Raw genomic sequence first — 40,826 nt, 5'->3', positions numbered from 1 at the left:
GCGTCTGCCAGTAGCTCAGGCCCAGCGTGTCGGCGGCTTCCAGCTGCCCTTTGGGTATGGCTTGCAGGCCTCCCCGAATGATCTCGGCCATGTAGGCGGCCGCAAACAGCGTGATGCCCACCACCACGCGGGTCAGCACGTCGATGGACACGCCCTGGGGCATGAACAGGGGGAACATGAACGAGGCCATGAACAGCACCGAGATCAGCGGCACGCCGCGCACCAGTTCGATGTAGACCACGCAGACCGAGCGGATGGCGGGCAGGTCGCTGCGCCGGCCCAGGGCCACCACGATCGCCAGCGGAAAGGCCAGGAAGATGGACACCGTGGCCAGCAGCACCGTGAGCGGCAGACCGCCCCACAGGTCGGTGCGCACCGCCGACAATCCCAACACACCGCCGCCCATGAGGGCAAAGAACAGCGCCATGATGGCCACCCACATGCCGGCCAGCCAGGGTTTCCAGAACACCCGGATGCAGCTGACCACCAGACCGGCCAGCATCAGGCTGGTGGCCACCACCGGCCGCCAGTGCTCTTCAAACGGATAGCGCCCCAGCAAAATCAGGCGGTATTTTTCGGTCACCACGCCCCAGCATGCGCCGGTGCCGCGAGCGGCCTGGCAGGCGCTGGCGTCGGGCGCAAAAACGGCTTGCACCACGCCCCATTGCAGCATGCCCGGCAGGGCGTAAAGGCCCAGTGCAAGGACGAACAACGTGGTGAGCGTGTTGCCGATGCTGCTGAACAGATTGCGGCGGGACCAGGCGACCAGGCCGGTGGTGCGCACCGGTGACGGGCGGGGTGCGATGGGCGTAAACCCAGCGGCAGGTGGGTGGGTGTTCATGGCTTCAACGCTCCTGGATTGCGCTGCGGGCGTTGTACCAATTCATGAACACCGAGGTGCTCAACGAGGTGGTGAGGTAGACCAGCATGATGATGGCGATGCACTCGACCGCACGCCCGCTCTGGTTGATGGTGGTGTTGGCCACCGACACCACGTCGGGGTAACCCACAGCCACGGCCAGCGACGAGTTTTTGGTCAGATTGAGGTACTGGTTGGTCAGCGGTGGAATGATCACGCGCAGGGCCTGGGGCAGTACCACCAGGCGCATGGTGTGCTTCGGGTTGAGCCCCAGCGCGCTGGCCGCTTCGGTCTGGCCGCGGCTCACCGACTGGATGCCACCGCGCACCACCTCGGCCACAAAGGCCGCGGTGTAGGTGACCAGACCGATCAGCACGGTCAGAAACTCGGGCGTGGCGCTGGCGCCACCGTCCACCATGAAGGCCATCTGCTCGGGCAGATCCCATTGGCTTGGCATGCCGCCGAGCAACCAGCCCACCACAGCCAGCACCAGTACCAGGGCGAGCGGAGCCCACAGGCGGTCGCCTTCCTGGCCGGTGCGCTCAAACCGGCTCAGCATGTGCCGACGCCACGCACCCGCAGCCACCAGCCCCACCACAGCGCCCAGCAAGACCCAGCCCCAACCCACGCCCGCGCTGGGCCAGGGCATGGAGAAACCACTTTTGCTCAGGAAAAAGCCGTCAAAGGCATTCCAGGCTTCGTTGGACGGTGGCAGCACCTCCAGCATGAACAGGTACCACATGAGCAACTGCAGCAGCACGGGGATGTTGCGAAACAGCTCCACGTAGCCGTAACAGAGTCCGCGCACCAGACCGTTGCGCGAGAAGCGCCCCACGCCAATGGCCACGCCGATCAGGGTGGTGAAGACGATGCCCAGAACGGCCACTTTGAGCGTGTTGAGCACGCCCACGCCAATGGCGACCGCGTAGCTCTGGCTCGGGTCGTAGGGGATGACGGTTTCGCCGATGTCAAAGCCGGCCGGGGCGCCCAGAAAGTCAAAGCCGCTGGGGATGCCCCGCGCCGCCATGTTGACCTGGGTGTTGTGCGACAGAAACCCGATGGCGATCACCACCAGGGCCAGCGCCAGCAGCTGAAACAGCACGCCACGGGTGGCACGGCTGTTCAGCGACCAGCGCTTTCGGGCATGAGGAGGTGGAACAGGGCTCACAACCGCCTTTCAGGGAAATAGGGATACAGCAGGACCGACGCCAAGCCGTCAGGGCTAGGCGCGAAGCCGCAGACAGTACGCACGTACGGCAAGGCGAAGCAACAACGCCCTGGCGGCTTGGCGTCGGTCCTGACAAAAAAACCGAGACATGGAGCGTGTCCAGTCCCGGTTTCGTCGTTTGGAAAATCAGCGCACCGGAGGTGCGTACATCACGCCACCGTTGTTCCACAGGTTGTTGATGCCGCGGGGCAGACCGATGGTGGTCTTGGGGCCCACATGGCGTTCAAACTGCTCGCCGTAGTTGCCGCCAGCCTTGATGGCGCGCAACGCCCATTCTTTGTCCAGACCCAGCAGCTTGCCGGTGTCTTCGTTGCCGGCACCCAGCAGGCGCATCACGCTGGGGTTCTTGCTCTCGGCACGCATCTGGTCGGCGTTGGCCTGGGTGATGCCAAATTCTTCGGCTTCCAGCAGGGCATAGCCGACCCATTTCACGATGGCAAAGAAGTCGTCGTCACCGCGGCGCACCATCGGGCCCAGAGGCTCCTTGGAAATCAGCTCGGGCAGGATCACGTGGTCAGCAGGGTTGGCCGCCTGCTTGGAGCGGTAAGACGCCAGGCCCGACGCGTCGGTGGTGAACGCCTGGCAGCGGCCGCTGAAATAGGCGGCCGTGGTGGCTTCGGCGTTGTTGAACACCACGGGCTTGATGTTGAGGTTGTTGGCGCGCGAGAAGTCGGTCAGGTTCAGTTCGGTGGTGGTGCCCGCTTCCACGCACACGGTGGCGCCCTTGAGCTGCTTGGCGCTTTTCACGTTCAGTTTCTTCGGCACCATGAAACCCTGGCCGTCGTAGAAGTTGATGCCGGCAAAGTGCAGACCCAACGATGCGTCACGGGTCAGCGTCCAGGTGGTGTTGCGTGACAGCATGTCGATCTCGCCGGACTGCAGCGCGGTGAAACGCTGTTGTGCGGTCAGGGGCACGAAGCGCGCCTTGTTGGGGTCGCCCAGCACGGCGGCCGCCACGGCGCGGCAGGTGTCCACGTCCAGACCGCTGTATTTGCCCTGGCTGTCGGCGGCCGAAAAACCGGCCAGACCGGTGCTGGCACCGCAGATCAGTTCACCGCGTTTCTTGATCGCGTCGAGATCTTTGCCTGCATGGGCGGGCAGACTGACCAAGGCAGCAGCAGCGCTCAGACCGAGGGCGGTCAGCTTCAGGGAATTCATGCTCATCAGGGGTTTCTCCGTACGGGGGTTGAATGCACATTTCTCGGTGCTTGTGCACCACAAGGGTGCTTTTGCGACCGTTTAGCGACTGTATCCGTGCCGCCAAGCGGACGGCATCGGGGTTTACGTGGGAGGGTTATGCAATGAATTCATAGAACTATGGAATTACAAGCCTGACCACGTTCGCATGTTGGTACTTGCACGTTCCGTGCCACACCCCATGGTCCCACGGGCGACATGCCGTGTTGTCGCCTCTGGCGTGTGCCCCGTATGCTTGGGCGCACAAGACCAGCCGCCGGAGACAAGCCCATGAGCCGCAACACCACCGCAGCAGCAGTACCCAAGGCCGCGCGTCCGCACCACCGCTTTTGGCCCAAGCGCCTGCCGCACCGCATCACGCCGCCAGCCACCTCCCTGTGGGACAACCTCGTGATCAGCGCGCGGCGCTACCCCGACAAGCCCGCGCTGGTGTTTTTTGACCAGGTCACCACCTACCGCGAGTTGCTGGAGCAGGCCGAGCGCCTGGCGGCGCATCTGCACACCCAGGGCGTGCAAGCCGGTGACCGGGTGATCTTGCTGATGCAAAACGCGCCCCAGTGGGTGGTGGCGCATTTCGCCATCCTGCGGGCCAACGCGGTGGTGGTGCCGGTGAACCCGATGAACCGGGCCGCCGAGCTGGGCCACTACATCACCGACCCCGACGTGAAGGTGGCTGTTTGTGCCGCGGACCTGGCCGGCGAACTGCTCAAGGCCAACGCCGAGCTGCCCGACGCACAGCGCCTGCAGCACCTGGTGGTGGCGCACTACCACGACGCCATGGGGCCGCAGGCCGACATTCCCCCCGCCTGGACCGACTGGCTGACCACTCGCCACCCACTGCCGAGCCTGTCCGGCGGCACCGTGGCCGACTGGGCCGACGCGCTGAACAGCAGCGCAGCGCCGCCCCCGCACAACCGCCAGCCTGGCGACCTGAGCGTGTTGCCCTACACCAGCGGCACCACGGGTTTGCCCAAAGGCTGCATGCACACCCACGCCAGCCTCATGCACAACGCCGTGGCCGGCTCGCTCTGGGGCAGCAGCACACCCGAAAATGTCTCACTGGTGGTGGTGCCCATGTTCCACATCACCGGCATGGTGGTGGGCATGCACGCCGGTATTTACACCGGTGCCACGCTGGTGGTCATGCCACGCTGGGACCGTGAACTCGCCGGGCGGCTGATCTCGAAGTGGCGCGTGACCCACTGGTCCAACATCCCCACCATGGTGATCGACCTGCTGGCGAGCCCCAACTTTGCGCAGTACGACCTGTCCAGCCTGGTTCTCATTGGTGGTGGCGGCGCCGCCATGCCGCAGGCGGTGGCGCAGCGCCTGTTTGAGCAATACGGCCTGCGCTACGCCGAAGGTTACGGCCTGACCGAAACGGCAGCGCCGTCGCACAACAACCCGCCCGACGCGCCCAAGCAGCAGTGCCTGGGCATACCGTTCATGAGCGTGGACGCGCGCGTGGTGGACCCGGACACCCTGCAGGAGATGCCGCAGGGCGAGGCGGGTGAAATCATCATCTGCGGGCCATCGGTGTTCTCGGGCTACTGGAAACGGCCCGACGCCACCGAAGCCGCCTTCATCACGCTGGAAGGCCAGCGCTACTTTCGCTCGGGCGATCTGGGCCGGGTGGACGAAGACGGCTACTTTTTCATCACCGACCGCCTCAAACGCATGATCAACGCCAGCGGCTTCAAGGTCTGGCCGGCCGAGGTGGAGGCGCTCATGTTCCGCCACCCCGCCATTGCCGAGGCCTGCGTGATCTCTACCTTGGATGCCTACCGTGGCGAGAGCGTGAAGGCCGTGGTGGTGCTGCGCGACAGCGCGCGCGGCCAGGTCAGCGAGCAAGACCTCATCGACTGGTGCCGCGACAACATGGCGGTCTACAAATGCCCGCGCGTGGTGCAGTTCGTCGAAGCCCTGCCCAAGAGCGGCAGCGGCAAGGTGATGTGGCGGCTGCTGCAGGAACAAGAGCCGAAACCCGCGTCTTGAGGGTGCCGCACACCCACCCAGGCGGCACAATGTGCCATGCAATTCCTGGCCCCCTCCGTACAGCGCCTCTGGCAGCCCCGCAAGCCCCTGTTCTGGCTGGTCATCACCTTCAACCTGCTGTCCTCGGCCATGGCCTGGGGGCTTCACCTCGCCAAGCCCGAAGGGGCTTTGCTGGTGGTATTGACCTTGCTGGCGCTGGCCAACACCGGCATGGGCTGGTGGCTGTTGTGGCGTCTGTGGAACGAAACCCCTTCCTCTGGAGACAAGCATGTTCAAAGCCCTGTTGATCAACAAGACCGATGACGCCGGTTACCACTGCGCCCTGACCGAACTCGACGAAGCGCAATGGCCCGTCACGGGCGATGTGACGGTGCAGGTGGCTTGGTCCACCCTCAATTACAAAGACGGCCTGGCCATCACCGGCCAGTCACCGGTGGTGCGCAGTTTTCCCATGGTGCCGGGCATTGACTTCGCGGGCACTGTGACCGCCAGCAGCCACCCGCGCTGGACGGTGGGCGACGAGGTGTTGCTCAACGGCTTTGGCGTGGGTGAAAACCACTGGGGTGGTCTGGCGCAAATGGCCCGCGTCAAAGGCGACTGGCTGGTGGCCCTGCCGGCTGGCCTCAGCGCACGCGACGCCATGGCGGTGGGCACGGCGGGCTATACCGCCATGCTGTGCGTGATGGCGTTGCAGCGGCACTGGACCGACAACGGCATGGCCCCCGGCAGCGGCGAGGTGCTGGTGACCGGCGCCAACGGCGGCGTGGGCAGCGTGGCCATTGCTTTGCTGGCCGGGCTGGGGCACACCGTGGTGGCGTCCACCGGGCGGCCGCAAGAGGCCGACTATTTGAAGTCGCTCGGTGCCACCGAGGTGATCGACCGCGCCAACCTGAGTGCGCCCGGCAAACCGCTGCAAAAAGAGCGCTGGATCGGCGTGGTGGACTCGGTGGGCAGCCACACCCTGGCCAACGCTTGTGCCACCACGCGCTACGCCGGTGCGGTGGCCGCCTGTGGGCTGGCCCAGGGCATGGACCTGCCGGCCAGCGTCGCCCCCTTCATCTTGCGTGGCGTCACGCTCTACGGCATCGACAGCGTGATGGCCCCGATGGCCAAACGCGAAGCTGCGTGGGCTGCCTTGGCCAACACCCTGGACCGCCAGCAACTCGCGTCCATCACCCGCGAGATCGGCTTGGCCGATGCGGTGGCCGCTGGTGCCGATATTTTGGCCGGCAAGGTGCGCGGGCGCCTCGTGGTGAATGTGAACGCTTGAACAAAAGGCGAAATGAGGGGCACAGGCCGCAGCGCAGGGCCGTCCCAAACAAGGCCAGCCCCCTTGGGGGGCAGCGGACCTCGCGCAGCGGGGGAGCCGTGGGGGCCTTATTCCTGTTGCGGCACGATGTGCCGGTAGGCGTGCCAGGTGGCGTGCCCAATGACCGGACCCACAACGATCAGGCCCAGAAACACCGGCAGCATGGACAGGCCGATCAAAACCGTGATCAGCGCGCCCCACACCAGCATCACGCCGGGGTTTTGCAGGCAGGCGCGGATGCTGGTGAGCCCAGCCGACACGGCGTCGGTCTTGCGGTCCATGATCATGGGGATGGAGATGACGCTGGTCACAAAGATCAGACCGGCAAAGAAAGCGCCCACCACGGTATAGGTGATCAGGAAGCCGATGTTCTCCGGGTTGAGCAGCTGCGGCAGCAGCTTTTCGGTGGACGGCATGGTGTTGAACGTGACGGCAAACACCACCAGCGAAGCACGGCCCCAGATCAATTCCAGGATCAGCAGCACGCCCGCAAATATGCCCATGGTGCCTTTGGTGGGCCGCCAGGCCTGCAGCGAGGCGCGCAGCGAAGGGCGGTGTGAATGGGTCTGCATGGCCTTGCTGGCGTCGTACAAGCCCAGGCAAAGGAATGGCCCCATCAGCAAGAAGCCCGCGCTCAACGCCAGCACATAGGCCGGTGCGCTCTGGAACACCGCCAGCAGGGCATGACCCATGGCGAAAAAGCACAGGCCGTAAAACAGACCAATGCGCGGGCAGCGTTTGAAATCGGCCCAGCCCAGTTGCAGCCACTGAAACGGGTCGGATGGCTTCAACTCGGCCAGTTGCAGCGAAAACACCGAGGGCCCTTGTGGGCCCTCTGCGGACGGTGTGGGGCTCGTGGGTGTGTCTGCAGGTTCCCCATGCAGGTCGGTGGCAGTGGCGTGAATGGCTTCGGCCATGGCAATCTCCTCGTATCGGAGCAATATAACCACCGCCGAATATAGATTTCACATGGTTTACCCCATACCCGTCAGGGTTTTTTGCCCGTGTCGCGTTCGCTCAGCGCGGCGCGCGGGCGGCGCCGGGTGGCGGCGCATGTGCAGGGCCAGGGCGGCGTCTTGTGCCTGGGTGTGTTTGGCAAACCAGGCAGCCAGTTCAAAGGCCATTTCGCGCACCGCAGCGAGCTGTCCGCTGCGCGCTTGCGCCAGCCCTTCGCGCAGCAGGTTGAGCACCACGCGGTGCTGCAGGATGTGGTTGGGTGCCGACGAGAAACCGGTGCGTTGCATCCAATCGTCTTCATATTCAAACTGCGCCATGGTGTGGTTCACCAGCGCCGTCCAGGCTTGCGGCAAGGCGTCGTCGGGGGCTTGCTGGGCCTGGGCCAGCAGATCTACAAAAGCATGGTGCAGGGTATCGATGGGTTCGAAGTCCAGCACCAGCGCATCGGTCCATTCAATTGTGTTCATGGCCATTTCCTGTGCGTCACCACGTCATCACCACGTGTCGGTAGTGCACAGCTTGACACTGCGCGAACGCCGTTGTTTTGATCCAGCGCAGCAACTGTGCACGGCAACCCTCCGCCGTGGTCGGACGAAGCGCCTGCGCACCGGCGGGGCGGTGCGCAGGCCCGGTACACTGCCCGCCCATGACCAGCGAATTTCAACCGCCTTACGTGCCCTTGTCCGGGGTGTCCAGCGCTTTGCAAACGGGGGGCTTTGCCCTGCTGCATGCGGCCGATGTGCAGCGGTGGCTGCCCGCCTCGCCCACCGAGCTGGACGCTTTGCACGCTGGCTGGAACGACCTGCCGCCCGATGCCTACCTGAAAGACGGTGGCCGCTACCGCCGTCGGCGCCACAGCTGCTTCGTGGTGGACGGTGCCGAGGTGAGCGCGGTCCCGCACCGCGCGCATTGGCAGCCGCTGGAATACAACGCCTTGCACGGCGGCATGCAGCGCTGGTTTGAGCCCATGCAGCCCGAGCTGCTGGCGCTGCCGGTGTGGGGCCGCTTGCTGTCGCAGGTGGGCGAGGCGGTGTCTGAATTGCGCGGGCGCCAGCCCTGGTTTGTCGAGGCGCACAGCTTTCGCATCGACACCACCGACGGCATTGGCCGCCCCACGCCCGAGGGTGCGCACCGCGACGGTGTGGACCTGGTGGCGGTGTTCATGCTGGGGCGCCACCGCATCAAGGGCGGTGAGAGCCGGGTGTTTGAGGCCGATGGCCCGAACGGCCAGCGCTTCACGCTGCAGGAACCCTGGTCGTTGCTGTTGCTGGACGACCAGCGCGTGATCCATGAAACCACGCCGATCCAGCCGGTGGAGCCTGGCACCCTGGGCTGGCGCGACACGCTGGTGCTGACTTACCGATCGGGCGGTTTCCAGGGCGGTTGAATCAGCGTCGGATGGCGTTGGGGAAATACAGCGCCGTGAGGCTGCGGCTGTGCACCGGTGAAAAGTTGTCGGCCACGGTGCGGGCACCGTTGCCGTAGCGCCGCCACTCGCGCACCCAGTACAGGTGGTCGCACACCTCCAGCAGGCCAATGGTTTCGCGGTCGCCAATGAGCACGCCGTGGGCGCGCAGGGCCAGCCGCTCCTTGGCTTCGCGCAGGTGGTGCAAGGTGGCGGGGGTCACGCCAAATTCGCCATCGCTCACGACCAGCAGGTCGGCTTCCTGCCAGCCAGCGGTCTGCACCAGCGCAATGGCGCGTTCGATCGGGGTCTGCACGTCGGTCCCGCCGTCAAAACTCTGGCCCATCAGGTCGAGCAGGTGCGCCAGGCCTTCGGCGTCCAGCGCCAGGTCGCGCTCCAGCAGCTCGTGAGGGCCACCAAAGGCCAGCAGCCGGCAGGGGCGCTGGCCGGCGTGGGCGCTGCGCAGCGCCTGCAGCACGCAGGCCTTGGCCACGTTTTCCGGCGCACCCCGCATGGAGCCCGAGGTGTCCAGGCAGATGATGAGCGGGCCACGCCCGGCGTGGGTGGGCACGGCGCGCTGGGTTGGTGGGTCCGGTTGGGGCAGAGGGCGCTGCGCGGGCGAGCGGGCACGGTCGTCGTAGCTCAGCAGCTGCGCTTCGGCAAAACGTGCCCGCCACAAACGCCGCAAGCCGGGGTGGGTGAGGTTGAGGCTTTCGGCACCGGTCATGCGGGCCAGGTTGCGCGAGCGGCGCACGCCGTCCACCGCGGTGGGCTCCGGGCGCCGCTCGGCTTCGTCGGCCGGGTGGCGTGCGGCGGGTGTTTCGGCTGGGTGTGCAGGTCGGGTGTCGCGGGCTGGCGGGTGGGTGCGTGATGCATCGCGGCGGCCCACGCCATCAATGAAAGCGGCCAGCGCGGGCAGGCGCTGGAGCAGTTCGCCGATGCGCCGGGCTTCCTGCCATTCGCGGCGGTTGAGCTGGCCGGCCAGCTCGTCCCAGCGCAACTGCGCCAGATCACCCAGCGACTGCAGCAGCGCCAACGCCTCGTCCCAGCCCTGGCGCTGCACGTTCCAGCTGTCCCGAAACTGGGTTTGCATCTGCTCGATGGCCTGGGTGCGGGGCATGGCGGCGGGCCGGTCGATCAGGCTGTCCAGGTGCCAGAGCACGCTCTGCAGCACCTGCTGGGTCAGCGCAGGGCTGTGGCGGGTGAGCGTCAGCAGGTCCAGCTCGGCCAGCAGGGGCTGCAGCGCCTGCGTGGCCAATGGGTCGCCAAAATCGTGCGCTGGGTCGGGCAGGGTGCCGTCCATGAGGGCGGTTTGCCAGTGCGCCAGCTCGGGCAGGCGGCGGCTGGCCGCGCCGCTGCTGCACACCACCGCCCAGCGCCACAGTGTGCGGGGCAAGGCGTTCAGGTGGTGGTAGGGCCGGTCGGGCTGGCTCGGGGCGTGAACGGGCTCAGGCGCTGACCCGGCCGGGGGTGCCGGGCCGGTCGTCGGTGTCATGGCGCGTTCCAGTGCACCGGTGCGGGTAGGGTGGTCAACGCCTCGTCCACCGGCAAGGCGGCAAACCCGTTGCGGGTGGACTGGTGCTGCGCGCACAGGCCCGCCAGGTGGCTGCAGCGTTCGGCGTGTGCGACCTCAATCTGCAGCAGCCAGGACGGTGGCAGCCAGGGGTGCGCGCGGGCCTGGGCCAGCACCGCGTGGGCCACAGCCAGCCATTCGCCGTGCAGCGCCAGCAAGCGGTTCAGCAATTCGTCGCACTGCGCCACCCGGGCTTGTATGTGCACCGGGCTGTAGCGGCGCAGCGCGCGTTCGCTGGTGATGCGCACCATCTCGCTTTCTTCGCCCGGGCGGGTGATGGCGCGCGCCAGCGCCAGTTTGCCGGCGCTGTCGTCTTGCGCGTCGGGCGGGGCGCGGCGTTCGGTGTCCAGTTGGGATTCAAAGGCCTGCACGGCGCGTTCCAGGCCGTCCAGCGGCAAGGGCGCTGTGCGGGCCACCGCGTGCATGAACAGCGTGGTCCAGCCTGGCACCTGCACCGGGTCGGCCGCGAGCACGAAAGGCAGCAACCACAAGTCCCAAGGGCTCACCGCGCTGGCCTGGCGGCTGGCGGCTTGCAGCTGCAGCAGGGCCACCAGCTGGCGCCAGCGGCGGTCCGACACCGTTTGCCCGGTGTCGCTGGCGTGTTGCCGGGCTTGCAGCAGCAGGGCCAGAGCGGTTTCACCCAGGGCGACCTGCGGCGCGCGTTCGCGCAGGGCCTGCAATTCATTCGGGTGGATCTGCGCGTTGGCCGGTGTGTGGCCCGCGCCGGGCGCATCGGCCAGCAGCAGGGCGGTGAAATGCGCGTCGTCCACCGGTTGCACCGGCACGCGCAACAAAAAGCGGTCGTAAAACGCCAGCAGGCTGTCGTCTTGCGGTTGTTCGTTGCTGGCGCCCACCAGGCAGACCAGCGGCACCGGCAGGCGCTGGCTGCCGTTGTCAAACTGGCGCTCGTGCAGCAAACCCAGCAGGGTGTTGAGAATGGCGGAGTTGGCCTTGAACACCTCGTCCAGAAAAGCCACCTCGGCGCTGGGCAGGTAGCCCTCGGTCAGGCGTTCGTAGCGGTCGTTTTCCAATGCGCGCAGCGAGAGCGGGCCAAACAGCTCTTCGGGCACGGTGAAGCGCGTGAGCAAGCGCTCAAAATAATGCGCGCCGGGCAACAGACGCTGCAAACGGCGCGCCAGTTCACTCTTGGCCGTGCCGGGCGGCCCGAGCAACAACACGTGTTCGCCCGCCAGCGCGGCCAGCAGCAGCGCCCGGGCCGCCACATCGCGTTGCAGCAGGCCGCGTTCCAGTTCGGCCAGCATGGGTGCCCAGTTGGTGCTGGTGGTGTGTTTACCCGTCATGTGAAGCTGATGCGAACGGTGTCACAAAAAGCCGCCGCGCGTAACCTGACCCAGGGTGCCGTGGAACCGGCTCCGCCGGGCCACCAGCACCGCCCCCTTGGGGGCTGACGCGAAGCGGCGCGGGGGAGGGTGTTCACACCCGTTCGAATACCGCAGCAATGCCCTGGCCGCCGCCGATGCACATCGTCACCAGCGCATAGCGGCCCTGAATGCGTTGCAGTTCGTACAGCGCCTTCACCGTGATCAGCGCGCCGGTGGCGCCAATCGGGTGACCCAGCGAAATGCCCGAGCCGTTGGGGTTGACCTTGGCCGGGTCCAGGCCGAGTTCCTGGGTGACGGCGCAGGCCTGGGCCGCGAAGGCTTCGTTGGCTTCGATCACGTCCAGGTCGTTCACGCTCAGGCCGGTTTTCTCCAGCACCAGGCGCGTGGCCGACACCGGGCCCATGCCCATGATTTTGGGTTCCAGGCCGGTGTGGGCGTAACCCACCAGGCGGGCCAGCGGCTGCAGGCCGCGCGCCTGGGCGGCCTTGCTGTCCATCAGCACCACGGCAGCGGCGGCGTCGTTCAGGCCCGAGGCGTTGCCGGCGGTCACGGTGCCGTTTTCTTTGAGGAACACCGGCTTGAGCTTGGCCATGTCGGCCAAGGTGCAGTTGGGACGGTAGTGCTCGTCGGTGTCGTAGGCCACCTCGCCTTTGCGGCTCTTGAGCATGACCGGCACGATTTGGTCTTTGAAGCGGCCTTCTTCAATGGCCACCTGGGCGCGGTTGTGGCTTTGCACGGCCAACGCGTCCTGCATGTCGCGGGTGATGCCGAACTGGGCGGCCACGTTTTCGGCCGTCACGCCCATGTGGATGGTGTGGAACGGGTCGTGCAGCGCGCCGACCATCATGTCCACCATCTTGGTGTCGCCCATGCGCGCGCCCCAGCGGGTGTTGAGCGAGGCGTAGGGCGCGCGGCTCATGTTTTCAGCGCCACCGCCAATGGCGATGTCGGTGTCGCCCAGCAAGATGCTCTGACTGGCGTTGACGATGGCCTGCAGGCCCGAACCGCACAGGCGGTTGACGTTGTAGGCGGGCGTGCTCTGGGCGCAACCGCCGTTGATGGCCGCCACGCGCGAGAGGTACATGTCTTTGGGTTCGGTGTTCACCACGTGGCCAAACACCACATGGCCCACGTCTTTGCCGTCCACGCCAGCGCGTGCCAGCGACTCGCGCACCACCAGAGCGGCGAGTTCGGTGGGGGGGGTGTCCTTGAGGCTGCCGCCAAAGGTGCCAATGGCGGTGCGGGCTGCACTGACGACGACGACTTCTCTGCTCATGGGATATCTCCTGCTTGTGGTGGTTTGGGGTGTGTGATCGGGTGATCAACGTGTGATGGTATCTGTCGCAGGCTTACACCGGCCTTGTTGAGCGTCAAACTGGAGACGAGCGGAATGAGAGATTGCCCATACGCTTCAAACCAATTGGCGCGCGAGCACCTGAAGCCGTTCATTGCCTTGGCTGGTTGGCCGGGTCACAAAAATCTCGCCCATGGACGGGTATTCGCCGGTCAGCGACGACATGTTGACCTGGTGTGTCACCAACACCAGGTTGTGGGGCGCTTGCAGGCGGGCCACGGCGCTCAGAACGGCACGGGTTTGCTCGGGGCCGCTGTTGTCCCTGAAAAACGAGTTGACCGGTGCCCACACGGTGTGGCGGCCAAAGGCCAGGTCGGCGGTGTCGGTGCAGCGGCACCAGGCGCTGGAGCGCACCTCGTCCACCCGGATGCCCTCGCGCGCAAAGGCCTGGCCCACCCGCTGTGCCTGCTCGCGGCCGGCCTCGCTCAGGTTGCGCTGCGTGCTGCAGTCACCCAGGCGAAAGCCGGGCGGGTCACCGATGCCGGGCACGGTCTGGGCGTGGCGCATCAGCACCACGCAGCCCCCGGCACGCAGAAGACCCCAGAAATCGGCCTGGGTTTGTGCCGTGGCTACCGGCAACAGGGCACCGCCAGCCGCCCAGCTCAGCGCGGTCTGAACAAAACGGCGGCGGGGCAGGGGGCTGAGGGGCATGGGGTTCTCCGGGGTGGGTTTCAGTCCCGCACGTCGGCCACCGGCTGGGCGCCAAAGTCGGGGCGCTCCAGCCAGGCGAGCACGCGGGCAGCAGCGGTGTCGGGCGGTGTGAGCTGGCCTTGGCGCTGCAGTTCCACAAAGCGTTGCAGGTCGGGAAATGCGGTGGGGTCGCCTGCACGCAGCTGCACCTGCATGTCGGTGTCGATCACGCCCGGCGCCAGCGAAACCAGCCGCGCGCCGTGCGGCCGTTGGGCTTCGTCCAGCGCACAGCAGCGGGTGAAGTGGTCCATGCCGGCCTTGGCCGCGCAGTAGGGGGCTTGCGCGGCCATGGCGCGGCGCCCCAGTCCGGACGAAATATTGAGCACCTTGCGTGGCCCTTGCCAGCCCGCGGCCACCCAGGCGCCGGTGGCGCGCAAAAAGGCGGCGGTGAGTTGCATGGGGGCTTCCAGGCCCACGCGCAAGGCGGCTGAGAGCCCGTCGGGCGGGCAGGCGTCGAGCGGGCCAATGTGCGGGATCATGCCGGCGTTGTTGATGAGCGTGGCGCTGTGTAGGGCCCGGGTGTCCAGGCCGTCCAGCCAGGCTTGCAGGCGCTGGGCGGCGCCGGTGGTGTCGCTCAGGTCGTGCACCCATTGGGTCAGCGGGGCGTTCAGGCGCAGCGCTTCAGCGGCCAGGGCTTCGTTGGTGCTGCGCGAAATGCACAGCAGGTGCCGGTGGGGGCTGAGCAACTGGTGCGCCATGGCCAGGCCCATGCCGCGTGAGGCGCCGGTGAGGAGGGTAATGTCTCGTACGCTCATGTGGCAGGTGGGCTCAAAAAGGGCAGGGGCTGTGAAACCGCAGCATCTGCCCGGTCACAGGGTGAGGCAGTTCCAGCATGTCCGCGTGCAGCAGCAGGCGCTTGGACAGCGCTTGCTGGTCTGGGGTGGCGTACAACGCATCGCCCACAATGGGGTGTCCTGAGGCTTGCAAGTGCACACGCAACTGGTGCGTGCGGCCGGTGACGGGTTCCAGTTCTACCCGGGTGCCGATGCCCGTGTATCCGTTGGGGGTTTGTGGCTCGGCCAGCCGCCAGCGCGTGAGGCTGGGTTTGCCGGTTGCATGGCACACCATGCTGCGTGGGCGGTTGACCCAGTCCACCGCCAGGGGCAGGTCGATGGTGTTCCAGCCGTTGTCGGGCAGTGGGTTGGCGAGCTGGCCCGCCACCACGGCCATGTAGCGCTTGTGCACCCGGCGCTGCTCAAACGCGCGGCTCAGGGCGCGCTGGGCTTCCAAGCCGCGCGCCATGACCACCAGGCCCGAGGTGGACATGTCCAGCCGGTGCACCACCAGCGCGTCGGGCCATTGCACCTGGGCGCGGCGGCTCAGGCAGTCTTGTTTGTCTTCGCCGCGACCGGGCACCGCCAGCAAGCCGGAGGGCTTCACCAGCACCAGCAGGGCGCCATCGGCGTGCAACACCACCAGTGGCCGTCCCGTATCGGCAGGCGTGGCGTCGGGGTTCAGGGTGCGGGCCCGAGTGCGCTGCGGACTTCTTCGCGGTCCAGGCTGCGGGCAGCACCGAAGCCCGCCACTTGGCGTGCGGCGTGCACCAGCAGGCGCACAAACCGGAAGTCACCGAGTTCGGTCATGGGTTCCGTCTCTGGGAACCGCTGCAGGTACACAGCCCTGCAGGCCAGGGCTTCAGCCGTGCCGGGCGCCAGCAGTTCGGCGGTGGCCTCCAGCGTCACGCGGGGCAAGGCGTGCACCGGCCCGTTGGCGGCGGCGTTTTCGCTCACCAGCAGCGAAACGCGCGGTTCGCGCCGCAAGTTGCCGGTGTGGGTTGCCAGGCCGCTCACGTGGATCACCAGGCAGCGTTGCCGGGTGTCTACCGCATAGGGCACCAGAGAGACGAAGGGTGTGCCGTCGGCCCCCACGGTGCCCAGGGCGGCGGTGCGTTGCTGGTTCAGCAGATCGCGAAGGGTGGTGGTCAGGCGGTGTTCGGAGGCCATGCGGGTGTGTATCGGGCTGGGGCAGCGCGAGCGGCCAGGCGTGGCGGGTCCTTCAGCGCACCAGCAACTCGGCCCGGCGGTTGCGGGGCTCGGCCACCTCGTCGTCGGTGGGCACCAGGGGTTCGCGTTCGCCCCGGCCCACGGCTTCGATCAGGTTGGCCTTGAACCCACGTTCGATCAGCAAGGCGCGCACAGCTTGCGCACGCTGCAGCGAAAGCCGGTCATTGGCTTCGGTCGAGCCCTGTCGATCGGTGTGTCCCGTCACCACCACTTCACCGCCGGCTCTGGCCTGGGCGCGTGCCATCACGGTGTCCAGTTGTGCCTGGGATTGCGCAGTCAGTTGCGATGTGCCCAGCTCAAATTCGAGCGTGAAGCGCTCCGGCGCTGGAGGCTGCAACGCGAGCAGATCGGGGTAGGTCTGGCGCAACCTGGTGGCGTTGGTGGTGTCCAGGCTGATCGCTCCACTGGCACTCACGTTGGCCACTTGATAGGGTTTGCTGAGGCGTTGCACGCCTTTGTCTGTGCGCACTTCCACGGCGCTGGGTATGCCGGTGGACTGGGGCAGCAGTGTGACGCGGGTCGCCGGCGCGCAGGCCGACAGCAGGGCCGCCAAGGCCAGAGTGGCCAGAGCGTGGGTGGGCAATCGTGGGCGGTTCATGGGCACGTGTGGGTGGGCAAGGTCGGTGGTTTGGGGCATTGGCGTCGGGGCGCGTCGGCTTATCGTGCGGCTTCGGTTTCGACGATGAAATCGGTGCCGCGCACGCCCACCACCGAGGTCGGCGTGGATATTTTGAACATATCGGGGTTGATCTTGGCCAGCAGGCCCGTCACCACCCGCACCGAGCCTTGCAGCAGGTTCAAGGCAAAGTTGCCTTGTTGCGTGGTGGCGTTGTACTGAAACTGGCTCAGGTCCATGGTGGAGTTGGGGCCCATGGTCAAAATCGTGCCGTCTTTGAGTGTGATGGTGGCTGCGCCCCGTTGTCCGGTGCTCATGCGCTCGGTCTCAAACACACCCTCGCCCGAGGTGGCGGGACGGCGCGCCCCGGATTGGCCGAGCCAGCTTTCTCCTCGAACCTGCTTGACGGTGCCAATGCGTTGGTCGTTGGCGGGTGCTTGCGGGGTGCTTGCGGGCGCCGCCGCAGTTTCACCCGCAGCTGCCTCGGTGGCTGGCCCTGGGATGGGAAGGGTTTGCGCCCACGCCAGCGGGGCTGCCAGCCACAGGGCCGCAGCCAAAGGCAGGGTGAACATCGTTCCTGAAAGTGTCCGCATGTTGAATCTCCAAACAATCGTTTGATATTACCGGACGGGCTGGCTGCGTGTACCGGGAACCTTGGCCACCATGCCTGCTCCCTCAATGAAGCCGCTGCACCAGCAGCGGGCTCACCCGTATCATCCCCAATTTTGTATTGACAGGACTGACGCAAAACTGCCAGGGCGTTGTTACCAAGCCTTGCCGTACCGGGTGTCCTGTCTGCGGCTTTGCGCCCAGCCCTGACGGTTTTGCGTAAGTCCTGATGGAAAGGCTTTCTCTTTTGTCTGTTTTGCAATCTGCTCGTCTCACCGAACTCGCGGTTACCTACGGCGTGAACCTCTTGCTGGCGCTGGCCGTGTTGCTGGTCGGTCTGTGGCTCAGCGGTTGGCTCGGCCGCCGGCTGGACGCGTACATGCAGCGCCTGAACGTGGACGTGACGCTGCGCAGTTTTTTGCGCAGCCTGATGAGCCTGGCGCTGAAAGTGCTGGTAATCATCACCGTGGCCAGTATGCTGGGCGTGGCCACAACATCGTTCATTGCGGTGCTGGGCGCGGCGGGCCTGGCTGTGGGCTTGGCGCTGCAAGGCAGTTTGTCGAACTTTGCGGGCGGTGTGCTGTTGATTGTGTTCAAGCCTTACAGGGTGGGTGACTTCGTGGAAATGCAGGGGCAAAGCGGCACCGTACAGTCCATCCAGATCCTGTACACGGTGCTGAAAACGCCCGACAACAAAACCGTGTTTGTGCCCAACGGCCCGGTGGCCAACAGCAATATCGTCAATTTTTCGACGGAAGCGACCCGCCGCGTGGACATGGTGTTCAGCATCAGTTACGGCAGCAGTATCGACCTGGCTCGCCAGACCCTGGATGCCCTGGTGCGAGCCGACGGGCGCGTGTTACAGGTGCCCGCGCCCGTGATCGTGGTCGGCGAACTGGCCGACAGCGCGGTCAACTTCCGGGTGCGGGTGTGGACGGCCACGGGCGACTATTGGCCGGTGTACTTCGACATGCAGGAGCGCGTGAAAAAACGTTTCGACGAAGTCGGCCTGAGCATTCCGTTTCCCCAGCGCGATGTGCACTTGCGCACCGTGGCCACTTGACCGTTGTCGACAGGCCACCACCATGCTGTTGCTCGCGCCCATGGAGGGCTTGCTCGACGCCACCCTGCGCGATGCGATCACCCGCGTGGGCGGTATTGACCGCTGCGTGAGCGAGTTCATCCGCATCACCAACACCGTGTTGCCCGAACGCGCCTTTGTGCGCGTGGTGCCCGAGCTGCTCAATGGCGGCTACACCCGTGCCGGTGTGCCGGTGCGGGCGCAGTTGCTGGGTTCCGACCCGGCCTGCCTGGCCGACAACGCGGCCCGGCTGGCGGGCCTGGGACCGCACGGCATCGATTTGAACTTCGGCTGCCCCGCCAAAACCGTGAACCAGAGCCGCGGCGGCGCCGTGCTGCTCGACGAGCCCGAACTGATTGGGCGCATTGTCTCGGCGGTGCGCCGCGCCGTGCCCGCCCATGTGCCGGTTTCGGCCAAGATGCGCCTGGGCTTCAATGACGACAGCCGCGCCGAAGAATGCGCCCACGCCATTGCAGACGCCGGCGCCGACGAACTGGTGATACACGCCCGTACCAAGGCCCACGGCTACCGCCCGCCCGCGTACTGGGAGCGCATTGCCCAGGTGCGGGAGTCGCTGCCGGTGAATCGGCGCATTCCCATCATCGCCAACGGTGAGATCTGGACCGTGGCCGACGCCCAGCGTTGCCGCGAGGTCACCGGCTGTGACGCCCTGATGATCGGCCGCGGCATGGTGACAGACCCTGGTTTGGCGCTGGCCATCAAAGGGCTCGGTGGTGCGCCGTGGGGCCGCATCGTGCCGCTGTTGCCGCTGTTCTGGCTGCAAATGAGTGCGCGCGTGGAGCGCCGCCACCGCGCCGGGCGCCTGAAACAATGGCTCAACTACCTGCGCAAACGCCACCCCGAGGCGCAGCGCGCGTTCGACGATCTCCGGGTGTCCAACGACCCCGAACAGGTGGAAGCCTGGCTGCGCCACAACGTGCCCGCGCTGCCCCTGGACCAGCCACCAGCGTCCCGTCTGCCCAGCGTGCATGAAAGCCGCAGCCCCGTGCAGACAGCAGAAATGCCCCAACCGTGTTAAGTTCCGGCCCCGGACCCGACACACGACCTTCTGTATGACTTCATTACAACAACGGCTGGACGCCATCGCGGGCGATCGACTGCGCGGCATGCGCCGTGGCCTTGAAAAAGAAAGCCTGCGCGCCCAGCCCGACGGCAAACTCGCCCTCACGCCGCACCCAGCCGCGCTGGGCAGTGCGCTCACGCACCCCCACATCACCACCGATTACAGCGAGTCCCAGCTCGAACTGATCACGGGTGTGCACGACAGCGTGGGCGCCTGCCTGGACCAGTTGCGCGAAGTGCACCAGTTCACCGCGCGCAGCCTGCGCGCGGCCGGTGACGAAATGCTCTGGGCCTCCAGCATGCCCTGCGGCTTGCCCACCGACGAAACCATTCCGCTGGGGCGCTATGGCGCCAGCAACGTGGGACGCGCCAAAAGCGTCTACCGCATGGGACTGGGCCACCGCTACGGCCGGCGCATGCAGACCATCTCGGGCATTCACTACAACTGGTCGTTGCCCGGTGTGGACAACGATGGCTACTTTGCGCTGATCCGCAACTTCCGTCGCCACGCGTTTTTGCTGCTCACCCTGTTTGGCGCTTCGCCGGCGGTGTGTTCGTCGTTTGTAGAAGGCCGCCAGCACGAGCTGCAGCCGCTGGGCACCAGCGGTTCGCTGCACATGCCGCACGGCACCTCGCTGCGCATGGGCCGGCTGGGCTACCAGAGCGAAGCCCAGGCCACGCTGGCCGTGAGCTACAACGGCCTGGAAGGCTACGCTGCCTCGCTGCACGACGCGCTCACCCGCCCCTGGCCGGCCTACGAGGCGCTGGGCATCCGCAACCCCGGTGGCGACTACAACCAGCTGGCCACCACGCTGTTGCAGATCGAAAACGAGTTTTACGGCACCATCCGTCCCAAGCGCGTCATTTACCCCGGCGAGCGCCCGCTGCATGCCCTGCGCGAGCGCGGGGTGGAATACATCGAAGTGCGCCTGATGGACCTCAACCCCTTTGAGGTGATCGGCATCGGCGCCAGCACGCTGCGTTTTCTGGACGTGTTCCTGATGCACTGTCTGCTGACGGACAGTCCGCCCGACACGCCCGCCGAAATTCACGAACTGGCGCACAACCAGCACCTCACCGCCGCGCGCGGGCGCGAACCGGGCCTGTGTCTGCAGCGCCAGGGCCAGAGCGTGCCGCTGGTGCAGTGGGGCCTGGCGTTGCTGGAACAGCTGCAACCCATCGCCCGCAAGCTCGACGCCGCCCAAGGCAGCGCCGACCACGCCGACGCCGTGGCCCAGGCCCTGGCCGCCCTGCAGGCGCCCGACACCTTGCCCTCGGCGCGCGTTCTCAGCGAAGTGCGCGCAGCGCATGGCGACTCGTTCGTGGCCTTTGCGCGTGCGCAGTCCCTGAAGAACCACGCCGAGCTGCTGGCCATGCCTTGGAGCGCCAAGCAACAAGCCCGCTTTGAAGCCATGGCGGCGCAGTCCGTGGCCGACCAGCGCGCCATTGAAGCGGCCGACACCATGCCGTTTGAAATTTACCGGCAGGAATACACCTCGCCTGCGCGCCTGGGCCGCCCCCACACCGAAGCCGTGGCGGCCTGAAACAGCGCTGTCACACCGGGTGTGTGGTCTTCTCAGATCGCCCAGATTTTCTCGGCCTCCCTGCCCCTCAAACGCCTGGGCCGAGCAAGACCACATCGGTCAGCGCACAGGCCACGCAGGGCAGCACGCAGCCAACAGCCTTTTCTTCGGGCAGCAAGCCCGGCCATTCCACGGTGTAGCGGACCTGCCCCTCGGCCAGTTGACCGATGCAGCGCCGGCAGGTGCCGTTGCGGCACGACACGGGCCAAGGCACACCCGCGTGCAGCAGCACCTGCAACAAGGTCTGGTCGGGCGCTGCTTGAAGTGTCCGGGGTGCGGTCCCGTGCAGGACGAGCGTGTGTGTCGGGGCAGGCAGGGGCATGGTTGTGAATTTACCCCAGTCCGGTAGGTATTGCCTATTCCGTAAGCAGATTGTCATTTTTCTTTCAAAATCAATGACTTGGATGCGTCGTACAGGACTTGCGGCAGGTTATGCACAGCTTTGTCCAGAGAATGCAGGGACAACTTCAAAACAGTGAATAAGCAGATCCCCGAAGTTGCGCTTGGCTTGGCAGATACGGGGTCATCATTGGATTTTGACCACTGTTCGCCATCGTGCGGCACTGGCTCCCAAAACGTTCTGACAGACACCATGGGACGAGGCGTTTCGATGGTCAACGGGTCTTTTTGAATTTGCCTGTTAAACAGGCAGTTTGTTGTATGTCTTTTTAAATCAATAACTTACATTCTTCGTACAGGACTTGCCCGGAGTTATGCACAAGCTTGTCCAGTGTTCTCAGGGACAAATAACGGGCTTGCGGGCAAACTTTCGCGCTGGCACTTCATTGGCTGCTTATTAAATGGGCATTTTGTAGGAAACCTATTTAAATCAACAGCTTGCATTCGCCGTACAGGACTTGCCCAAAGTTATACACAAGCTTGTCCAGTGTTCTCAGGGACAAATCTGTTGGTTGTGATCAAGCGCCTTGCGAACTGCAAAACAATCGGGTGAAACACAATTTTTTTGTGGATAACTCAGGTTTGTGACCTGTTTTCAGGCCGTATTCGACGGTCTGCCTGTTGCTTGGGCAGTTTGTCAAAGGCGCTGTCAAATCAAGCACTTGCGTGCGTCGTACAGGGATTACCCTGACTTATCCACACGGTTGTCCCAGGTTTGCAGGGACAAGTTTTCGGCCGCTGGGTCCCTATCAGGCCGGGTAAGCCTGGCCCCAGCAATGAAATGTCCAGGGTTTGGGGCCGGGCAGGTAGCCGGTGTGCAGTTGCGGGCAGTGCAGGCCTGCGGCGTGCAGCAGCGCGGGAATGTCTCGGTTCAGGTGGCAACCGCCTGCCAGCGGGCCCCACAGGCCCTGCAGCCGGTCTTGCCAGCGGGCCACCGCCGCATCGGGCGCACGGCTGTGTTCGCAAAACAGCAGCGAGCCACCGGGCGCGAGTACGCGGCGCATTTCCCGCAGGGCTGCCAGCGGGTCGGGAATGGTGCACAGGGAATAGGTGACGAGCACCGTGTCAAAGCTGGCGTCGGGCCGGGGAATGCGCTCGGCCGACAGGGCCAGCAGTTCCACGTCCAGCCCGCTGGCCTCAATGCGGCGGCGGGCACGGGGCTGCAACTCCAGTGCCGGGTCCAGTCCGGTGATGCGGGTCACGCGGGCCGGGTCGTAGTAGGGCATGTTCAGCCCGGTGCCCAGACCGACTTCCAGCACACGGCCCCAGGCCAGTGGCACCACCTTCTGGCGCATGCGGCCCACCATGGGCAGGCCGCATGCCAGGTCCAGTGCCCAGGGGAAAATCCGGTTGTGGTAGCAGTGCCAGCACATCACGCCGTCCCCGGCGTGGCGCGGCTCATGCCTCGCCGCCGAAGCGAACAATAAGGTTGTCGATGTATTTTTCGACCAGCTTTTCAAACTCGCCCTGGACCACCGGTACCACAATCATTTTCATCAGACCCGGCAGCGGTACGGTGATTTCACCGTGGATGGACAGCGTCAGGATGGTCGATTTTTTGTCGCTGACCAACTTCCAGTGGCCCCCGACCAGCGCATTGCCGACACCGGGTACCGGTGTCCATTTCACGGTGCCCTTGGCTTTGTCACTCACGTATTTGCTGGCGTAGACGGTCTGGATGTTCACCTGGGCCGTGCCTACTTTTTCCATCTCCCATTGGTAGACGCCGTCGCCCAGATCGGTGAGTTTTTCAACCTTGGGAAAATAGCTGACCGAGGTAGGCACGTCCGACAACACCTCAAAGACTTCAGCCGTTGGGGTTCTGACTTGGAATTCGTAACCTAAATCGATATTGACGGTGATGCTCATACCAATGTCCTTTTCTCGTGACGCGCGGTGGTTGGGTGTGTCAGTTTATTGCAGGTAAGCCCTGAGCGGGGACTGCAAAACGTCCCGCTTGATGGGGCAAGGCACAATCCCTGCTCAAGTGCCTGCGGCTCAGAGGCTGCAGGCCTATTTCCCCAGAAAGACGATTTCCAGATGAGTATCCAGTGGTTTCCCGGGCACATGCACCTCACGCGCAAGGCCATTACCGAGCGCGTGAAAGAGATCGATGTCGTGATTGAAATGCTCGACGCGCGCCTGCCCGGCTCCAGTGCCAACCCGCTGCTGGCCGAGCTCACCAGTGGCAAAGCCACGCTGAAAGTGGTCAACAAGCAAGACATGGCCGACCCCGAGCGCACCGCGCTCTGGCTGGCGCACTACAACGCCCAGGCCAACACCCGTGCCATACCGCTGGACGCCAGCGACACCGCACCCGCCCGCGCCATCATTGCGGCCTGCCGCGAGCTGGCGCCCAACCGGGGCGGCATGGTCAAGCCCATGCGCGTGCTCATTTGCGGCATTCCCAACGTGGGCAAGTCCACGCTGATCAACACCCTCATGGGCAAGCGGTCGGCCAAAACGGGCGACGAGGCCGGCATCACCCGCAACGAACAGCGCCTGGCCCTGGCCGACGACTTCTACCTCTACGACACGCCCGGCATGCTGTGGCCGCGCATTGTGGTACCCGAGAGCGGTTTCAACCTGGCCGCCAGTGGCGCTGTGGGCCGCAACGCCTACGACGACCAGGAGGTGGCGCTGGAGCTGCTGGCCAAGCTCAAGGTGGCCTACCCGGCGCTGCTGGAGGGGCGCTACAAACTGGGTCTGGCGCTGGAAGCGGTTGCCGCGATGCCCGACGAAGACCTGCTGGAGGCGATTGCACGCAAGCGGGGTGCCCTGGCTGCGGGTGGCCACGCCAACTGGCAAAAAGCCGCCGAGCTGCTGATTGCCGACTACCGCAGCCACAGCATCGGGCGCATCACGCTGGAAACACCCGAGATGTTTGGCCAGTGGCTGGCTGCCGGCCACAAAGCCGACGCCGAACGGCAGAACCGCAAGAAAGAGCGCGGCAACAAACCCAGCAAGCCCCGCAAGCGCTGAGCGGTTCGTTGATTGACCCGGATCAAGTCCCGGGTCATCGGATGGTGTGAGCATGGAGGTCCATTTTTTGGAGCCCGCCATGTTGCCAACCGCCTCTGCCCGCCGCATTCTGCTGATTGATGGTCATCCCGATGCCGGGGCTCGCCACCTCAACCATGCGTTGGCCGATGCGTATGCCGACGGCGCCGAGGAGCAAGGACACACGGTCAGGCGTGTGGTGGTGGCTGGGCTGGATTTTCCCTTGCTCAGAAGCCCGCAGGACTGGCAACACGGCACGCTGCCCGCGTCGCTGCAGAGCGCGCAGGACGACCTGGCGTGGGCGCAGCATGTGGTGTTGTTTTTCCCGCTCTGGCTGGGCGACATGCCCGCGCTGCTGAAAGGTTTTCTGGAGCAGGTGGCCAGACCGGGTTTTGCCTTCAAGAAAGAGGGCAGCAACCCGTTTGGCCACAAGGGGCTGGGTGGTCGCTCAGCGCGTGTGGTGGTGACCATGGGCATGCCCGCGCTGGTCTACCGCTGGTATTTCCGGGCGCACAGCCTGAAGTCGCTGGAGCGCAATATTTTGGGTTTCGTGGGCTTTGCGCCCATCCATGAAACGCTGGTAGGCGGTGTGGACCAACTGGGCGAGCAGGGCGTCGCCCGGTGGCAGGCCCGTCTGCGCAAGCTGGGGCGGCAGGCCGACTGAACAGCTGAGCAGCTGGCTTGTGGCCCTGCGTGCGCGGGTTCAGGCCTCGATCTTCACGCCTTTCCAGAACGCCACGCGCCCCCGGATGTTCTCGGCCTCGGGTTTGGGGTCGGGGTAGTACCAGGCGGCATCGGCGTTGAGTTCGCCGTTGACCAGCAGCGAGTAATACTGCGCCTGGCCCTTCCAGGGGCAGCTGGTGCGGTGGTTGCTGAAGGTGACGAAAGCGCGGTTGAGCGCGTTTTCAGGAAAGTAGTGGTTGCCTTCCACCAAGACCGTGTCGTCGCTTTCGGCGACCACGGCGCCGTTCCAGGTGGCTTTCATCGGCAATGGCTCACTTGTTTTTGTCTTTGCCGCGCGGCAATACCGAGGTCATCGGTGGGGTCGGGCGGTCCGAGGTGGCCGGGCCCTTGGGGGCTGAGGTGTCTTTTTTCGGCTTTTTCGCCATCTTTTCGTTGCGCTGTTCTTTGCCCATGGTGGACTCCGTTGGCAGCCGCGACATGCGGTCTGATGCCTGAATGTTAAGCCACAAACGCAGCGAATTTTGGGCGGCCCTGGGGACGTGCTGTGGCGCGCATCAGGGCTGAGCGAACCCCAGAAATTCGCGCAGGGCGTTGGTGCTGAGGGCCCCGGAGCGGGTGATGGTCTGGCCGCTGCGCGTGTGCCGGGCCACGATGAACGGCACCGAATCGGCGCCCAGCCGGTCCAGCAAGTTGCTGTTGGTTTGGATGGCCGCCGCCACGTCCGAGGGAACGCTGCTGGAAGCCGACATGCCGCCCTGGCCCGACAGCACCGATTGTTCGTGCGCCGACATGGTGGCCACCGGGTCGGCCGCTTGCATCAGCGCCGCCCCCTGCGGCAGGCTTTTGGGGCCCATGATGGCCACCGGTACCCAGACAAACTTCACCTGGCCCAGCAAGGGCAGCGCCGCGTTCCACAAGTGGCCGCAGTGTGGGCACTGCGGGTCAAACAGCACGTACACCGTGTGGGCGCTCATCAGCGCACCTACGGTGAAACCCTTGGCCTGCGCCGCGACCGCGTCGTAGGCTTGCGCCGGGGCGATGGCGGTGACAGCGGCTGAGGCCGGTTCTTCTTTGGAGCAGGCGGACAGACCCATGGCCAGGGCCGCCACCAGCGGGAGTGTGAGGTATCGAAGTTTCATGGCGTGTGTGGGTCCACAGTGTGCAGGGCAACATCATGGCAGAGAGCCCGTGTGCCGCACGCTGGGTGGGCCAACGCGCGGCAGACGGATCGGGTACGGCGCTCAGCGCGGTGGCAGTTTTCTGCGCATGAGCGACAAACGGCTCAGCCGCTCAGTAGTTCAGCACAATGTGCGCAATCAGGCCGGTGGCCACGGCGATCAACACGTAGTCAGCGCCCACCTGCACCCACTGGTGGCCGCGGGGCGGCGCACTCAGGCGGTGGCTGCGGTGGTTCACCACCACGTACTGGCGGTTGCGGTATTCGCGGGGAATGTAGGCGCCGCGTTTGAACGCCGGGCCGCGGGCGTGGAAATAGCGGTCGTTGCGTGGGTTTCGGAAGTCTCGGCGGTCATCGCGGTGGTCGTTGCGTGCGCTGTGCCGATCGTCTTGTCGGTGGTCGCGAGCGTTGCGGCGGCTGTCTTGGCGGTTGTCGTGCTGCTGCACCCGGGGTGTTTCCTCGCGTTGGCCGCGTGGGCCGTTGCCCTGGGCAAACGACAGCGAGCTGATGCCCAGCGTGGCAGCGGCAATGGCGCAAACAACAAAGTTTCTGGATGTCATGGAGGTTCTCCTGATGGTGAACCTGCATGGTGTGCGGCCCGTGTGTCGCGCCGGTAAAGCCCTGTGCCTGCTCGTGCAAAGCTGGGTAGCCAGTTGTGCGTGGGCTTGGGGCTGGTCCGGGTCAGCCCTGGGTTTGTGCGGCCTCTTGCGCGCGCAGTTTGGCGCCAATGTATTCGCCGTGCGTGACGTGCAGCAGCCCGGCCACCTTGCTGATGACGTGGTGTTCGTTGGCATGGATGTGCTCGTCGGCATAGGCCACTTGCCACATGGCTTCCACCACCCGTATTTTTTGGGTCTGGGTGAAGCGCTCGTTCAGCAGGCTGGTGAAACGCTGGTAGTCGTAGGCGGTGCGTGCTGTTTCATGGGCCAGCTCCAGCAGGTGCTGCAGTTCGTCGTCGGTCAGCGCAAATTTGCCGCGCAGCGCCATCAGCACGGTGTCGCGCTCGGCCTCGTCCAGGCTGGGGTCGGCGCGCATCACTTCCACCAGCAGCACGGCGGTCGCGAGTTGCAGCGTGTGTTCGGGCGCCTGGGTCGGCTGGGCGCTGGTCGCCGTGGCGAGGTTGGCCGTCAGGGTGTCCAGCAAGTCTTTCAGTGTTTTGAACATGGGTGTTGGGGCTGGTGAGGTTGAAAGGCTGAGCCTGCGGCCGGCCCCATGGTTCCCCGCAGGGGGTGTCGGGCAGCACACCTTCAAGGGCGTTCAGGTCGGGCGGCCCCACACCAGCAGCAGGTTGTTGGACGGCATGGCGTGGCGCTGCTGCAGGGCCAGGCCCGCGTGTTGCGCCTGCTTGGCCACATCGGCCAGTGGGCGGACGCCCCAGTCAGGATGCTGGGCGCGCAGGCTGGCGTCAAACGCCAGGTTGCCCGGCGAGGTGGTCACGCCGTCTTCCAGGTAAGGCCCGTAGGTGATGAGCACGCCTTTTGGCGCCAGGTGGCGCGCGGCGCCCTGCATCAGGCCCGCGCAGGTGGCCCAGGGCGCGATGTGCAGCATGTTGGCGCAGTAAATGGCGTCAAAAAGGGTGCTGAACGCCGGCCCTTCGGCGGGCCACTGTGGCGCCAGCACATCCAGCCGCAGGGCTGGGGCGATGCGGGTCAGGCCCGATTCGGCCACACGGGCATCGATGGCGGGCAGGGCTTGGGCTTCAAAATCGGTGGGTTGCCAGCGCCAACCCGGCAAACCGGCCGCAAACCACACGGCGTGTTGCCCGGTGCCCGAGGCGATTTCCAGCGCCGACCCTTGCGCAGGCAAGAGCGCCTGCAGCCGCTCCAGAATGGGCGCCTTGTTGCGCTCGGCGGCGGGGCTGAAGGGCAGGTTGTGCATGGGTGCGGCGGTCAGACTTTGGCCCGCAGGCCTTGCGCCAGCGCGCCCAGCGCAATGCCGGCCAGCGCCCACAGCAGGCTCCAGTTGCCCGTGCCCAGGCCAGCAATGGCGGGGCCGGGGCACACGCCGCACAGGCCCCAGCCCACGCCAAACAGCGCGGCACCGGTGAGGGTGTCGCGGTTCCAGTGGCTCACATGCTGGTGAAAGTAGCCGCCCAGCAAAGGCCGCCCCAGCACACGCGGCGCCAGCTTGTAGGCCAGCAGGGTCACCAGCACGGCGCCGCCCATCACCAGCATGAGACCGAAGTCTTCAAAGCGCAGAAAGCTCAGCACCACCTCGGGCTGCACCATGGTGGACAGCGCCAGGCCAAAGCCAAACAGGGCGCCCGCGGCCAGCACCGCCAGAAACTTGCCGGGGGTCAGGTTCACGGCGCTCATGCCAGCCACCATGCCACCAGGTTGGCCGTGATGAAGGCCGTGGCCATGAAGGTGAGCACCGCCAGCAGCGAGGGCACGTTCAGTGAACCCAGCCCGCAGATGCCGTGGCCCGAGGTGCAGCCGTTGCCCAGCCGGGCGCCATAACCCACCAGAAAACCACCCACCAGCAGCAGCGCCACCGGAACCCCCGTCGTCAGCGGCGTGCCGTCAGACATCAGCAGCCACCACACCCCGGCACCCAGCACCAGACCCAGCGCATACACCAGCCGCCACACGCGGGTGTCGGTCAGGCGGGCCTGCTGGAAAAAGGAGCGTTTCAGCACAAACGACCAGGTGCTGGAAAACACGGTGCTCATGCCGCCCACCAGGCCGGTGAACAGAAACAGCAGCGCCATACCGGCGCCAATGAAGACCCCGCCCAGCAGATAGTGTTGCCAGCCGAGGGGGAAAAGGGAGATGGCTTCGTTCATGGGGCGGCATTATCGGCGGCTTTGATAATGAGCCCCCGACCTTGTCCCCCGATTTGTACAGACCCCTTGGCATGCACACCCTTGAACAACTGCGCAGCGGCGCCTTGGCCGGTATCCGCCGGCTTGACCTGAGCGCCGACCTGACCGAGCTGCCCCCGGACGTTTTTGACCTGGCCGACACGCTGGAAGTGCTCAACCTCAGCGGCAACCGGCTCAGCCGCCTGCCGCCCGACCTGGGCCGCTTGCACCGGCTGAAAATTGTTTTCTGTTCCGACAACGCCTTCACCCACCTGCCCGAGGTGCTGGGCGACTGCGCAGCCTTGCAGGTGGTGGGTTTCAAGGCCAACCGCATCGCACACGTGCCCGCCAGCGCCTTGCCGCCCGCGCTGCGCTGGCTGGTGCTCACCGACAACGCCATCGCCCAGCTGCCCGCCGCACTGGGTGAGCGCCCAGCGTTGCAAAAACTCATGCTGGCGGGCAACCAGCTGCGCAACCTGCCGCCCAGCCGGGCCGGTGCGCAGCGGCTGGAGCTGGTGCGCCTGGCGGCCAACCGCTTGCCGGATGTGCCCGGCTGGCTGACCGAGCTGCCGCGCCTGGCCTGGCTGGCGCTCGCGGGCAACCCGCTGGGCTGGAACCTGCCGCCGCTGTCGCCGCTGGCGACGGTGCCCTGGGGCCAGTTGCAGCTGGGTGCGCTGTTGGGAGAGGGCGCCTCGGGCCACATTTACCGCGTTGAGCGGCAACACGGTGCCACCGCCGAGGCGCTGGCGCTCAAGCTGTTCAAAGGCGCCGTCACCAGCGACGGTTTGCCCGAACACGAACGCGCCGCCTGCCTGGCCGCCGGCCAGCACCCCGCGCTGTGCACGCCCAGCGCCGAGTTGTGCGACCACCCGCAAGGCGCCAGCGGGCTGCTGCTGCCGCTCATACCGCCCAGTCGGAGCAACCTGGCTGGCCCGCCGAGCCTGGACAGCTGCACCCGCGACGTGTACCCCAGCGGCTGGCGCCTGGACGCGCACGCAGCCGTGCGCCTGGCCCAGACCGTGGCGCAGGCGGTGGCGCACCTGCACCGCTGCGGCGTGCTGCACGGCGACCTGTATGCCCACAACGTGTTGTGCAACCCGGCCAATGGCGACGCCCTGTTGAGCGACTTTGGCGCCGCCACCCGTCTGCCCGCCGACCAACCGGCCCTCAGCCGCGCGTTGCAGGCGCTGGAGGTGCGGGCGTTGGGCTGTCTGCTGGAAGAGCTGGCCGCCCACGCGCTCGCGGGCCCGGGTGTGGATGCATTGGCTCGCCTGGGACAACTTTGCCAACACCCGCAACCCGGACAGCGGCCGACGGTGGCCGAGGTGTGTGACGACTTGCAGGCGCTGTTGTGAGCTGAAACCCCCTGCGCTGCGCCCCAGGGCGGAGGGCACGTTGTCGCATCAAGCGTTGTGCCAGCTGCCTGGCTCCAGCCCGTCCAGGCTGTGCGGGCCAATCGCCGCGCGGATCAGGCGCAGCGTGGGAAAGCCCACGGCGGCGGTCATGCGGCGCACCTGGCGGTTGCGGCCTTCGCGAATGACCAGTTCGATCCAGGCCGTGGGCTTGGACGCCCGCACGCGGATGGGTGGGTCGCGCTCCCAGAGGGTGGGCGGTGGCGCCATGGCCCGGGCGCGGGCGGGCAGGGTGGGCCCGTCGTTGAGCTGAACCCCGCGGCGCAGCTGGTTCAGTGCCGCCTCGTCGGGCTCGCCTTCTACCTGCACCCAATAGGTTTTTTCCATCTTGAAGCGCGGGTCGGCAATGCGGGCCTGCTCCTGGCCGTTGTCGGTCAGCAGCAGCAGGCCTTCGCTGTCGGCGTCCAGCCGCCCGGCCACGTACACGCCGGGCAGGTCGATGAAGTCCTTCAGCCCGCGCCAGCGGCCTTCGGCGGTGAACTGGCTGAGCACGCCGTAGGGTTTGTTGAATCGGATCAGCATGGTGGGAATGTGGGCCAATCAGGCCGCCAGAAACAGCGCCGGGTCCACCATGGTGCGGTTGAGCATGACGCCCCAGTGCAGGTGCGGCCCGGTCACACGGCCGGTGGCGCCCACAGCGCCCAGGGGCTCGCCAGCGTCGAGCGCATCGCCCAGCTTCACCCGGATGGCGCTCAGGTGGCACACCATGCTCAGCAGGCCGCCGCCGTGGTCCATCCAGACGGTCTGGCCGTTGAAAAAATAGTCGCCGGTGTCGATCACCCGCCCCGGCAAAGGCGCCACCACCGGCGTGCCGGTGGGCGCGGCAATGTCCATGCCGCTGTGCGGGCTGCGCGCCTGGCCGTTGAACACCCGGCGCAGCCCGAACGAGCTGGAACGCCGCCCCGGTGTGGGCACCCGCATGCGCAGGCGGTTCAGGTCGGGCAAGGGTTCGCTGAACGTGGCCATCACCAACTGCTGGTGAGCCCGCTCGCGCTCAAAACGGGCCAGGTCTTCGGGCGACAGGTCCACCGTTCTGGGCGCCACCTTCAGGTGCTGTTCGGCGTAGCGTTTGGGTACCACGGTGTAGTGCAGGGTGTGTGGCGATTCGTCGGCCCGGCGCACTTCAATGCGCGCCTCCCCAGGCACTGCGGCCAGCGGTATGCCCACCAAAGCGGTCCACTCGATCATGTCGCCCAGTACCAGCAGGGGCACCAGGCTGCCATCGTTGGCGCTTGCCCATGCCTGCGGCCGGGTGGCGGCCGGCCCGAGCGACAGGCGGGCAATGCCGCCCGGCACGGGCGTGGCGGGGGGTACAACCCGGCTGGCCTCTGCGGCCGTTGTGGCGCCCTGGGCTGGGCCCCACGCGCTCGCGGCCAGCAGGCCGGCGCTGCCCAGCAGCAGCGTGCGGCGGTTGGGCGCTGGAGGGACGAACAAAACCAACGGACCGGCCAGGCGGGAACGGGGCACCACAACTCCTTGAAAGAAAGGGGGATTTTGGCGCCAAAAGGCGCGGCCGTTGCCCGGGTGCCGGTGTGGTTGTGGCGGGCATCCGCCGGATTGGGCGCGCCGGAGGGCAAGCAGCGGCTTGCCGAATGGGCAGGCTGCTAGCATCGCCGCATGAGTTCCCAATACGAAAGCCTGCAGCCCGCCGCGCTGTACCCCGATGCCTTTAACGTGGCTGCCCCCGAAACCCCCGTGGGGCGCAACGTGTGGCCACGCCAGCCGGGTGTGTTCATACGCAAAGCACCGGCGGCTGCCGCTCCAGCGCCTGAGGCCGCCGAGCCCGACACGCCAGATGCGCAAACGGATGGCGCTGCGCACCCTGCACCCGCCGAGGCAGCGCCCCTGGTGCTGGAGTTGGTCGCCGGACAGTTTGGTTTTGTGCCGACGTGGGTCAAGTCGGCATCCGACGCCAAACTGCGCTCGACCAAGCTGGTGAACGCCCGCTCGGAAACCGTGAGCACGTCGAAAAATTTCTACGACGCCTGGACCCACGGCCAGCGCTGCATCGTGCCCATGATGGCCTTCATTGAAGACGACTACCGCAGCGGCAAAGCCGTGCCCACCCGCATTGCCCGGGTGGACGGCAAGCCCATGGGCGTGGCCGGGTTGTGGGAACGCTGGACCGGTGCCGACGGCCAGGTCATCGTCAGCTTCACCCTGCTCACGGTCAACGCCAACAGCCATGCGCTGATGAACCGCTACCAGCAGCCCGGCTCTGAAAAACGCATGCCGGCGGTGTTGAACGAAGGTGCTTACGGCGCCTGGCTCACCGCCCATCCGCAGAAGGCCAAAGAATTCATGCGCGCCTACCCGGCCAACTGGCTCACCGCCAACCCGGTGCAGAAAAAGTAAATCGGTGCCGCTGGTCCGACATGCGGTCGGCTGACGCAAAAAAAGTGGCTCGAAGGCCACTTTTTTGCGTCTGGCCAGGGGTGTTCATGCGGTGGGCACAGCTCTCAGCCCACCGCCGCAGGGCGGGTTCGCGCTTCGGTACTGGGCGGATGCTTCCGCCAGATGTTTCTGTGCCACTTGTTCGTCAACGCACAGACCGCGCACGCGCCAGCGTCTACGCTGCAAAACAACAGACGGACAAACCGGTCCGTCGGGTTGCGTTGTGTGATGCGCCGCACCGCTGCGGCGACACCACACCCCTTCAATACAAGGATTTCCTATGAACCGTTTGCGCCATTCTTTCTTGCTGATTGCCCTGTTGTCCACCTTCGGCCTGGTGGCCTGCGACCGCGAACCTGTGGTGGTCAACACCGCGCCCGCTCCCATCATGGTGCCCGGTCCCGCCGGTCCGGCAGGCGCCACGGGTGCCACAGGCAACACCGGCAATACGGGCTACACCGGCTCAACCGGGGCCACCGGCGCCACGGGTGACACGGGCTATACCGGTGCCACCGGTTCAACCGGCTCAACCGGTGCCACTGGCGACACGGGTTACACCGGATCGACCGGTGCCACCGGCCAAACCGGCACCCAGGGCGAAACCGGCAAGACCGGTGGCGACACCCAGGTGATCGTCGTCCCCGCGCCTGCCAATTGATGGACGCTTCAGCCACCCCAAGGAGCGCACCATGAGCATCGGTACCCTGCTGGTCATCGTTTTGATCCTCATGCTGATTGGCGTCATGCCGACGTGGTCGCACAGCAAAAGCTGGGGCTACGGTCCCAGCGGTGGGCTGGGGCTGGTGTTGGTCATTCTGGTGGTGCTGTTGGTGATGGGGCGCCTGTAACCGTGTCGTGAGGTGCCGCGTTCAGGCATGCCAGCGAACACCGGTCCCAGACCGATCAGCGACAGACCCTTTGGAAATGCCCCCGATGGCTTGCACCGGGGGTATTTTTTTGCCTCGGCCTTTTGTCTGAATGTCTGAATGTCTGAATCGTTTGTCTGGTGCCAGGGGCAGCAAAAAGGCCGCTGATGCGGCCTTTTTGCTGCTGCACCCGTGACCGTTGGACACGACAACATGTCCTGGGCGGGCCGGGGTGTCTCAGCGTGTGCCGGTCACTTCCACTTCCACCCGGCGATCGGGTTGCAAGCAGGCCACCAGCGCGGGGGTGCGCTGTTGGCCCTGGCAGTCTGCGGGCTGGGTCACTGGCTCGGTCTCTCCTTTGCCCACCGCCGAGATTTTGCTGCCGTCGAGTTGGCCGGTGATGACCAGATGGTTCTTCACGGCCGCAGCGCGTTGCTCCGACAGCTGCTGGTTGTAGGCCTGCGAACCCAGTCGGTCGGTGTGGCCTTGCACACGGATGGACTCGTAGCGGGTGCCGGCCAGATCGCGGGCGAACTGGTCAAGCGCCGCCCGGCCCTCGGGCTTGACGGTGTGGGCATCAAAGCCAAACAGCGATTCGGCCGAGAGGCTCACGCGCCTGGGCTCAACCACCGCCGGAAGGACGGGCGCCGGCGGTGGTGCCTGCACCACGGGGGGTGTTGGCGCTGGTGCGGGTGGCGGTGGCACGGCCACATACACGGGTGCGGGTGCGGGTGACGCGACCTGCTGCCTCGGTGGGGGCGTCGGGCCTCCGAAGCGGTACACCAGACCCACCGACACCATGTCGATATCGCCCTTGTTGCCGATGGCGTCGTTCACGCGGTAGCGCTCCACTTCCAGCCGCATGGCCAGGGCCTCGGTGAACGCGTAGTTCAACCCCAGGCCGTACTTGACGTTGGTTTCGCTCTTGCGCGCCGTCGGGTTGATCACCTGAACGGCACCGGTGCTGGAAAACCGGCTGTTGACGCGCGCATGGTTCATACCCACACGAGCGAGTGCCGAGAGCTTGCCGGTCAGCGGCAGCGTGCCCACCAGGTCCAGGTTCAGGCCCCGGGCGCGCATCTCACCGTCCAGCGTGCCTGCCGGCACGGTGTTGGCGGTGTAGCCGAACCGGCCGAGGTCGAAGTAGCCGCCTTCCACCGCCACGTAAGGACCGAATTGGTAACCCCCGTAGAGCTTGAAGCCGTTGCTGCGGTCCCGGTCGTTGATCGAGGGGGTGTTGAATCCCTGTCCCAGCAGGCCGCTGGTGATGCGGGCATCGTCGATCTCCGCACCGGTGCGGCCTGCGTTGACCCCGCCGTACCAGCCGGTGCCCTGGGCCAGGGCCATGGGGCTGGCGAAAAGCGCCAGTGTCAGCAGGCTCAAGGCGCCCGCGCTTGTGTGGGGTGTGGTGGTCATGGGGTTGGGCTCAAGTGGGTTGTAGCGCAGGATGGCTTCAAGGGGCAGGCACGTTGATGACCGTGTTCACCAGGGTGACCGAGGCGTTCAGCGAAAGGGCGCGGCCGTTGAGCGTGGTGACCGTGGCGTTGCCCGCCGTGGAAAACGCAGCGCCAGCTTGCGAGATGAGGGTGCCCTCCAGGGTGCCGCCGCCGCCCGCATTGACGGTGGCTGCGCTACCGACCTGCCAGAACACGTTCTTGGCCTGTGCCCCGTTGATCAGCACAACGCGCTGCGGAAATGCAGCGCCCGGGCCGCCCACGGTGAGGGACTGGGCCATCTGGAATACCCAGGTGGCGTTCGGGTCACCCCGGCCGTCCAGCGTCAGGTTGCCGCCCTGGATCATGAATGTGCCGCCTGCGGCCGTGTAGACGCCCGATGCCAGCACCAGATTGGCCAGGTTGCCGGCACCCGGATCGGAGCCGCTCGGCAGCCCAGCCAGGGTGTTGTAGGCCGTCAGGGCGTCGGCGCGTGCGGCGATGGCCACCGCTGCGGTGGCCGCCGTGCCCTCGGTCGGGCAGGCGACGGTGGGCGAAGGCGGAGCGGTGTTGATGCTTCCGTTGACCTGGCCCCGGTTCAAGCCCGTGACCGTGTAGGTGCAGTCGGGGGTGCTGCGAAAGCCCGTGACCGCGGTCGAGACCGCTGTGGTGCCGAGGTCACCCTGGATGACGGTGAGCAGGCCCTGGTTGGTCACGCCAGCGGAACCGCCGAAGGCACCGAAGGTGGCGGCCACGCCCAGCGGGAACAAGGTGCTGCCGGGCGGTGTCAGCAGCGGAGGTCCTGGCGGTACCACCACCACCGGAGCCACCGGTGCGGTGCCGGTGCCGTCAAAACCGAGCACGGGGTCGCCGCCGCCGCAGGCGGCCAACAGCGTGCTGAGCAGCAGGGGGGCGAGCCATGGCCCGGCGCGGTGTTGGGTGGGGTGGATTGTCATGGGGGTTCTCGCAGGCAGGTTTTCTGGGGGCCGCAGCCACGGTTCGGTTGACGGGTCGTGGACAGCGCGCTGGGGCTGGCGCACGGCATGGGTCCGCGCGTCAGTGGGTGCTGCTTCAGTATCTGGACCGGGCGTTTTTTTGTCGGTGCGGCAGCGCACACACGGCACCAGCGGCGAACGGGCCGGGCTGGTTGGACACGTGTGGGCGGCCCGCTAAGCCACTACAGACAGTGCGGACTCCGTTGCTGCGAACAGAATGAAGTGCCTCGTTTTGGCTTGTCTCTGGAGTTGTTCATGAGCCCGTCTGCCCGCTTTGCCCACCCGTTTGCCCATACCGTCAAGAACTTCAAGACCGCGTTGGGCAAGAGCGGGCGGCTGTATTCCCTGCCTGCACTGGCCAAGCAGTTTCCCAACGTGTCTCGGTTGCCGGTGTCGCTGCGCATCGTGCTGGAAAGTGTGTTGCGCCATTGCGATGGTGAGCGCGTCACGGCCGAGCATGTGGCGCAGCTGGCCAACTGGCAACCCAACGCCGCGCGCAGCGACGAGATACCTTTCACCGTGGCACGGGTGGTGTTGCAAGACTTCACCGGTGTGCCCTTGCTGGCCGACCTGGCCGCGATGCGCAGTGTGGCGCAGCGGCTGGGCCAGGACCCGAAAAAGATCGAACCGCTGGTGCCGGTGGACTTGGTGGTGGACCACTCGGTGATGGTGGACCACTACGGCACCAAGAAGGCGCTCGACCTCAACATGAAACTGGAATTTCAGCGCAACCGCGAGCGCTACGAATTCATGAAGTGGGGCATGCAGGCGTTTGACACCTTTGGCGTGGTGCCGCCGGGCTTTGGCATCGTGCACCAGGTCAACCTGGAATACCTGGCGCGCGGCGTGCACCTGAAGGGCGGTCTGTATTACCCCGACACCCTGGTGGGCACCGACAGCCACACCACCATGATCAACGGCATTGGCGTGGTGGGCTGGGGCGTGGGCGGCATCGAGGCCGAAGCCGCCATGCTGGGCCAGCCGGTGTACTTCCTCACCCCCGACGTCGTGGGCTTCGAGATGACGGGCCGCCTGCGCGAAGGCGTGACCGCCACCGACCTGGTGTTGACCGTGACCGAGCTGTTGCGCCGCCACAAGGTGGTGGGCAAGTTTGTCGAGTTTTTTGGCGAAGGCACGGCCTCGCTGGCGCTGCCCGACCGCGCCACCATTGCCAACATGGCGCCCGAATACGGCGCCACCATGGGTTTCTTTCCGGTGGACGGCAAGACGCTGGATTACTTCCGGGGCACGGGCCGCAGCAAGGCCGAAATTGAAGCCTTTGAAGCCTACTTTCGGGCCCAGGGGCTGTTTGGCGTACCGGGCGCGCCCGGGGCTTCCATCGGGGCGGCTGACATCGACTATTCGCAGGTGGTCACGCTGGACCTGGGGCAGGTCACGCCCAGCCTGGCGGGCCCGAAGCGGCCGCAAGACCGCATCGAGCTCGGCCAGGTGGCCAGCCAGTTTGCGTCGCTGTTCAGCAAACCCAACGCCGACAACGGCTTCAACCGCCCAGCGGCTTTGCTGCACACGCGCCACCAGCTGCAAGCCGGCGGCAACCCGCAGGGCACGCACGACCTGCCCGAGCCGCCCACGCCCCCAGGCGCACCGCGCTCGGTGGCTGAAATGGACGCCAACCGGCCCGCACGCGCCACCGCCCAGACTGACGCCGCCACCCCGCGCGCCCAGTCGCTGTCGGTCGGCAATGGCGATGTGCTGATTGCGGCCATCACCAGTTGCACCAACACCAGCAACCCCGGCGTGATGCTGGCCGCTGGCCTGCTGGCGCAAAAGGCGGTGCAGGCCGGGCTCAAGGTGAAGCCGCACATCAAGACATCGCTGGCGCCGGGCTCGCGCATCGTCACCGAATACCTCACCGCCACCGGGCTGCTGCCCTCCCTGGAAAAGCTGGGCTTTGCCCTGGCGGGCTACGGCTGCACCACCTGCATTGGCAACGCGGGCGACCTCACGCCCGAGCTCAACGACGTGATCACGCAAAACGACCTGGTGTGTGCGGCCGTGCTGTCGGGCAACCGCAATTTCGAGGCGCGCATCCACCCCAACCTGAAAGCCAACTTTCTGGCCAGCCCGCCGCTGGTGGTGGCCTACGCCATTGCCGGCAACGTGATGACCGACCTGATGACCGAGCCGTTGGGCCTTGGCAAGGGTGGCCGCCCGGTGTACCTGGGTGACATCTGGCCCAGCAGCGAAGAGGTGCACGCGCTGATGAAATTTGCCATGAAGGGCAAGGCCTACCGCGACAACTACGAGCGCATCCAAGGCGAGCCCGGCCCGTTGTGGGCGCGCATTCAGGGCGTGAGCGGCAACGCCTACACCTGGCCCACCAGCTCCTACATCGCCGAGCCGCCGTTCTTTGCCGACTTCGCCCTGGCGCCGCCGGCCGAGCAGGCGCCTGCCGTGCGGGGCGCACGCATCATGGCGCTGTTGGGTGATTCGATCACCACCGACCACATTTCCCCGGCCGGCAACATCGCGGAAAACTCGCCGGCTGGCCAGTGGCTCTTGGCGCGCGGCGTGCTCAAGGCCGACTTCAACAGCTACGGCGCGCGCCGCGGTCACCTCGACGTGATGGTGCGCGGCACCATCGCCAATGTGCGCATCAAACACCTGATGCTCGCCCCCGACGCCGCCGGCTCACGCGAAGAGGGCGGCTGGACCCTTTTCCAAGGCCACGGCGCCGAACAAGGTCGAAAAATGTCGATTTTTGACGCCGCCACGCGCTACCAGGCCGCTGGCGTGCCCACCGTGGTGCTGGCGGGCGAAGAGTACGGCACCGGCTCCAGCCGCGACTGGGCCGCCAAAGGCACGCAGCTGCTGGGTATCAAGGCCGTGGTGGCGCGCAGCTTTGAGCGCATCCACCGCAGCAACCTGGTGGGCATGGGCGTGTTGCCGCTGCAGTTCAAGGCGGGCGATTCGTGGGAAAGCCTGGGCCTCACGGGCGACGAAACGCTGGACGTGCTGCCGCACCCCGACCTGCTGCCCCAAAGCGATGCCACCCTGGTGATCACCCGCGCCAACGGTCAGCGGCAGGAGGTGGCGCTGACGCTGCGCATCGACACGCCGGTGGAGGTGAACTATTACCGCGCGGGTGGAATCCTGCCCTACGTGCTCAGGCAATTGTTGGGTGCTTGAGCGAGGCCGCGCAACGCGGCATGATGTGCACAGCGCCCATTCCGGCGCACCAGGAGAAGCCCATGCGCCAGCCTGCCCTGTACAGCCGTTCGGCCCGCGCCGCTGCGGTGGCTGCGCCCGAAGCCGTGGACACCGTGCCGCAGAAAACGGCTGCCTCACCCCTGCGCACCACCGGGCTGGGCCAGCGGCTGGCCCAGGCGGGCACCAGCCCGCGCGTGATGTGGGCGTGCATGGCGCTGCTGGGCATGTTGTTGCTGGCCAGCGTGCTGCTGCGTGGGCCGGGCGGTGCCCGCGAGCTCACACAAAAAGACATCGATGCGGCGGTGTTGCGCACCCTCACCACCCAGAACCTGCCCTCTGCGGCGGCCCGTGCGGCCGAAAAAATCCGCCCTTCGGTGGTGCGCGTCATGTCGTTCACCAAAAACAAAAAGGGTGAAGACGTGGAGCAGGGCGTGGGCACCGGCGTCGTCATCGTGGACAAAGGCGTGATCCTGACCAATCTGCATGTGGTGCAAAGCGCGCAGACCCTGCGGCTGGTGTTTGCCGACGGCAGCGCCTCGGCGGCCAGTGTGATCGGCGCTCAGCCTGAAAACGACCTGGCCGTGCTGCAGGCCCACACCATTCCCGACGACCTGAGTGCGGCCACCCTGCGGTCTACCACCGACCTGCTGCCTGGCGACCCGGTGGTGGCGGTCGGTTTCCCGTTCGGTATCGGGCCGTCCACCTCGGCGGGCGTCATTTCGGGGCTGGGGCGCTCGTTTCGTTCGCCCGAAGGCGAGCAGGAAATCGGCAACCTGATCCAGTTTGATGCGGCGGCCAACCCCGGCAACTCGGGTGGGCCGCTGGTGACCATGGACGGCGAGGTGGTGGGCATCGTCACCGGCATCCTCAACCCCACCAACCACCGCACCTTTGTGGGCATCGGTTTTGCGGTGCCGATTGAAAGCGCCGCCAGCGCCGCCGGTCTTCCCCCGTTCTAGATGGTCACCCCCTGCGCCGCTTCGCGTCTTCCCCCTCTCTCGCCTTCGGCGGGAGGGGGACCGCACCTGCGGCCTGGCAGAGCCAGTTCCGCGGTGCGACTGGGCGGACGCCCTTCACGCTTGCCTTTGTGCCTTGTTTGACTTTTTTGGAGCTCCCATGAACGCCACCGAGACCCCCGACACCGCCCAGCTCATGGAGCAGATCCTGTACGAAGTGAAACGGGTGGTGGTGGGGCAAGACCGCTTTCTGGAGCGCGTCATGGTGGCCCTGCTGGCCCAGGGCCATCTGCTGGTGGAAGGGGTGCCCGGTCTGGCCAAAACCTTGACGGTAAAGACCCTGGCCGAGGTGGTGCAGGGGCGGTTCAAGCGCATCCAGTTCACGCCCGACCTGGTGCCCGCCGACCTGGTGGGCACGCGCATCTACAACCAGAAAACGGGCGACTTCAGCACCTCGCTGGGTCCGGTGTTTGCCAACCTGCTGCTGGCCGACGAGATCAACCGGGCGCCCGCCAAGGTGCAATGCGCCTTGCTCGCAGTGATGCAAGAGCGCCATGTGAAGATTGCCGGCGAATCGCACAAGGTGCCCAGCCAGTTCCTGGTGATGGCCACGCAAAACCCGATTGAGACCGAAGGCACCTACCCGCTGCC

The 40,826-nt window shown here is 66.2% G+C and carries 45 protein-coding genes; 16 read left to right on the top strand and 29 right to left on the bottom strand.

Going from position 1 to position 40,826, the window contains the following annotated elements; all coding sequences use genetic code 11:
* From Q7J58_RS07995 to Q7J58_RS07985, 3 genes are all read right to left on the bottom strand, one after another.
* Positions 1-841, bottom strand: an 841-nt coding sequence (locus Q7J58_RS07995) for an ABC transporter permease subunit (RefSeq protein ID WP_304825901.1), incomplete at its 3' end; no start/stop codon positions are given.
* Positions 842-845: 4 nt separating this feature from the next.
* Entirely contained in the window at positions 846-2,027 is a 1,182-nt protein-coding gene (locus tag Q7J58_RS07990; RefSeq protein ID WP_304825898.1) for an ABC transporter permease subunit, read from the bottom strand.
* A gap of 186 nt (positions 2,028-2,213) precedes the next feature.
* A complete protein-coding gene (locus Q7J58_RS07985) occupies positions 2,214-3,251 on the bottom strand; it encodes an amino acid ABC transporter substrate-binding protein (protein WP_304825895.1) in 1,038 nt (345 codons plus the stop codon).
* A 303-nt stretch (positions 3,252-3,554) separates the two neighbouring features.
* On the opposite strand from Q7J58_RS07985, the gene Q7J58_RS07980 reads away from it, so the two are divergent.
* The 3 genes from Q7J58_RS07980 to Q7J58_RS07970 are packed head-to-tail and all read left to right on the top strand — an operon-like array spanning position 3,555 to position 6,549.
* On the top strand, positions 3,555-5,279 hold the full coding sequence (locus Q7J58_RS07980) for a long-chain fatty acid--CoA ligase (RefSeq protein WP_304825892.1): 1,725 nt from the start codon (positions 3,555-3,557) through the stop codon (positions 5,277-5,279).
* Positions 5,280-5,315: 36 nt separating this feature from the next.
* Entirely contained in the window at positions 5,316-5,582 is a 267-nt protein-coding gene (locus tag Q7J58_RS07975) for a hypothetical protein (protein ID WP_304825889.1), read from the top strand.
* Entirely contained in the window at positions 5,548-6,549 is a 1,002-nt protein-coding gene (locus Q7J58_RS07970; RefSeq protein WP_304825886.1) for an MDR family oxidoreductase, read from the top strand. The genes Q7J58_RS07975 and Q7J58_RS07970 overlap by 35 nt, the downstream gene beginning before the upstream one ends.
* A 107-nt stretch (positions 6,550-6,656) precedes the next feature.
* On the opposite strand, the gene Q7J58_RS07965 is transcribed toward Q7J58_RS07970, so the two are convergent.
* Both Q7J58_RS07965 and Q7J58_RS07960 read right to left on the bottom strand, forming a co-directional pair.
* A complete protein-coding gene (locus tag Q7J58_RS07965) occupies positions 6,657-7,505 on the bottom strand; it encodes a DUF2189 domain-containing protein (protein ID WP_304825883.1) in 849 nt (282 codons plus the stop codon).
* A gap of 57 nt (positions 7,506-7,562) precedes the next feature.
* The gene (locus tag Q7J58_RS07960; RefSeq protein ID WP_304825879.1) at positions 7,563-8,012 is read right to left on the bottom strand and encodes a hemerythrin domain-containing protein; all 450 of its coding nucleotides are present in this window, start codon (positions 8,010-8,012) and stop codon (positions 7,563-7,565) included.
* Positions 8,013-8,191: 179 nt separating this feature from the next.
* Between Q7J58_RS07960 and Q7J58_RS07955 the strand changes: the two genes are divergently transcribed.
* Complete coding sequence (locus Q7J58_RS07955; RefSeq protein ID WP_304825875.1) at positions 8,192-8,932, top strand: 2OG-Fe dioxygenase family protein; 741 nt, start codon at positions 8,192-8,194, stop codon at positions 8,930-8,932.
* A 1-nt stretch (position 8,933) separates the two neighbouring features.
* Here Q7J58_RS07955 and Q7J58_RS07950 read toward each other — a convergent pair whose 3' ends face one another.
* The 9 genes from Q7J58_RS07950 to Q7J58_RS07910 form a co-directional block, all read right to left on the bottom strand.
* Positions 8,934-10,445, bottom strand: a complete 1,512-nt coding sequence (locus Q7J58_RS07950; RefSeq protein WP_304825873.1) for a VWA domain-containing protein — start codon at positions 10,443-10,445, stop codon at positions 8,934-8,936.
* Positions 10,442-11,824, bottom strand: coding sequence for an AAA family ATPase (locus Q7J58_RS07945; RefSeq protein WP_304825870.1), 1,383 nt, complete (start codon positions 11,822-11,824; stop codon positions 10,442-10,444). The genes Q7J58_RS07950 and Q7J58_RS07945 overlap by 4 nt, the downstream gene beginning before the upstream one ends.
* Before the next feature lie 133 nt (positions 11,825-11,957).
* The gene (bktB, locus tag Q7J58_RS07940) at positions 11,958-13,142 is read right to left on the bottom strand and encodes a beta-ketothiolase BktB (protein WP_304825867.1); all 1,185 of its coding nucleotides are present in this window, start codon (positions 13,140-13,142) and stop codon (positions 11,958-11,960) included.
* A gap of 135 nt (positions 13,143-13,277) precedes the next feature.
* Entirely contained in the window at positions 13,278-13,871 is a 594-nt protein-coding gene (locus Q7J58_RS07935; RefSeq protein ID WP_304825864.1) for a histidine phosphatase family protein, read from the bottom strand.
* 20 nt (positions 13,872-13,891) lie between these two features.
* Positions 13,892-14,665 carry an SDR family NAD(P)-dependent oxidoreductase gene (locus Q7J58_RS07930; protein WP_304825860.1) on the bottom strand — a complete coding sequence of 258 codons (774 nt, stop codon included), beginning with the start codon at positions 14,663-14,665 and terminating at the stop codon, positions 13,892-13,894.
* 13 nt (positions 14,666-14,678) lie between these two features.
* Positions 14,679-15,329: an RluA family pseudouridine synthase gene (locus Q7J58_RS07925; RefSeq protein WP_336623480.1), complete on the bottom strand. Its 651-nt coding sequence runs from the start codon at positions 15,327-15,329 to the stop codon at positions 14,679-14,681.
* Between the two features lie 35 nt (positions 15,330-15,364).
* Positions 15,365-15,853: a pyridoxamine 5'-phosphate oxidase family protein gene (locus Q7J58_RS07920; RefSeq protein WP_304825857.1), complete on the bottom strand. Its 489-nt coding sequence runs from the start codon at positions 15,851-15,853 to the stop codon at positions 15,365-15,367.
* 52 nt (positions 15,854-15,905) lie between these two features.
* On the bottom strand, positions 15,906-16,511 hold the full coding sequence (locus Q7J58_RS07915; RefSeq protein WP_304825854.1) for an OmpA family protein: 606 nt from the start codon (positions 16,509-16,511) through the stop codon (positions 15,906-15,908).
* A gap of 59 nt (positions 16,512-16,570) precedes the next feature.
* Positions 16,571-17,122: a FecR family protein gene (locus Q7J58_RS07910; protein ID WP_304825851.1), complete on the bottom strand. Its 552-nt coding sequence runs from the start codon at positions 17,120-17,122 to the stop codon at positions 16,571-16,573.
* A 272-nt stretch (positions 17,123-17,394) separates the two neighbouring features.
* Between Q7J58_RS07910 and Q7J58_RS07905 the strand changes: the two genes are divergently transcribed.
* From Q7J58_RS07905 to gshA, 3 genes are read left to right on the top strand one after another with little or no spacing between them, the layout of a single operon-like run.
* Positions 17,395-18,201, top strand: a complete 807-nt coding sequence (locus tag Q7J58_RS07905) for a mechanosensitive ion channel domain-containing protein (RefSeq protein ID WP_304825848.1) — start codon at positions 17,395-17,397, stop codon at positions 18,199-18,201.
* 22 nt (positions 18,202-18,223) lie between these two features.
* The gene (locus Q7J58_RS07900; protein WP_304825846.1) at positions 18,224-19,258 is read left to right on the top strand and encodes a tRNA-dihydrouridine synthase; all 1,035 of its coding nucleotides are present in this window, start codon (positions 18,224-18,226) and stop codon (positions 19,256-19,258) included.
* A gap of 34 nt (positions 19,259-19,292) precedes the next feature.
* Positions 19,293-20,846, top strand: coding sequence for a glutamate--cysteine ligase (gene gshA / locus Q7J58_RS07895; RefSeq protein WP_304825843.1), 1,554 nt, complete (start codon positions 19,293-19,295; stop codon positions 20,844-20,846).
* 67 nt (positions 20,847-20,913) lie between these two features.
* On the opposite strand, the gene Q7J58_RS07890 is transcribed toward gshA, so the two are convergent.
* The 3 genes from Q7J58_RS07890 to Q7J58_RS07880 all read right to left on the bottom strand — a co-directional run bounded on the left by Q7J58_RS07890 (position 20,914) and on the right by Q7J58_RS07880 (position 23,153).
* Positions 20,914-21,207: a 2Fe-2S iron-sulfur cluster-binding protein gene (locus Q7J58_RS07890; RefSeq protein ID WP_304825840.1), complete on the bottom strand. Its 294-nt coding sequence runs from the start codon at positions 21,205-21,207 to the stop codon at positions 20,914-20,916.
* 826 nt (positions 21,208-22,033) lie between these two features.
* A complete protein-coding gene (locus Q7J58_RS07885; RefSeq protein WP_304825837.1) occupies positions 22,034-22,657 on the bottom strand; it encodes a class I SAM-dependent methyltransferase in 624 nt (207 codons plus the stop codon).
* 25 nt (positions 22,658-22,682) lie between these two features.
* A complete protein-coding gene (locus Q7J58_RS07880) occupies positions 22,683-23,153 on the bottom strand; it encodes a hypothetical protein (RefSeq protein WP_304825834.1) in 471 nt (156 codons plus the stop codon).
* Between the two features lie 171 nt (positions 23,154-23,324).
* On the opposite strand from Q7J58_RS07880, the gene ylqF reads away from it, so the two are divergent.
* Complete coding sequence (gene ylqF / locus Q7J58_RS07875; RefSeq protein ID WP_304825831.1) at positions 23,325-24,266, top strand: ribosome biogenesis GTPase YlqF; 942 nt, start codon at positions 23,325-23,327, stop codon at positions 24,264-24,266.
* A 79-nt stretch (positions 24,267-24,345) separates the two neighbouring features.
* Positions 24,346-24,948 (top strand): NAD(P)H-dependent oxidoreductase, encoded by a 603-nt coding sequence (locus tag Q7J58_RS07870; protein WP_304825828.1) that lies wholly within the window; start codon positions 24,346-24,348, stop codon positions 24,946-24,948.
* A gap of 39 nt (positions 24,949-24,987) precedes the next feature.
* Here Q7J58_RS07870 and Q7J58_RS07865 read toward each other — a convergent pair whose 3' ends face one another.
* From Q7J58_RS07865 to Q7J58_RS07830, 8 genes are all read right to left on the bottom strand, one after another.
* Positions 24,988-25,269 carry a DUF427 domain-containing protein gene (locus Q7J58_RS07865; protein WP_304825825.1) on the bottom strand — a complete coding sequence of 94 codons (282 nt, stop codon included), beginning with the start codon at positions 25,267-25,269 and terminating at the stop codon, positions 24,988-24,990.
* A 10-nt stretch (positions 25,270-25,279) separates the two neighbouring features.
* The gene (locus tag Q7J58_RS07860; RefSeq protein ID WP_304825823.1) at positions 25,280-25,420 is read right to left on the bottom strand and encodes a hypothetical protein; all 141 of its coding nucleotides are present in this window, start codon (positions 25,418-25,420) and stop codon (positions 25,280-25,282) included.
* A gap of 102 nt (positions 25,421-25,522) precedes the next feature.
* Positions 25,523-26,107 carry a DsbC family protein gene (locus Q7J58_RS07855; protein ID WP_304825820.1) on the bottom strand — a complete coding sequence of 195 codons (585 nt, stop codon included), beginning with the start codon at positions 26,105-26,107 and terminating at the stop codon, positions 25,523-25,525.
* 151 nt (positions 26,108-26,258) lie between these two features.
* Positions 26,259-26,705 carry an RcnB family protein gene (locus Q7J58_RS07850; protein WP_304825817.1) on the bottom strand — a complete coding sequence of 149 codons (447 nt, stop codon included), beginning with the start codon at positions 26,703-26,705 and terminating at the stop codon, positions 26,259-26,261.
* 121 nt (positions 26,706-26,826) lie between these two features.
* Complete coding sequence (locus Q7J58_RS07845; protein ID WP_304825814.1) at positions 26,827-27,309, bottom strand: TerB family tellurite resistance protein; 483 nt, start codon at positions 27,307-27,309, stop codon at positions 26,827-26,829.
* A gap of 93 nt (positions 27,310-27,402) precedes the next feature.
* Positions 27,403-28,023, bottom strand: a complete 621-nt coding sequence (locus tag Q7J58_RS07840; protein ID WP_304825812.1) for a DUF938 domain-containing protein — start codon at positions 28,021-28,023, stop codon at positions 27,403-27,405.
* An 11-nt stretch (positions 28,024-28,034) separates the two neighbouring features.
* Positions 28,035-28,460, bottom strand: coding sequence for a DUF6691 family protein (locus Q7J58_RS07835; protein ID WP_304825809.1), 426 nt, complete (start codon positions 28,458-28,460; stop codon positions 28,035-28,037).
* On the bottom strand, positions 28,457-28,930 hold the full coding sequence (locus Q7J58_RS07830) for a YeeE/YedE thiosulfate transporter family protein (protein WP_304825808.1): 474 nt from the start codon (positions 28,928-28,930) through the stop codon (positions 28,457-28,459). Before Q7J58_RS07830 ends, Q7J58_RS07835 begins: the two co-directional genes overlap by 4 nt.
* Positions 28,931-29,001: 71 nt before the next feature.
* On the opposite strand from Q7J58_RS07830, the gene Q7J58_RS07825 reads away from it, so the two are divergent.
* Positions 29,002-30,303, top strand: coding sequence for a leucine-rich repeat-containing protein kinase family protein (locus Q7J58_RS07825; RefSeq protein ID WP_304825806.1), 1,302 nt, complete (start codon positions 29,002-29,004; stop codon positions 30,301-30,303).
* Between the two features lie 48 nt (positions 30,304-30,351).
* Here Q7J58_RS07825 and Q7J58_RS07820 read toward each other — a convergent pair whose 3' ends face one another.
* Complete coding sequence (locus tag Q7J58_RS07820) at positions 30,352-30,882, bottom strand: pseudouridine synthase (RefSeq protein ID WP_304825801.1); 531 nt, start codon at positions 30,880-30,882, stop codon at positions 30,352-30,354.
* 18 nt (positions 30,883-30,900) lie between these two features.
* Positions 30,901-31,827, bottom strand: a complete 927-nt coding sequence (locus Q7J58_RS07815) for a M23 family metallopeptidase (protein WP_304825798.1) — start codon at positions 31,825-31,827, stop codon at positions 30,901-30,903.
* Positions 31,828-31,977: 150 nt separating this feature from the next.
* On the opposite strand from Q7J58_RS07815, the gene Q7J58_RS07810 reads away from it, so the two are divergent.
* The 3 genes from Q7J58_RS07810 (at position 31,978) to Q7J58_RS07800 (ending at position 33,602) form a co-directional block, all read left to right on the top strand.
* Positions 31,978-32,715 carry an SOS response-associated peptidase family protein gene (locus tag Q7J58_RS07810; RefSeq protein WP_304825794.1) on the top strand — a complete coding sequence of 246 codons (738 nt, stop codon included), beginning with the start codon at positions 31,978-31,980 and terminating at the stop codon, positions 32,713-32,715.
* A gap of 319 nt (positions 32,716-33,034) precedes the next feature.
* Entirely contained in the window at positions 33,035-33,412 is a 378-nt protein-coding gene (locus Q7J58_RS07805) for a collagen-like protein (RefSeq protein WP_304825792.1), read from the top strand.
* Positions 33,413-33,443: 31 nt separating this feature from the next.
* The gene (locus Q7J58_RS07800; protein WP_304825789.1) at positions 33,444-33,602 is read left to right on the top strand and encodes a DUF3309 family protein; all 159 of its coding nucleotides are present in this window, start codon (positions 33,444-33,446) and stop codon (positions 33,600-33,602) included.
* 255 nt (positions 33,603-33,857) lie between these two features.
* Here the strand turns inward: Q7J58_RS07800 and Q7J58_RS07795 are convergent, their stop codons facing one another.
* Together Q7J58_RS07795 and Q7J58_RS07790 are read right to left on the bottom strand one after the other, a co-directional pair.
* Entirely contained in the window at positions 33,858-35,036 is a 1,179-nt protein-coding gene (locus Q7J58_RS07795; protein ID WP_304825787.1) for an OmpA family protein, read from the bottom strand.
* Between the two features lie 37 nt (positions 35,037-35,073).
* Entirely contained in the window at positions 35,074-36,009 is a 936-nt protein-coding gene (locus Q7J58_RS07790) for an ice-binding family protein (RefSeq protein ID WP_304825786.1), read from the bottom strand.
* 294 nt (positions 36,010-36,303) lie between these two features.
* Between Q7J58_RS07790 and Q7J58_RS07785 the strand changes: the two genes are divergently transcribed.
* From Q7J58_RS07785 to Q7J58_RS07775, 3 genes are all read left to right on the top strand, one after another.
* On the top strand, positions 36,304-39,198 hold the full coding sequence (locus Q7J58_RS07785; protein ID WP_304825784.1) for an aconitate hydratase: 2,895 nt from the start codon (positions 36,304-36,306) through the stop codon (positions 39,196-39,198).
* A gap of 62 nt (positions 39,199-39,260) precedes the next feature.
* A complete protein-coding gene (locus tag Q7J58_RS07780) occupies positions 39,261-40,178 on the top strand; it encodes a trypsin-like peptidase domain-containing protein (RefSeq protein WP_304825781.1) in 918 nt (305 codons plus the stop codon).
* A gap of 157 nt (positions 40,179-40,335) precedes the next feature.
* Positions 40,336-40,826 (top strand): AAA family ATPase (locus tag Q7J58_RS07775; RefSeq protein ID WP_304825778.1); only part of this gene is annotated, 491 nt, incomplete at its 3' end.

Origin of the sequence: Hydrogenophaga sp. (genome assembly GCF_030656115.1) — a bacterium.
GTDB lineage: Bacteria > Pseudomonadota > Gammaproteobacteria > Burkholderiales > Burkholderiaceae_C > Hydrogenophaga.
This window is presented reverse-complemented; position numbering and strand designations above follow the sequence as displayed.

Coding starts and splice junctions, on each gene's coding strand:
- Q7J58_RS07980 (WP_304825892.1), top strand. CDS start 3,555: ATGAGCCGCAACACCACCGCAGCAGCAGTACCCAAGGCCGCGCGTCCG.
- Q7J58_RS07825 (WP_304825806.1), top strand. CDS start 29,002: ATGCACACCCTTGAACAACTGCGCAGCGGCGCCTTGGCCGGTATCCGC.
- Q7J58_RS07780 (WP_304825781.1), top strand. CDS start 39,261: ATGCGCCAGCCTGCCCTGTACAGCCGTTCGGCCCGCGCCGCTGCGGTG.
- Q7J58_RS07850 (WP_304825817.1), bottom strand. CDS start 26,705: ATGACATCCAGAAACTTTGTTGTTTGCGCCATTGCCGCTGCCACGCTG.
- Q7J58_RS07870 (WP_304825828.1), top strand. CDS start 24,346: ATGTTGCCAACCGCCTCTGCCCGCCGCATTCTGCTGATTGATGGTCAT.
- Q7J58_RS07810 (WP_304825794.1), top strand. CDS start 31,978: ATGAGTTCCCAATACGAAAGCCTGCAGCCCGCCGCGCTGTACCCCGAT.
- Q7J58_RS07930 (WP_304825860.1), bottom strand. CDS start 14,665: ATGAGCGTACGAGACATTACCCTCCTCACCGGCGCCTCACGCGGCATG.
- Q7J58_RS07835 (WP_304825809.1), bottom strand. CDS start 28,460: ATGAGCGCCGTGAACCTGACCCCCGGCAAGTTTCTGGCGGTGCTGGCC.
- bktB (WP_304825867.1), bottom strand. CDS start 13,142: ATGAGCAGAGAAGTCGTCGTCGTCAGTGCAGCCCGCACCGCCATTGGC.
- Q7J58_RS07950 (WP_304825873.1), bottom strand. CDS start 10,445: ATGACACCGACGACCGGCCCGGCACCCCCGGCCGGGTCAGCGCCTGAG.
- Q7J58_RS07805 (WP_304825792.1), top strand. CDS start 33,035: ATGAACCGTTTGCGCCATTCTTTCTTGCTGATTGCCCTGTTGTCCACC.
- Q7J58_RS07795 (WP_304825787.1), bottom strand. CDS start 35,036: ATGACCACCACACCCCACACAAGCGCGGGCGCCTTGAGCCTGCTGACA.
- Q7J58_RS07830 (WP_304825808.1), bottom strand. CDS start 28,930: ATGAACGAAGCCATCTCCCTTTTCCCCCTCGGCTGGCAACACTATCTG.
- Q7J58_RS07900 (WP_304825846.1), top strand. CDS start 18,224: ATGCTGTTGCTCGCGCCCATGGAGGGCTTGCTCGACGCCACCCTGCGC.
- Q7J58_RS07935 (WP_304825864.1), bottom strand. CDS start 13,871: ATGCCCCTCAGCCCCCTGCCCCGCCGCCGTTTTGTTCAGACCGCGCTG.
- Q7J58_RS07985 (WP_304825895.1), bottom strand. CDS start 3,251: ATGAGCATGAATTCCCTGAAGCTGACCGCCCTCGGTCTGAGCGCTGCT.
- Q7J58_RS07920 (WP_304825857.1), bottom strand. CDS start 15,853: ATGGCCTCCGAACACCGCCTGACCACCACCCTTCGCGATCTGCTGAAC.
- Q7J58_RS07820 (WP_304825801.1), bottom strand. CDS start 30,882: ATGCTGATCCGATTCAACAAACCCTACGGCGTGCTCAGCCAGTTCACC.
- Q7J58_RS07885 (WP_304825837.1), bottom strand. CDS start 22,657: ATGTGCTGGCACTGCTACCACAACCGGATTTTCCCCTGGGCACTGGAC.
- Q7J58_RS07860 (WP_304825823.1), bottom strand. CDS start 25,420: ATGGGCAAAGAACAGCGCAACGAAAAGATGGCGAAAAAGCCGAAAAAA.
- Q7J58_RS07945 (WP_304825870.1), bottom strand. CDS start 11,824: ATGACGGGTAAACACACCACCAGCACCAACTGGGCACCCATGCTGGCC.
- ylqF (WP_304825831.1), top strand. CDS start 23,325: ATGAGTATCCAGTGGTTTCCCGGGCACATGCACCTCACGCGCAAGGCC.
- Q7J58_RS07840 (WP_304825812.1), bottom strand. CDS start 28,023: ATGCACAACCTGCCCTTCAGCCCCGCCGCCGAGCGCAACAAGGCGCCC.
- Q7J58_RS07960 (WP_304825879.1), bottom strand. CDS start 8,012: ATGAACACAATTGAATGGACCGATGCGCTGGTGCTGGACTTCGAACCC.
- Q7J58_RS07880 (WP_304825834.1), bottom strand. CDS start 23,153: ATGAGCATCACCGTCAATATCGATTTAGGTTACGAATTCCAAGTCAGA.
- Q7J58_RS07970 (WP_304825886.1), top strand. CDS start 5,548: ATGTTCAAAGCCCTGTTGATCAACAAGACCGATGACGCCGGTTACCAC.
- Q7J58_RS07790 (WP_304825786.1), bottom strand. CDS start 36,009: ATGACAATCCACCCCACCCAACACCGCGCCGGGCCATGGCTCGCCCCC.
- Q7J58_RS07785 (WP_304825784.1), top strand. CDS start 36,304: ATGAGCCCGTCTGCCCGCTTTGCCCACCCGTTTGCCCATACCGTCAAG.
- Q7J58_RS07845 (WP_304825814.1), bottom strand. CDS start 27,309: ATGTTCAAAACACTGAAAGACTTGCTGGACACCCTGACGGCCAACCTC.
- Q7J58_RS07865 (WP_304825825.1), bottom strand. CDS start 25,269: ATGAAAGCCACCTGGAACGGCGCCGTGGTCGCCGAAAGCGACGACACG.
- Q7J58_RS07965 (WP_304825883.1), bottom strand. CDS start 7,505: ATGGCCGAAGCCATTCACGCCACTGCCACCGACCTGCATGGGGAACCT.
- Q7J58_RS07955 (WP_304825875.1), top strand. CDS start 8,192: ATGACCAGCGAATTTCAACCGCCTTACGTGCCCTTGTCCGGGGTGTCC.
- Q7J58_RS07800 (WP_304825789.1), top strand. CDS start 33,444: ATGAGCATCGGTACCCTGCTGGTCATCGTTTTGATCCTCATGCTGATT.
- Q7J58_RS07855 (WP_304825820.1), bottom strand. CDS start 26,107: ATGAAACTTCGATACCTCACACTCCCGCTGGTGGCGGCCCTGGCCATG.
- Q7J58_RS07915 (WP_304825854.1), bottom strand. CDS start 16,511: ATGAACCGCCCACGATTGCCCACCCACGCTCTGGCCACTCTGGCCTTG.
- Q7J58_RS07975 (WP_304825889.1), top strand. CDS start 5,316: ATGCAATTCCTGGCCCCCTCCGTACAGCGCCTCTGGCAGCCCCGCAAG.
- Q7J58_RS07890 (WP_304825840.1), bottom strand. CDS start 21,207: ATGCCCCTGCCTGCCCCGACACACACGCTCGTCCTGCACGGGACCGCA.
- Q7J58_RS07910 (WP_304825851.1), bottom strand. CDS start 17,122: ATGCGGACACTTTCAGGAACGATGTTCACCCTGCCTTTGGCTGCGGCC.
- gshA (WP_304825843.1), top strand. CDS start 19,293: ATGACTTCATTACAACAACGGCTGGACGCCATCGCGGGCGATCGACTG.